The 57,671-nt window shown below is 61.8% G+C and carries 46 protein-coding genes, 2 tRNA genes and 2 pseudogenes (2 of these 50 cut by a window edge); 33 read left to right on the forward strand and 17 right to left on the reverse strand.

Going from position 1 to position 57,671, the window contains the following annotated elements:
* A protein-coding gene (locus tag J0M27_RS06885; protein ID WP_294989004.1) for a BPTD_3080 family restriction endonuclease crosses the window boundary here: on the forward strand, nt 1-33 show its 3' portion. It extends 2,748 nt beyond the left edge of the window; 33 of the gene's 2,781 nt are visible here — the last part of the coding sequence; its start codon lies off the left edge, out of view; it ends in the stop codon at nt 31-33.
* Here the strand turns inward: J0M27_RS06885 and hpnE are convergent.
* From hpnE to hpnC, 3 genes are read right to left on the reverse strand one after another with little or no spacing between them, the layout of a single operon-like run.
* The gene (gene hpnE / locus J0M27_RS06890; RefSeq protein ID WP_294989007.1) at nt 30-1,301 is read right to left on the reverse strand and encodes a hydroxysqualene dehydroxylase HpnE; all 1,272 of its coding nucleotides are present in this window, start codon (nt 1,299-1,301) and stop codon (nt 30-32) included. The genes J0M27_RS06885 and hpnE overlap by 4 nt on opposite strands.
* Nucleotides 1,286-2,119 carry a presqualene diphosphate synthase HpnD gene (gene hpnD, locus J0M27_RS06895; RefSeq protein WP_294989010.1) on the reverse strand — a complete coding sequence of 278 codons (834 nt, stop codon included), beginning with the start codon at nt 2,117-2,119 and terminating at the stop codon, nt 1,286-1,288. The genes hpnE and hpnD overlap by 16 nt, the downstream gene beginning before the upstream one ends.
* Nucleotides 2,116-2,952 carry a squalene synthase HpnC gene (gene hpnC, locus J0M27_RS06900; RefSeq protein ID WP_294989013.1) on the reverse strand — a complete coding sequence of 279 codons (837 nt, stop codon included), beginning with the start codon at nt 2,950-2,952 and terminating at the stop codon, nt 2,116-2,118. The genes hpnD and hpnC overlap by 4 nt, the downstream gene beginning before the upstream one ends.
* 166 nt (nt 2,953-3,118) lie before the next feature.
* Here hpnC and J0M27_RS06905 point away from each other — a divergent pair.
* The 19 genes from J0M27_RS06905 (at nt 3,119) to J0M27_RS06995 (ending at nt 19,041) form a co-directional block, all read left to right on the forward strand.
* Nucleotides 3,119-3,203, forward strand: a tRNA-Leu gene (locus J0M27_RS06905).
* Nucleotides 3,204-3,285: 82 nt separating this feature from the next.
* Nucleotides 3,286-4,608: a trigger factor gene (gene tig, locus J0M27_RS06910; protein ID WP_294989016.1), complete on the forward strand. Its 1,323-nt coding sequence runs from the start codon at nt 3,286-3,288 to the stop codon at nt 4,606-4,608.
* 17 nt (nt 4,609-4,625) lie between these two features.
* Nucleotides 4,626-5,285, forward strand: a complete 660-nt coding sequence (gene clpP / locus J0M27_RS06915; RefSeq protein WP_294989160.1) for an ATP-dependent Clp endopeptidase proteolytic subunit ClpP — start codon at nt 4,626-4,628, stop codon at nt 5,283-5,285.
* A 24-nt stretch (nt 5,286-5,309) separates the two neighbouring features.
* Nucleotides 5,310-6,578 (forward strand): ATP-dependent Clp protease ATP-binding subunit ClpX, encoded by a 1,269-nt coding sequence (clpX, locus tag J0M27_RS06920; RefSeq protein ID WP_294989019.1) that lies wholly within the window; start codon nt 5,310-5,312, stop codon nt 6,576-6,578.
* Between the two features lie 78 nt (nt 6,579-6,656).
* Nucleotides 6,657-9,071: an endopeptidase La gene (gene lon, locus J0M27_RS06925; protein WP_294989022.1), complete on the forward strand. Its 2,415-nt coding sequence runs from the start codon at nt 6,657-6,659 to the stop codon at nt 9,069-9,071.
* Nucleotides 9,072-9,129: 58 nt separating this feature from the next.
* Nucleotides 9,130-9,205 (forward strand) — tRNA-Val (locus J0M27_RS06930).
* A gap of 207 nt (nt 9,206-9,412) precedes the next feature.
* The gene (locus J0M27_RS06935; RefSeq protein ID WP_294989026.1) at nt 9,413-10,627 is read left to right on the forward strand and encodes an integrase arm-type DNA-binding domain-containing protein; all 1,215 of its coding nucleotides are present in this window, start codon (nt 9,413-9,415) and stop codon (nt 10,625-10,627) included.
* A gap of 370 nt (nt 10,628-10,997) precedes the next feature.
* Nucleotides 10,998-11,219 carry an AlpA family phage regulatory protein gene (locus J0M27_RS06940; RefSeq protein ID WP_294989029.1) on the forward strand — a complete coding sequence of 74 codons (222 nt, stop codon included), beginning with the start codon at nt 10,998-11,000 and terminating at the stop codon, nt 11,217-11,219.
* Between the two features lie 4 nt (nt 11,220-11,223).
* Nucleotides 11,224-11,709, forward strand: a complete 486-nt coding sequence (locus J0M27_RS06945) for a hypothetical protein (RefSeq protein ID WP_294989032.1) — start codon at nt 11,224-11,226, stop codon at nt 11,707-11,709.
* An 8-nt stretch (nt 11,710-11,717) separates the two neighbouring features.
* A complete protein-coding gene (locus J0M27_RS06950) occupies nt 11,718-14,150 on the forward strand; it encodes a DUF3987 domain-containing protein (RefSeq protein ID WP_294989035.1) in 2,433 nt (810 codons plus the stop codon).
* 120 nt (nt 14,151-14,270) lie between these two features.
* Complete coding sequence (locus tag J0M27_RS06955) at nt 14,271-14,909, forward strand: hypothetical protein (RefSeq protein ID WP_294989038.1); 639 nt, start codon at nt 14,271-14,273, stop codon at nt 14,907-14,909.
* Between the two features lie 994 nt (nt 14,910-15,903).
* On the forward strand, nt 15,904-16,236 hold the full coding sequence (locus J0M27_RS06960) for a hypothetical protein (RefSeq protein WP_294989040.1): 333 nt from the start codon (nt 15,904-15,906) through the stop codon (nt 16,234-16,236).
* A gap of 103 nt (nt 16,237-16,339) precedes the next feature.
* Complete coding sequence (locus J0M27_RS06965) at nt 16,340-16,792, forward strand: JAB domain-containing protein (RefSeq protein ID WP_294989043.1); 453 nt, start codon at nt 16,340-16,342, stop codon at nt 16,790-16,792.
* 11 nt (nt 16,793-16,803) lie between these two features.
* Entirely contained in the window at nt 16,804-17,076 is a 273-nt protein-coding gene (locus J0M27_RS06970) for a hypothetical protein (RefSeq protein ID WP_294989046.1), read from the forward strand.
* Complete coding sequence (locus tag J0M27_RS06975) at nt 17,073-17,288, forward strand: hypothetical protein (RefSeq protein WP_294989049.1); 216 nt, start codon at nt 17,073-17,075, stop codon at nt 17,286-17,288. The genes J0M27_RS06970 and J0M27_RS06975 overlap by 4 nt, the downstream gene beginning before the upstream one ends.
* Nucleotides 17,275-17,574, forward strand: a complete 300-nt coding sequence (locus J0M27_RS06980) for a hypothetical protein (protein ID WP_294989052.1) — start codon at nt 17,275-17,277, stop codon at nt 17,572-17,574. Before J0M27_RS06975 ends, J0M27_RS06980 begins: the two co-directional genes overlap by 14 nt.
* Nucleotides 17,571-18,119 (forward strand): hypothetical protein, encoded by a 549-nt coding sequence (locus J0M27_RS06985; RefSeq protein WP_294989054.1) that lies wholly within the window; start codon nt 17,571-17,573, stop codon nt 18,117-18,119. The genes J0M27_RS06980 and J0M27_RS06985 overlap by 4 nt, the downstream gene beginning before the upstream one ends.
* A gap of 55 nt (nt 18,120-18,174) precedes the next feature.
* Nucleotides 18,175-18,519, forward strand: a complete 345-nt coding sequence (locus J0M27_RS06990) for a hypothetical protein (protein WP_294989057.1) — start codon at nt 18,175-18,177, stop codon at nt 18,517-18,519.
* A gap of 156 nt (nt 18,520-18,675) precedes the next feature.
* Nucleotides 18,676-19,041: a hypothetical protein gene (locus tag J0M27_RS06995; RefSeq protein WP_294989060.1), complete on the forward strand. Its 366-nt coding sequence runs from the start codon at nt 18,676-18,678 to the stop codon at nt 19,039-19,041.
* A 146-nt stretch (nt 19,042-19,187) separates the two neighbouring features.
* Here the strand turns inward: J0M27_RS06995 and J0M27_RS07000 are convergent, their stop codons facing one another.
* Complete coding sequence (locus J0M27_RS07000) at nt 19,188-19,430, reverse strand: helix-turn-helix transcriptional regulator (protein ID WP_294989063.1); 243 nt, start codon at nt 19,428-19,430, stop codon at nt 19,188-19,190.
* Between the two features lie 110 nt (nt 19,431-19,540).
* Here J0M27_RS07000 and J0M27_RS07005 point away from each other — a divergent pair, with 110 nt between their 5' ends.
* The gene (locus tag J0M27_RS07005) at nt 19,541-20,251 is read left to right on the forward strand and encodes a hypothetical protein (protein ID WP_294989065.1); all 711 of its coding nucleotides are present in this window, start codon (nt 19,541-19,543) and stop codon (nt 20,249-20,251) included.
* A gap of 130 nt (nt 20,252-20,381) precedes the next feature.
* On the forward strand, nt 20,382-20,852 hold the full coding sequence (locus J0M27_RS07010) for a hypothetical protein (protein WP_294989068.1): 471 nt from the start codon (nt 20,382-20,384) through the stop codon (nt 20,850-20,852).
* A gap of 231 nt (nt 20,853-21,083) precedes the next feature.
* On the opposite strand, the gene J0M27_RS07015 is transcribed toward J0M27_RS07010, so the two are convergent.
* The 3 genes from J0M27_RS07015 to J0M27_RS07025 form a co-directional block, all read right to left on the reverse strand.
* Nucleotides 21,084-22,310, reverse strand: coding sequence for an ISL3 family transposase (locus tag J0M27_RS07015; RefSeq protein WP_294989071.1), 1,227 nt, complete (start codon nt 22,308-22,310; stop codon nt 21,084-21,086).
* Between the two features lie 1,233 nt (nt 22,311-23,543).
* Entirely contained in the window at nt 23,544-26,036 is a 2,493-nt protein-coding gene (locus tag J0M27_RS07020) for a DUF3987 domain-containing protein (protein ID WP_294989075.1), read from the reverse strand.
* 8 nt (nt 26,037-26,044) lie between these two features.
* Nucleotides 26,045-26,269: an AlpA family transcriptional regulator gene (locus J0M27_RS07025; protein ID WP_294989078.1), complete on the reverse strand. Its 225-nt coding sequence runs from the start codon at nt 26,267-26,269 to the stop codon at nt 26,045-26,047.
* Nucleotides 26,270-28,148: 1,879 nt separating this feature from the next.
* Between J0M27_RS07025 and J0M27_RS07030 the strand changes: the two genes are divergently transcribed.
* Entirely contained in the window at nt 28,149-30,053 is a 1,905-nt protein-coding gene (locus tag J0M27_RS07030) for a SurA N-terminal domain-containing protein (RefSeq protein WP_294989080.1), read from the forward strand.
* 107 nt (nt 30,054-30,160) lie between these two features.
* On the opposite strand, the gene fabI is transcribed toward J0M27_RS07030, so the two are convergent.
* Nucleotides 30,161-30,961 (reverse strand): enoyl-ACP reductase FabI, encoded by an 801-nt coding sequence (gene fabI / locus J0M27_RS07035; RefSeq protein ID WP_294989083.1) that lies wholly within the window; start codon nt 30,959-30,961, stop codon nt 30,161-30,163.
* Nucleotides 30,962-31,020: 59 nt separating this feature from the next.
* Here fabI and J0M27_RS07040 point away from each other — a divergent pair, with 59 nt between their 5' ends.
* The gene (locus tag J0M27_RS07040; RefSeq protein ID WP_294989085.1) at nt 31,021-33,162 is read left to right on the forward strand and encodes an ABC transporter substrate-binding protein; all 2,142 of its coding nucleotides are present in this window, start codon (nt 31,021-31,023) and stop codon (nt 33,160-33,162) included.
* Nucleotides 33,163-33,303: 141 nt separating this feature from the next.
* On the opposite strand, the gene J0M27_RS07045 is transcribed toward J0M27_RS07040, so the two are convergent.
* Genes J0M27_RS07045 through J0M27_RS07055 form a run of 3 tightly spaced genes read right to left on the reverse strand, consistent with a single transcriptional unit; the run spans nt 33,304 to nt 35,827 of the window.
* Nucleotides 33,304-34,032, reverse strand: a complete 729-nt coding sequence (locus J0M27_RS07045) for an arginyltransferase (protein WP_294989087.1) — start codon at nt 34,030-34,032, stop codon at nt 33,304-33,306.
* 7 nt (nt 34,033-34,039) lie between these two features.
* Nucleotides 34,040-34,756: a leucyl/phenylalanyl-tRNA--protein transferase gene (gene aat / locus J0M27_RS07050; protein WP_294989090.1), complete on the reverse strand. Its 717-nt coding sequence runs from the start codon at nt 34,754-34,756 to the stop codon at nt 34,040-34,042.
* Nucleotides 34,757-34,762: 6 nt separating this feature from the next.
* On the reverse strand, nt 34,763-35,827 hold the full coding sequence (locus J0M27_RS07055) for an ABC transporter ATP-binding protein (protein WP_294989093.1): 1,065 nt from the start codon (nt 35,825-35,827) through the stop codon (nt 34,763-34,765).
* 57 nt (nt 35,828-35,884) lie between these two features.
* On the opposite strand from J0M27_RS07055, the gene J0M27_RS07060 reads away from it, so the two are divergent.
* Nucleotides 35,885-37,540, forward strand: coding sequence for an iron ABC transporter permease (locus tag J0M27_RS07060; RefSeq protein WP_294989096.1), 1,656 nt, complete (start codon nt 35,885-35,887; stop codon nt 37,538-37,540).
* 151 nt (nt 37,541-37,691) lie between these two features.
* Here J0M27_RS07060 and J0M27_RS07065 read toward each other — a convergent pair whose 3' ends face one another.
* The 3 genes from J0M27_RS07065 to J0M27_RS07075 form a co-directional block, all read right to left on the reverse strand.
* Entirely contained in the window at nt 37,692-37,931 is a 240-nt protein-coding gene (locus J0M27_RS07065; RefSeq protein WP_294989099.1) for a CDGSH iron-sulfur domain-containing protein, read from the reverse strand.
* A 158-nt stretch (nt 37,932-38,089) separates the two neighbouring features.
* A complete protein-coding gene (locus J0M27_RS07070; RefSeq protein WP_294989102.1) occupies nt 38,090-39,112 on the reverse strand; it encodes an extracellular solute-binding protein in 1,023 nt (340 codons plus the stop codon).
* Nucleotides 39,113-39,229: 117 nt separating this feature from the next.
* Entirely contained in the window at nt 39,230-39,715 is a 486-nt protein-coding gene (locus J0M27_RS07075) for an NlpC/P60 family protein (RefSeq protein ID WP_294989105.1), read from the reverse strand.
* A gap of 216 nt (nt 39,716-39,931) precedes the next feature.
* Here J0M27_RS07075 and J0M27_RS07080 point away from each other — a divergent pair, with 216 nt between their 5' ends.
* The gene (locus tag J0M27_RS07080; RefSeq protein ID WP_294989108.1) at nt 39,932-40,933 is read left to right on the forward strand and encodes an oxidoreductase; all 1,002 of its coding nucleotides are present in this window, start codon (nt 39,932-39,934) and stop codon (nt 40,931-40,933) included.
* Between the two features lie 33 nt (nt 40,934-40,966).
* Nucleotides 40,967-42,886, forward strand: a pseudogene (locus tag J0M27_RS07085) (propionate--CoA ligase); the annotation flags it as partial.
* Here the strand turns inward: J0M27_RS07085 and J0M27_RS07090 are convergent.
* Nucleotides 42,883-43,263 (reverse strand): hypothetical protein, encoded by a 381-nt coding sequence (locus J0M27_RS07090; RefSeq protein ID WP_294989165.1) that lies wholly within the window; start codon nt 43,261-43,263, stop codon nt 42,883-42,885. The pseudogene J0M27_RS07085 and the gene J0M27_RS07090 overlap by 4 nt on opposite strands.
* Between J0M27_RS07090 and J0M27_RS07095 the strand changes: the two genes are divergently transcribed.
* From J0M27_RS07095 to J0M27_RS07105, 3 genes are all read left to right on the forward strand, one after another.
* Entirely contained in the window at nt 43,177-45,330 is a 2,154-nt protein-coding gene (locus tag J0M27_RS07095) for a type I secretion system permease/ATPase (protein ID WP_294989161.1), read from the forward strand. The two genes, J0M27_RS07090 and J0M27_RS07095, sit on opposite strands and share 87 nt — an antisense overlap.
* The gene (locus tag J0M27_RS07100) at nt 45,327-46,757 is read left to right on the forward strand and encodes an HlyD family type I secretion periplasmic adaptor subunit (protein WP_294989111.1); all 1,431 of its coding nucleotides are present in this window, start codon (nt 45,327-45,329) and stop codon (nt 46,755-46,757) included. Before J0M27_RS07095 ends, J0M27_RS07100 begins: the two co-directional genes overlap by 4 nt.
* A gap of 131 nt (nt 46,758-46,888) precedes the next feature.
* Nucleotides 46,889-47,431: a response regulator transcription factor gene (locus J0M27_RS07105; protein ID WP_294989113.1), complete on the forward strand. Its 543-nt coding sequence runs from the start codon at nt 46,889-46,891 to the stop codon at nt 47,429-47,431.
* A gap of 104 nt (nt 47,432-47,535) precedes the next feature.
* Here J0M27_RS07105 and J0M27_RS07110 read toward each other — a convergent pair whose 3' ends face one another.
* Nucleotides 47,536-47,769: a hypothetical protein gene (locus J0M27_RS07110; protein WP_294989116.1), complete on the reverse strand. Its 234-nt coding sequence runs from the start codon at nt 47,767-47,769 to the stop codon at nt 47,536-47,538.
* Nucleotides 47,770-47,820: 51 nt separating this feature from the next.
* Between J0M27_RS07110 and J0M27_RS21325 the strand changes: the two are divergent.
* Together J0M27_RS21325 and J0M27_RS07120 are read left to right on the forward strand one after the other, a co-directional pair.
* Nucleotides 47,821-48,147: pseudogene (locus J0M27_RS21325) on the forward strand (retention module-containing protein); the annotation flags it as partial.
* Between the two features lie 105 nt (nt 48,148-48,252).
* Nucleotides 48,253-54,903 carry an Ig-like domain-containing protein gene (locus tag J0M27_RS07120; RefSeq protein ID WP_294989122.1) on the forward strand — a complete coding sequence of 2,217 codons (6,651 nt, stop codon included), beginning with the start codon at nt 48,253-48,255 and terminating at the stop codon, nt 54,901-54,903.
* Nucleotides 54,904-55,011: 108 nt separating this feature from the next.
* Here J0M27_RS07120 and J0M27_RS07125 read toward each other — a convergent pair whose 3' ends face one another.
* A complete protein-coding gene (locus tag J0M27_RS07125) occupies nt 55,012-55,551 on the reverse strand; it encodes a hypothetical protein (protein WP_294989124.1) in 540 nt (179 codons plus the stop codon).
* Between the two features lie 335 nt (nt 55,552-55,886).
* Here J0M27_RS07125 and J0M27_RS07130 point away from each other — a divergent pair, with 335 nt between their 5' ends.
* A protein-coding gene (locus tag J0M27_RS07130) for a TolC family outer membrane protein (protein ID WP_294989126.1) crosses the window boundary here: on the forward strand, nt 55,887-57,671 show its 5' portion. It continues 30 nt past the right edge of the window; 1,785 of the gene's 1,815 nt are visible here — the first part of the coding sequence; it begins with the start codon at nt 55,887-55,889; its stop codon lies beyond the right edge, outside the window.

Consider the following 57,671-nt stretch of genomic DNA (forward strand, 5'->3'; position numbering starts at 1 on the left):
CTGGCCGATATTCTGGCGCGGCACGCCGGCTAATTCGCGTTCATGACAAGGCGCGCTGCTGCCACGCCGCTGCGCACCGCACCTTCGAGGGTCGCCGGGTAATCGCCGGCGACGTAGTCCCCGGCTAGCCACAGGCCGGGCAGGCCGCTGGCGGCGGCAGGCCGCGACAGGTTCGGCACGCAGGCGAAGGTGGCGCGCTTCTCGGTGATGGTCTGCACCTTCAGCGGCGCCGGCAGGCCGGGCACCAGCCGCGCGATTTCGCGATGGATTCCTGCTTCCAGCTCCTCCGCCGGTAGTTCCAGGTGCCTGCCGCGCGCGCTGATGACGGCGGCGACCAGGCCCTGCTGGCCGCACAGGGCACCACGATCGAACAGCCATTGCGCGAGCCCGGCGTCGACGCCCAGCATCGGCTGCGGCAGGCGCGTTGGGGGTGGATAGCTGAAGTAGCTGGTGACGATGGGTTCCCAGTCAAAGTGTTCCACTTGCGTAGCCAGTTCCGGAACCAGCGCGGCGAGATGGTAGGGCGCGACGGCGACCACCACCTGGGCGAACGGCCCCGCGTCGTCAACGCGCCAGGCGTCGCCTTCGCGCCGCAGCGCGGCGACGCGATGGCCCGGATGGACGCTGCCGCCGCGTTGCCTGACGAACTCCGCCGCCGGTTGCGGAAACATTCGGGTGAGGTCGACTTGCGGCAACAGCATGTCGCTGGCTTCGCGGGTGCCGGCCAGGCTGTCGCGCAGCACGTTGGCCAGGACCTGGGCCGAGGCGCGCTCGGCCGGCGTGTTCAGCGCGGCGATGCACAGCGGTTCCCACAAAAGTCGGCGCTGGCGCGACGGCGTTTTGTTTGCGTCCAGCCATGCGGCGACCGTGATGTCCGGTTCGACGCGGAACCGTCGTGCTTTCAACCCCTGCATGAGGCGGATCGCGGCAAGCTTCTCGCGCCAGTCGAGCCCGCGCGCCAGCAGCAGGGCGAAGGCTGTGTGCAGCGGCGCCGGCAGGTGCGGTGCGCTCATGAGGAATTCGCCAGGGAACTCGAAGCGCAAGGGCGCGCGCCGCAACAGGCGCCCGGGATCGGCGCCGACCGCGCGCATCAGGCGCTGGGTTTCCGCATAGGCGCCGACCAGGATGTGCTGCCCATTGTCGACCTCGAAGCCGTCGATGCGCGCCGCGCGGGCGCGGCCGCCGAGTACGCGCGAGGCTTCGAAGACAGTGACATTCCGCCCGGCGGCGGCAAGTTCCACGGCCGCGGCCATGCCGGCATAGCCGGCGCCGATGACGGCCAGCTTCAGGCCATCAGCCACGTTTTTCCGGCCAGCCAAAGCTTGCGCAGCGGCGGTAAGGATATGCGCTGGTGCAGCACGCGGAAGTCGTCGCGCACGATCTCGTCCAGCGTCGCCTGGTAGATGGCGGCCATGATCAGTCCGGCGCGCTGTGCCTTGCGGTCGGCTTCAGGAAGCAGGGCGAAGGCCTGCCGGTAGGTGGTGCGGGCCCGTTCGACCTGGAATTTCATCAACTCGCGGAAGTTGTCGCCGTAGCGCGCGCCTGCCAGGTCGGCTTCGGTGACGCCGAAGCGTGCCAGTTCGTCCTGCGGCAGGTAGAAGCGTCCGCGCCGGGCGTCTTCGCCGACGTCGCGGATGATGTTGGTGAGCTGGAAGGCCAGCCCGAGGTCGTGCGCATACTTCAGGGTCTGGCGTTCGCGGTAGCCGAAGATTTCGGCGGCAAGCAGGCCGACCACGCTGGCGACGCGATAGCAATACAGGTGTAGCGCCTTGAAGTCGGCATAGCGAACCTGTTCGAGATCCATTTCCATGCCCTCGATGATTTCCAGCAACTGCTCCTGCGGCAGGAAGAAGTGCTTCAGGGACGTCGCAAGGGCCTGCGTCACCGGGTGGCTGGCGCGACCTTCGTACAGCGCGCCCACCTCGTTGCGCCACCATGCCAGCTTGCTGCGCGAGACGACCGGATCGGGGCATTCATCGACCACGTCATCGACTTCGCGACAGAAGGCGTACAGCGCGGTGATCGCCTGGCGGCGGCGCGGTTCGAGGAACAAAAAGCTGTAGTAGAAACTGGAGCCGCTGGCAGCGGCGCGTTCCTGGCAGTATTGGTCTGGGGTCACGATCGGGCTTCCAGGGGGCGGACCAGCGAGCGCCACAGGATACGCGGCCAATCGGCGGCCTGCAGCACCGGCCGTCGGGTGAAGACATCGTAGTCGACGGCCTCGATCTTATCCAGGATGCGCAGGCCGCCGGCCACGATGGCGCGGATTTCAAGGCCGATGCGGCCCGGCAGGTCCCAGCCCAGCGAAGCGCCGGAGAGCATCAGGGCGCGTGCCCGGTCGACCTGGAAGCGCAGCAGATGTCGAAAGTCGGCGCTGGCGACACGGCGCAGAATCGCCGCGTCATCGACGCCGAAGCGCGCCATGTCGTCCCGCGGCAGGTAGATGCGGCCTGCGCTGCCCTTGCCTGCGTCGATGCCGACGTCCTGCCAATGATTGATCAGTTGCAGCGCCGAACAGATCGCGTCGGAGCGTCGCAGGTTCTCGGCCGTGGCATGGCCGAACAGATGCAGCAGGAGGCGGCCGACCGGATCGGCGGAGCGGCGGCAGTAATCCATCAGTTCGGCGAAGTCCTGGTAGCGGTCCTTGACCACGTCCTGCTGGAATGCGTCGAGCAGGTCGCGGAACAGTTGCGCCGGCAATTCGTACCGCGCTACGACAGGGCGCAGGCGCAGGAATATCGGATGCCGGGTTGGCGTAACGCTCGCCATGGCGTCGAGTTCGGCCTGGTATCCGGCCAATAGCTCCCTGCGCCGCTCCGGCGCCAGGTCGCCTTCGTCGGCGAAGTCGTCGGCGCTGCGGGCAAAGCCGTAGATCGCCGCCACCGGCTCGCGCAGCGAGGCCGGCAGCAGGATGGACGCAACGGGAAAGTTCTCGTAATGATCGACGGCCATTGCGGGGACGGGAGGCAAGGATCAAAGCCGGAATTCTACTGGCGCTTTGGCCTTGGCCCGATACTCTCCGAGGTCTTGCGCCTGCCGCCCCAGGGAACTGAAAGCAGGTAAAATTCGCAATCCACATCGTGTCGCACGGGACATCGGCCATGACCCTGCGGCATGCGCCCAGGTGGCGAAATTGGTAGACGCACCAGATTTAGGTTCTGGCGCCGCAAGGCGTGGGGGTTCGAGTCCCTTCCTGGGCACCATCCTCCGGGTACAGGCGCTGGATGGCCCGGAATCGAGTGTTGGCTCAAACTTTTCAACAAATTTTCAATGACGGATACAGTGATGACGGACATGGCAACGACGGAAGCGACGAGTGAAACGACCAGCCCGCTGGAGCGGCGCATCGAGATGACGGTGGTTCTGGCTGACATCGAAAAGGATGTCGACCAGCGCCTGAAGCAGATGTCGCGCACGGTGAAGATGGCGGGCTTCCGTCCGGGCAAGGTGCCGATGAAGATGGTCGCCCAGCAGTATGGGTCGCAGGCGCGTTCGGACGCGATCGGCGCCGCCGTGGAAAAGGCCTATGGCGAAAAGGTGCGCGAGCAGAACCTGCGCGTCGCCGGCTATCCCCGCATCGAGCCGAAGTCCGACCCGGTTCCCGGGCAGTTGGGATTCACAGCGGTGTTTGAGGTGTACCCGGAAATAACCCTGGGCGACCTGGCGGGACAGGAAATCTCCAAGCCGACGCTGGCGGTGACCGACACCGAAGTGGACAAGACACTGGAAGTATTGCGCAAGCAGCGCACTACCTATGTCGAAACCGACCTTGTCTCGGCGAAGAATGATCGCCTGGTTATCGACTTCGTCGGCCGCAAGAATGGCGAGGAATTCGCCGGCGGCAAGGCGACCGATTACTCGGTGATGGTTGGTGGCGGCATGATGCTGCCGGACTTCGAGGCACAGATGGAAGGCGTCAAGGCCGGCGAGACGAAGACCTTCGACGTCAGTTTTCCGGCGGACTACCAGGCCGCCGAATTGGCCGGTTCGACCGTGCAGTTCGAGATGACCGTGAAGAAGGTCGAGGCCGCGCGCCTGCCCGAACTCGATGCCGACTTTGCCCGTCAACTCGGCGTGGCCGACGGTGATCTGGTGAAGATGCGTGCCGAGGTGCGGGCCAACCTCGAACGCGAGGTAAAGAAGCGCCTGCAGGCCAAGGTCAAGGAGCAGGTCATGGATGCCCTGCTCAAGGTGAATCCGATCGAGGTGCCCAAGGCCCTGGTGGCGATGGAATCCGAACAGATGGCCGAGACGGCGCGGCGTGACATGGAGTCGCGCGGCATGGGCATGAAGAACATCCCGGTCGAGGCGTCCTGGTTCACCGATCAGGCCGCGCGCAGGGTAAAGCTTGGCCTGCTTCTTGCTGAATTGGTCAAGGCAAGGGATCTCAACGTCAAGCCGGAACAAGTTCGGAAAATTGTCGACGAATTTGCGGAGACATTCGAGGACCCGAAGGAAGTGGTGCGCTGGTACTATTCCCAACCACAACGTCTGGCCGAGGCCGAGGCGCTGGCTCTGGAGAACAACGTGGTGGATTGGGTGCTCGCGAACACACGCGTCAGCGAAACCCCGATCGCCTTTGATGCACTGATGGGAAATGCAGCATGATCCTGCCGGAGATGTCCATGTACGGTTCGCGACACCATGGCGGCGTCCACGACGCGCCGACCCACGACACGCAAGCCCTGGGCCTGGTGCCCATGGTGATCGAGACCAGCGGGCGCGGCGAGCGGGCCTACGACATCTATTCGCGCCTGCTGCGCGAGCGCGTCATCTTCCTGGTGGGGCCGGTCAACGATTCGACGGCCAACCTGATCGTGGCCCAGTTGTTGTTCCTGGAGTCGGAAAATCCTGACAAGGACATATTCTTCTACATCAATTCGCCGGGCGGTTCCGTTACGGCGGGCATGGCGATCTATGACACCATGCAATTCATCAAGCCCAGCGTGTCGACGCTGTGCATCGGTCAGGCGGCGAGCATGGGGGCGTTCCTGCTGGCGGCGGGCGAAAAGGGCAAGCGCTTCTGCCTGCCAAATTCGCGCGTTATGATCCACCAGCCGATGGGCGGCTTCCAGGGCCAGGCCTCGGACATCGAGATCCATGCCAAGGAGATATTGTTCCTCAAGCAGAAGCTCAACAACATGCTGGCGCATCACACCGGACAATCGATCGAGCGTATCGAGCGCGATACCGATCGTGACAATTTCCTGTCGGCCGAGGCAGCCGTCGAGTATGGTCTGGTCGACAAGGTCCTGACCAGCCGTACCGAGGTAGCCGCAACCTGACCGTTCGCGCGGAGAGAAACGAAGATGGCCGACAAGAAATCGGGCAGCAGCGAGAAGCTTCTGTATTGTTCCTTTTGCGGCAAAAGCCAGCACGAAGTCAAGAAGCTGATCGCCGGGCCTTCCGTTTTCATCTGCGACGAGTGCATCGAGCTGTGCAACGACATCATTCGCGACGAGATCGCGGCCGAACCGGCAGGCGCGGCCAAGCGGGAATTGCCGGCGCCGAAGGAAATCCGCGAGATGCTCGATCAGTACGTGATCGGCCAGGATTCGGCGAAGAAAATCCTCGCGGTAGCGGTGTATAACCACTACAAGCGCATCCGGCACCAGGAGAAAGGCAGCGATGGCGTCGAGCTGGCCAAGAGCAACATCCTGCTGATCGGTCCCACGGGTTCGGGCAAGACCCTGCTGGCGCAGACCCTGGCGCGCATGCTCAACGTGCCCTTCGTGATGGCCGATGCGACGACGCTGACCGAAGCCGGCTACGTAGGGGAGGACGTCGAGAACATCATCCAGAAGCTGCTGCAGAAGTGCGACCACGAAGTCGAGAAGGCGCAGCAGGGCATCGTCTATATCGACGAAATCGACAAGATCTCGCGCAAGTCCGACAACCCGTCCATCACTCGCGACGTCTCCGGTGAGGGCGTGCAGCAGGCGCTTCTGAAGCTGATCGAGGGCACGGTGGCGAGTATTCCGCCGCAGGGTGGGCGCAAACATCCGAATCAGGATTTCATCCAGATCGACACGACCAACATCCTGTTCATCTGTGGCGGTGCCTTCGATGGCCTCGACAAGGTGATCCGCAACCGGTCGGAAAAGGGCGGCATCGGTTTCGGCGCCGAAGTGAAGAGTCGCGACGCCGGCAACGTCGACGAAATGCTGAAGCAGGTAGAACCCGAGGACCTGATCAAGTTCGGCCTGATTCCCGAGTTGATCGGCCGCCTGCCGGTAATCGCCACCTTGCAGGAACTTGACGAGGCTGCGTTGATCGAAATATTGATCGAACCGAAGAATGCCCTGATCAAGCAGTATCACAAGCTGTTCGCCATGGAAGGGGTGGAACTTGAGGTGCGCCCGTCGGCGCTGCAGGCGATTGCCAAGAAGGCGTTGAAGCGCAAGACGGGAGCACGTGGTTTGCGTTCGATCCTCGAGAATGTGCTGCTGGACACGATGTACGAGATTCCGACCATGGAAAGCGTAAGCAAGGTTGTCATCGACGAAAGCACGATCGAAAGCGGCGCACAGCCGCTGATGATCCATGCCGACCAGCCCAGGGTCGCGGGCTCCAACTGATCCTATCGACCAGGTTGCCTTGAATTCCGGTCCGCCGCCCCAACGTGGAGGTGTGACCCATAACCGAAGGACACGATGATGTCTGGCCTGCCTGCCTCCCCTGTTGAGACCCAAACCCTGCCCTTGCTGCCCCTGCGCGACGTCGTCGTTTTCCCGCACATGGTGATTCCGCTGTTCGTCGGGCGTCCGAAGTCGATCAAGGCCCTGGAGACCGCGATGGAAGCCGGCAAGAGCATCCTGCTTGTCGCCCAGAAATCGGCGGCGAAGGACGAACCGGTGCCGGAGGACATGTACGAGATTGGTTGTCTGGCCAACATCCTGCAGATGCTCAAGCTGCCCGATGGCACCGTGAAGGTTCTGGTGGAAGGCGTTCAGCGCGCCCGAGTGTTGCGCATCGAGGACCAGCGCGCGCTGTTCGTCTCCGATGTCAGCCTGATCCCGATCGAAGAGCGCGTCGACAACGAAGTCGAGGCCATGCGCCGCACCGTGCTTGCGCAGTTCGACCAGTATGTGAAGCTCAACAAGAAAATTCCGCCTGAAGTCCTGACATCTCTTGCAGGGATCGAGGACGCCGGTCGCCTCGCCGACACCATCGCCGCACATCTGCCGCTGAAACTCGAACAGAAACAGGAAATCCTCGAGGTCTTCGGCGTTTCGGAGCGCCTGGAAAAGCTGCTCGGCCAGTTGGAAGCCGAACTCGACATCCTTCAGGTCGAGAAGCGCATCCGCGGTCGCGTCAAGCGCCAGATGGAAAAGAGCCAGCGCGAGTACTATTTGAACGAGCAGGTCAAGGCGATCCAGAAGGAACTCGGCGAGGGCGAGGACGGCGCCGACATCGACGAGATGGAAAAGAAGATCAAGGCTTCGGGCATGAGCAAGGAAGCCCTGGCCAAGGTCAATGGCGAAGTCAAGAAACTGAAGCTGATGTCGCCGATGTCGGCCGAGGCCACCGTGGTGCGAAATTACATCGAGACCCTATTGGCTCTGCCGTGGAAGAAGAAGTCGCGCATCAGCAAGGATCTGTCCGCCGCCGAGAAGATCCTCGACAAGGATCACTACGGTCTCGAGAAAGTCAAGGAACGCATCGTCGAGTACCTCGCCGTGCAGCAGCGCGTCGACAAGGTCAAGGCGCCGATCCTGTGCCTGGTCGGCCCTCCCGGTGTGGGCAAGACCTCGCTCGGACAGTCGATTGCCAAGTCCACCAATCGCAAGTTCATCCGCATGGCGCTGGGCGGAGTGCGCGACGAAGCCGAGATTCGCGGCCACCGCCGCACCTACATCGGCTCGATGCCGGGCAAGATCCTGCAGAACATGACCAAGGTCGGCGTCAAGAATCCGCTGTTCCTGCTCGATGAAGTGGACAAGATGGGCCAGGACTTCCGCGGCGATCCGTCTTCGGCGCTGCTCGAGGTGCTCGATCCGGAACAGAACCACACCTTCCAGGACCACTACATCGAAGTCGACTTCGACCTGTCCGACGTGATGTTCGTGGCAACCGCGAATACCCTGAACATCCCTGCGGCCCTGCTCGACCGCCTGGAAGTAATCCGCCTCGCGGGTTACACTGAGGACGAGAAGATCAACATCGCCCTGCGCTACCTCGTGCCGAAGCAGATGAAGAACAACGGCATCAAGCGCGACGAGCTGACGATCACCGAGGATGCCTTGCGCGACATCGTGCGCTACTACTCGCGCGAAGCCGGCGTGCGTGCGCTGGAACGAGAGATTTCCAAGATCTGCCGCAAGGTGGTGAAATCCTTGGTGATGAAGGCGCGCAAGAACAAGATCGTGGTCAATGCAAAGAATCTCGACAAATTCCTCGGCGTTCGCCGCTACAGCTTCGGCATGGCTGAGAAGGACAACCAGGTTGGTCAGGTGACGGGTCTGGCATGGACCGAAGTCGGCGGCGAATTGCTGACAATCGAAACCGTCGCGCTGCCCGGCAAAGGCAAGACCATGACCACCGGCAAGCTCGGCGAAGTGATGCAGGAGTCTATCCAGGCGGCGCTTTCCGTGGTGCGCAAGCGCAGCCATTCGCTGGGCATTGCCGATGACTTCTACCAGAAGAACGACATCCACATCCACCTGCCCGAAGGCGCGACGCCCAAGGATGGCCCGAGCGCCGGCATTGCGATCTGCACCGCGCTGGTGTCGGTCTTGACCGGGATTCCGGTGCGCGCGGATGTTGCGATGACGGGCGAGATCACCTTGCGTGGCGAAGTTCTGCCGATCGGCGGACTCAAGGAGAAACTGCTCGCGGCGGTTCGCGGAGGCATCCGGCTGGCGCTGATTCCGGAGGAAAACGTCAAGGACCTGACCGAGATTCCCGACACGATCAAGAATCGCATCGAAATCCAGCCGGTGCGCTGGATCGACAAGGTTCTTGAACTCGCCCTGGAACGGATGCCCGAGCAGTTGCCCGAACCGACCATGACGCCGTCTGTCGCGGTGGTCGCCGAGGATCCGGCTGCCACCGGGGTAGTCACCCACTGACCCGCGCCTAACTGATAGAATCGCGGCCGTTGCCTGTTGGGGGCAATGGCTGTTCAGCGGGTGCTTAGCTCAGTTGGTAGAGCGTCGCCCTTACAAGGCGAATGTCGGCGGTTCGACCCCGTCAGCACCCACCAAATACCTAGCTGTTAGCATCCAAAGTAGTCCAGAAACCCTGCTCCGGCGGGGTTTCTCATTTGCACGGTCGTCCGATACCGTCTAAACTGATTCGATGAAATACCGTCATTTTTGACGGTATCGCTGACGGTATCCGAGGGGCGTGACGGTATACGCCCGAAAATCTCCGATGCCGCCAGCCCGACTCAGCAATCGAAGGGGGCACCATGGCACTGACCGATACCGGCATCCGCGCCGCCAAGGCGACCGACAAGGCTCGCAAGCTGGCCGACGAAAAAGGGCTGTACCTGTTGATTCAGCCAACCGGCGCGAAACTATGGCGTTTCGATTACCGGTTCGCCGACAAGCGCAAGACCCTGGCGATCGGCACATTCCCCGACACCAGCCTCCGATTGGCGCGAGACAAGCGCGACGAAGCGCGAAAGCAAATCGCACAGGGTATTGATCCGTGCGATCAGCGCAAGCAGGCCAAGCAGGAGCGCCGCGGCGCCCAAGCCAACACGTTTGAAGTTGTGGCCCGTGACTGGATGCGGAACAAGGGGGCGGAATGGACACCCACTTACGCCGGCAAAACGAAATCCGCCCTGGAGCGGCATGCCTTTCCGGCGATCGGTGGGCGCCCGATTGCCGAACTTGCGGCCCCCGAACTCTTGGCGATGCTGCGCGCCATCGAAAAGCGCGGCACCGTCGATATGGCCCACCGGGTGCAGCAGCATTGCGGTGCAATCTTTCGCTACGCCGTCAGCGATGGCAAAGCGATGTCAGACCCGACGCCAAGCCTGAGGGGCGCGCTATCGACCGTCAAGCAGGAACACTATGCCGCACTCACTGATCCCGCTGAGTATGCTCAACTGCTGCGCGATATTGACGACTACCGGGGCGAGGTAACGACGAAAGCGGCAATGCAGTTGTTGGCGCTCACGTTCCAGCGGACGAAGGAAGTTCGCTTTGCGGAGTGGTCGCAGTTCGATGTTGATGCCGCGCTATGGCGTATCCCTGCCGAGGTGATGAAGATGCGCGAGGCGCATATCGTGCCGCTGTCAAAGCAAGCGATCGCGGTGCTGGATGGGTTGCGCCCGCTGACGGGCAAGGGCCGCCTTGTGTTTCCATCGACCACAAACCGCGACAGGTCGATTTCAGAAAATACGGTGACATACGCGTTGGCGCGAATGGGATATAAGGGCCGCATGACCGGGCACGGGTTCCGCAGTGCTGCATCGACAATGCTGAACGAGCAGGGGTTTCGGCATGATGTTATTGAACGCCAGTTAGCTCACAACGAGCGCAACGCGGTGCGCGATGCTTACAACCGTGCCCAATATCTACCTGAGCGGCGGACGATGATGCAGCAATGGGCGGACTATCTTGACAAGGTGAAGGCCGGGGCCGAAGTGATCGCGCTGCGCGGCAATGCGGCATAGGCCGTTTGGATTCGGAAATGGTGCTAGCAAAAAAACACATTGACCGACGCTATCGGATGCAGTTAAGCTGACGCCACCTTGTTATTTAATGTGCATCGGCACTCACCTCGTCCCCGATGTAGAGACATGAGTCTAGAGGTACCGGTGTGACTGAGCAACGCAGTCGCCCGGTCTAAGCGAATACCCCAGAGCCTTGCGCAGGACGTTGCGGCAACCTGGGGCCGGCCGTGTGGAGATGCTCGCGCTTCGCTGCGCAGAAGGCCACACGGTGCAGGAGAGCAGATAGCCCGTGCATGGGTTACAGCGACCACCGCTGTTTCCGCTCGCCCTCATAATTCGTGGCAGCGGATGTACCCAAAAGGACACCGCTATGACAACTCAACTTCCCTCAACTGGCTTCCTGCGCTTGCCGCAGATCATTGGCAATCCGAAAGCAAATCCACCCCAGCCACCGATAATCCCTGTGTGCCGCAGCGCCTGGTGGGCCGGCGTCAAGAGTGGGCGCTATCCCAAGCCGGTGAAACTCTCGCCTCGTGTAACCGCCTGGCGCGCCGAGGATATTGTCGCCCTCATTGCTTCGGCGAAGGGGTGATGACATGACCTCCAAACAACAACGCCAGCCGGGACGGGCTGGCGCTGAAGCTACACTTTTCAAACACATCGCCGCCGATAATACCGGCAACACGACCGCCAATCAACGCAATTCGCAGGCGGATCGGGGAGTTGTAGCCGACTCTACGGATACGCTCGGGCTCGTTGCTGATTTGCACGACAAGGAAGGCCTCCGGCTTGTTGAAGAGGCGGTACGGCTGACAGGTGATCAAGAGCTTCGCGGCGTTCTCGAACTGGCGGTGGGCCTTGGTATGCGGTACCTCGTAGCGGCAGGAAGATTTGACGGAAAGGGCATTTTCAGCGCCCTGTGTGCCGAAGATTCGGTAGCCATCCTCTCTTGGGGTGCGGCGAATGAGCGCATGAACGAAGGCGGCTCGCGCAAGACAGAATGGCTGGTTATGCCGGCCCCCTTGATGGCCTTGCTGAACAAGGCTGCGGCGCAACAGGCCACAAAGGGCGGTGCGCAATGAATGCCCCCATGACCAAAGCCGAGGCCATTGCTGCTCGCGACGTTACTGAGCTCACCCGCGCGCTGCGTGCGGACCTTACCAAGGGCAACGACAACATTCCCGGCGACCTGAAAAAGCGCAAGGGCTGGCTGGTATGGAAGGTGACCGAGATCAACCCCGCCACCGGAAAGTTCAACAAGATTCCAATCTACCCCCGCACGCGGAAGAATCGCCATGGCGAACAAGGGACCGAGGCGGACCTAGCGAACCTGGGGACTTGGGACGATGCACATAAGGCGATCACCGAGGACAAGTCCATCTCCGGCGTGGGCCTCGCTCTGCTCCCGGCTCTTGGCGTTGTCGCTCTCGACGTGGATCACTGTATCGAGAGCGGTGAGTTGCGCGACGATGTTGTTCGGCTTACGAACGACACCTACTGCGAAATCAGCCCAAGCGGGACAGGCATACGTGCTTTTTGGTGCGGCGTTGCCAGTGACGGCAAGAACCATGACGCCGGGTTTGAACTGTTTCACGCCAAGGGCTTTGTCACCGTAACGGGTAACCAAGTAGAAAACGACTACTACCTGTTCGCCAGCGATGCCATTCCACTGTTGGATGGAACGGCGCAGGCCGAACTGGAACAACTCTCGCGCGCTACTGGAAGAATTTCCAAAGTCAGCACGTTGGGGCGACTGAAAGAGACGGCGGCGAGCGATCCCCGCTTGCAGGCCATCAATGCAGCAGGCCTGTATGAGCGCGACATGGGCGGTGGCAAGCACTCGATCAAGTGCCCGTTCGAGAGCGCGCACAGTGATTGTGGCAGGCCGGGGGGCGACGGTGACACCGTCTATTTCCAGCCGCATACCAACAGCTACGCCGACGGCTACATACACTGCTCGCACACCCACGGCAACGATCAGAGCAAGTACTGGGAAGCCATCGGCTATGACGTTGAGGTGGAAGCGTTTGGGAATCTTGACGCAGGCGAGTGGCCTATACCGCAGCCCATCCCGGATGATCTCCCTCCGGTCCCGCCGTTCGATCTTGCACTACTGCCTGATGCGCTGCGCCCATGGATCGCCGACATAGCGGAGCGCATGCAGATTTGCCCGGATATTCCCGCCATCGGCGCGGTAACGGCGCTCTCGGCGGCCGTGGGCAGGCGAGTGCAGATCATGCCCAAGGCGCACGACGACTGGACGGTGGTGCCGAATTTGTGGGGGATGGTGGTAGCGCCACCGGGCTACATGAAGTCACCGGCGCTCTCCGAAGTGATGAAGCCACTTCATTTGCTGGAGAGCGAAGCGCATCGGGAATATGAGATCGCGCGGGCCGCATGGGAGATCCAGAAGGAGTGCACCGCCATTGCCAATAGCGCGGCGAAGTCGGCAACACTTGCCAAGCTGAAGAGAGACCCGGCCGCGGAGATCGCGGCGGCGCAGCCGGAACCTGATGAGCCTATTGCGATACGGTATTGCGTCAATAACTTTTCGCTGGAAGCATTGGGTGAAGTACTGATGGGCAATCCCCACGGTGTGCTGGCTTTCAGCGACGAGATTCATGGTCTGCTGATGATGGCGCAAAAGCCCGGCAATGAAGGCCTGAACGACTTTCTTTTGTCAGCATGGAACGGCGACGGCTCTTTCACTTTCGACCGTATCGGTCGGGGACTGAACAGACGCATAGATCACGTCTGCGTGGCCGTACTCGGTGGCATCCAGCCGGGGCGCCTGGTTGAACATGTCACCGGGGCGACTCACGGCGGTGCTGGCGACTCAGGCCTGGTTCAGAGGTTCCAATTGCTGACCTGGCCGGATCTGCGCGAGGAATGGCAACTGGTGGATAGAAAGCCTGATCGCGATGCACAGGTGGCTGCGTATAAGGTTTTCGAGCAGGCAGTGGGGCGCGGTGATTCAGCAGGCTTTGACACCGGCGGTGAGGTCGATAGCGGGGTTGATGTGCGGCGCTTCGACCCCACTGCGCAAGAAGCGTTCTATGTGTGGCTAGAGAGGCTGGAGCAGGAGCTACGTGGTGACAGCCTCCCTCCGGTAATGGCGTCGCACCTGAGTAAGTACCGCTCGCTTGTACCGTCACTGGCGCTGATCTTCGCCGTGGCCGACGGCGTGCAAGGCGCGATCCCGCTGCGTTATCTCCAGCAGGCTATCGGATGGGCGGAGTACTTGCGGCCCCATGCCGAACGGGTCTATGCCTGTACCACTCGCCCCGATACCCGGCACGCGCGCGCCTTGCTCAACAAGATTCGTACGGGTGCTATTGCGGATGATTTCACACCGCGCGATGTGTACTTGAAAGGCTGGAGCCTGCTCGACCGCGATGGAGTAACGAAGGCGGTCGAATTGCTCAGCGACCTTGGTTACCTGCGTTCGGGCCAGAAGCGGCAACAATCAGGCGGTGGACGCCCGTCAATCTGCTACCGGATCAACCCCAATGCGAAGGGTTGATTTTATGGATGCGCCCCACATCAGCGCCTACAAAACCTACAGAACCTCATACATCATGGGTTTTGATGGTTTTGTAGGCACTACCCCCTGTCTCGCTTCCAGAAACTCTGAGGGTGCCCGATGAAGAAAAAGCCAAAACTACCGGCGGTCAGCGCCACCGGCGAAATTGATATTTCCGCGGTTCCGCTGGACCAACTGCGCAGAGCAATGACCCAAGGGCTTGCGGGACCGCATTTGGCAGTGACAAGAGTAATACGGGCCGCCGAAAAGACGAGCGGCTTCGGCGGCGATATCGATATTGCCGAACTCGGATCCTGCCTGCAGGATCAGATCCAGGCGGTCAATCGCGGCGACATGAAGCAGGTCGAAGCGATGCTGATGAGTCAGGCGATTGGATTGCAAACGTTGTCCGCGCGATTGATCGAGCGGGCAATGGCGCACGACCAGATACCTGGATTCGACGTGAATATGCGAATGGCGCTCCGTGCGCAGAACCAGTGCCGTACCACGCTCGAAACGCTCGCCGGAATCAAGAACCCGCCTGTGGTCTACGCGAAACAGGCGAACGTCACTACCGGGCCGCAGCAAGTTAACAATGGTGTGCCTGTGCCCTCGCACGCGCGAGAAATTGAATTCAAGCAAACCCAACTATCAGGGGGTACCTATGAGCTACTACCGAACACCGGAGCATCGAAAGCTAAGGGCAGAATTGATCCGGCGGTGGCGCCCCTGGGAAAACTCCACCGGACCAAGAACTGACGCCGGCAAGGCACGGTCAGCCAGGCGTGGATTCAAGGGCAACGAGCGTGCACTGCTTCTTGAACTCCGGCACCTACTGCGTGAGCAGGAAAATCTTCTCAAAGCCCTGTAGTCAGGAACGCCGAGGCGCACAATCGTAGGCGGCAGCCCCATGCAAAATCTAGGCATGGCGAGTAGCATATAGCTGATAGAAAATACGGAGACGAGACTTGTATTTGACGCATTGGCCTGGCGCCTTCAGTGGTGACACGGTTGTATCACAGAGCTTATGCTGACCAATTACGGGATGAGATGCGACCATGACAAATACAGACAGTGATGCGTCGGCGGGAACGTCGAGTCACCGGCCTGGGTGGGACGATCTTCTGGACTACATGCGGAAGGCTCGACTTCCTCCTACACGTGAGAATTACTTGGCGATAGCGTACCCGGACGGGATGCCAGAGGAGTGGACACAGGAACTGGAGAACGAGCTACCACCGGAATTTCGACAGTCTTTAAGCAAGCTTACCAAGCCGGCCGCATCAGCGCCGAAGTCCGCGCCGCCTTCCGGGGCGGACCTGAAGCAGCTCGCACAGAAGCTGGGACAGGAGACCGTGGACAGTCTCAACCGCGCGGCGCTGGATGAGAACTCGCCCAACTCACCCGCGCACCGTCGTCTATGACGACCGGACAGATGGCGTGCTACAAAGCCGGACAACTCATTAACTCCCAACACATACATTCCTCAATCGTTGACATCTTTCAGTAGAGGTGTAGCATTCTCTACAGCGCCGATTTAAGTTTCAACTTGCGGGCGCTTTACAAATGCTGCTAAAGCGGATGCCACCCAACCCGTTCTAGCGCGCAAGCCTGAACGGGTTTTTTGTTGCCTGCAGCATCGCCGATTTAACGCACAACTTGCGGGGCGAATCACAAATGCCGCTAAAGCGTCGCTCGCTTCTCCACCCCTGGAAGCCGGCAACGCCGGACATAAAGGGGAATGGAGTTTCACATGTCGATGTTTGAAGTCGGTGATCTCGCGGTCACTCAAAATTCCGTTTGGCTGGCAAATAATGGCTTGGTGGTTCAGGTTGTCGCCGTCAATGCGCGGACTCAGACAGGTCAGACCTCGCCCTATGCGATTCGCCGAATCGATGAGCACGCATTCGAGGCGACGTTGCAAGTGACCACAGGGATCCCCCACTTTCTTACCGCAGGTGTCATCGGTTGCGCCGTGCATCAGCTTCGGCAGGGAACGCTTGAGGAAGTCAGGGCAGCCTTCACGAAAATCGTGGCGGATAAAGCGGCGGCCGAGAAAGTGGCCGAGCCTGCCTCACAGTCATAGCACTTGCGTCAGCACACGGACTGGCCCACCTCACGGGCTGGGGTCTTTATTCCGACTTGCCGCCCCCGTCATCTCGACACTGCGGCTAAACAGGAGATTCAAAATGAACTTCAACAAGCAAGAACTCGATGTGATCGCACGTGCCATCGCGATCCTCGAAGAGCGCGCCCGCTACAACGCCATTTCCTTTGCGGCACCGGCGGCCGTCGCCGACTACCTGCGCTTGCGCGTGGGTGGCCTGGAGCATGAGGTGTTCGGTGTTCTCTGGCTTGATGCCCAGAACCGGCTCATCGAGGCCGAGGAACTGTTCCGCGGCACCTTGACCCAGACCTCGGTCTATCCGCGCGAGGTGGTCAAGGCGGCGCTCGCACGCAATGCCGGCGCGGCGGTCCTGTATCACAATCACCCGAGTGGCAGCGCTGAACCGTCACGCGCCGACGAACTACTGACCGGCAATCTCAAGACTGCGCTGGCGCTGGTCGATGTGCGCGTGCTGGATCATTTCGTCGTCACCGCCGGCGAGGCGATGTCCTTTGCCGCGCGCGGCCTGATGTGAGGAGAACCATCATGCTCGCGTTGCCCAAGAACACCCAACATAGCCGCCAGGCGTTCATCAACAAGCTGCGCAACAACCCGGACTACCGCCGCACCAACTACCTCAGCAAACCGTGCCAGCGACCGTTCCCCGGCCACAACGACATCGGTTACCGCCACGCCATCGAAGCGCAGGGGCCACTGGTCACTGTTAATGACGATGGTTCCTTCAGCGCGCGCGGCCTAACCGACTGGTACATCGGTGCGTTCATCGAACTCAACCACCTGACAGGAACCGACTCGTGAAGACCATCCACAGCACCAATGGCTATGTACTTGAGGCCCTGGCTACGCACCATCCAATCACAGGCAAGACGGTAGAGCTGTTCCAGACCCTGCCGCAGGCCCAGCACCCCCGGGCGCAGCGAATCGCCTGCCTGACCTTGCCGCAGTCCAGCTTCTCCCGGCTTGCGGCACTGCTCACTGATGAAGAGGATCCTGATCATGCGCAAACCTAAAACCATCTCCGCGTCCCGCATCGAGGGCGCACTCAAGACCGGCCTGCCAGGCCTTCTGCGTCGCGCGGAGAACCTCTGCTACCAGTACGAATTGCCGACCAAGCTGGGCACGCTCCTGATCAGCCCTTGCGAGGGCGCCATCCGGACGCGCTTCGAGGACGTGCCGCCGGCCGCGCCCTGCGGCGCCAGCCTCAACTCGTACTCGGGCAAGTGGAACTTCGAGGGCCTCGACGACGATGCACTGGTCGGTCGGGCCATCTACTGGATTGAAAGGATCGCATCATGACTACCGATGAAAACAGTCTGACGTTTGTAGTCGGCGACGGCGGCGCCCTGTCATTTCAAGATATGGCTGGCCCTGAAACGCGCAGTGATTGTCTCGGACTTGAGATTGGTTCCGATCAATCCGTCCGTGAAGTCATGTACTTCGTCGACGAGGGTTGGCGCCCGAAAGCGGTTGTCGCACAAGCGTATCTTGACAAGGAGCAGATTGAGGGTGACCCGGAGGACTTCGACGAGGACGACCTGCGCAGCTGGCTGGAAGCCAACCCGGAGAACATAGCCTTTGCCCATGAGCGTATCCGCGAATGGCTCGCGGATACGCGGCTGGACGATGAGGATTACGACGCTGCTGAGTTGCTTGGCAACGACCCGCAGAGTGCTGCCATGCGATTCTGGCGGGACGGCGACCTTGATCCAGACGACTTCGGGATTGTCATCGTCGAAGGCGAGCATCCCGGTAGCAGCTACTACGCCGCCGAACTTCGGGAGTCCATCGAATATGCCAACGAAGCGGCAGCGAGGCTCGGCGCACCTGTGCGTTTCGTCTGAAAGGCCGTGGTGTATTGACCCGCTTTTCACTACCAGTCCAATTAGGAGCACTGCAATGAATCGACGTAAGTTTGTAGGAACCTCGGCCAGCGCCGGCCTGTTGGCGCTGCCATCTTGGGTTGTTGCCTCGGTCAATGAGCCGTCCGTGAAGATAACTCGTATTCGGATTGGGCTCGATCGACGCAACCCGCCGCCACCGGATGATGAAAATAATTATTGGTCGGAAGCAATCCAGGTTGGCGACCTGTGCTTCTACCGAGCGAAGGGTACAACGGTGGCCGCCTCCAGGCGCGAGATAGCTGCGGTAATAGGCAACCCATATTTGTACTACTTCACCACTGCCTTGAGACTGCACATGAGAATCAAGTGGGCGAAGTTGGGAATTCCGAGTGATATTTAGTCATACAACTCTCTACCATATGTTGAAGCAATATACCGAGGGCTTGATGGTTCTACTGAACCAATAAATGAAGTGGCCCACCTCCCGGGCCGGGGAGATTTGATCCAGATTGCCACCCCCGACATCTTGTCAAAGTTGGCTAAACAGGAGAACGTCATGGAAATACTGAAGCCCGGCACCCTCTGCGTCATAGTCGGGGGTTGTCCCGAAAATATTGGTCTTGTCGTCGAAGTCATCGAGCACATCGGCGTTGAACCGCCCCGTACCGATGCCTACCTCATCCGCACCACCAGCGGTCGTAATTTCCCTCAGCTGAAGTTCGGCCGTGGTGAAAAGCGGCTTGCCCCTGGCACTTCCAACGAGGCCATTACCGACCGGCACAAGCTGCGGCCCCTGGTGGATGCCGACGACGAGTCGGAGTTGCAAGCTGGCGACCGGAATAAGGTACCCGCACTTCGCAACGAAGATTCGCTGGACCATGAGACCGTGCAACTCGATTCGAGGTGCTGCTATGTCGAATGATACTGTTGCACCGTTGTCAGCAATGCGTTCGACAATCGTGTGTCATTCGATCCGGCACCGTGATCCGGCGTCGTGATCCGATGATTTGCCTCTCGTCCCGCCTGCGATGCGTTCGGCAGGCGGCCCTTGGGGCGGCCAGCACGGGCCTAGCGCTTGCGCTTGGTCGCGGCCAGCTCTGTCTCAATCATCCCGACGAGGCCGCTGCCGGTCTGGTTGAGAGCCTTGGCCAACTTGAGGATTGTGGTGAGCGATGGTTGCTGCTGCCCAAGCTCCAGGATACTCACGTAGGTGCGGCGCAGGTCCGCCTCAAAGCCAAGCTCCTCCTGCGTCAGACCGGCCTCCAGGCGCAATTGACGCAGAACTTTGCCGAAGGCAACTGCTGGCTCCAAATATCCCTCCCACTGTTGGAGGAATTAGGCCGGAAGCTTATGATCATGTCGTCCCACAGTTGTAGGAACCCTATTTGGGTCGATTCGCCTACTGAACGGAGTGAATTGCAATGAGTTCTGACCTGTCCCCCATCCTCACCGTAGCAAGAGACATCCTGCGTCATGCGCCAGGTAAAGCCATGCATGCGAACGCCAATTCACGAGGTAGCGCCCTTCGTCGCTTCGCACTGGCAATCGCGGTAGCGTCTAGTGTTGGTGGATGCGTGTCCATCGAGCAAGTCAATTCTTCCTTTGCGCGGGTGGATCAGGTATGGCAGTTGGAGTACCAAAGGACCGAAGATGAATTTCGATATCGTGTTGTCGAAGCTGATTATGAAACGACCCTCCGCGCTGTCCGCCAGACCTATCTCGACCTCGGCATGCCCATCCAGGTGCAGTCTGGCTCCCGCGGGTTAATAGTCGCCGAAAGCGCCGCACCGACCCCTCTCACGCTCGAAGAATGGAAGGAAGTTGTGCGCATCGAAGGCCCACGCGTCAAAGAGATTGGTGGTTGGTACATGGTGATGCGTGATGATCCGAAGGGTTACTTCGTGGCCGTTAAGGCTACGCTGAGACCAATGCCATCCGGCACATTTGTGCTACTCGACTACGAGCTAGATAACCGAGAAATTCGAGCGATGGGAGTCCGACCTTCGCGCCACGCGCCGCCCCACGCCGTGCGGTTGGGCTCGCTAAAGTTTTGGGTGCAATTGGAAAAGCGCCTTTCAGAGGTTCAAGCGCCTGCGCCTCGCCAGCGAAAGCCGAAGGAAATCGATATCTAAAAAGCGTTGGCTAAGCAATATCGGCTGTCAAAGCAAATGGAATAATGCCTTCATTCGTCGATATTCCGATTGGCTCACGGCAGGATGCGGGCATGAAACGACTTTTCTACAGATTCGCGAGGGCTTTGGCATGACTACTTTTCTGATTGCAGCGGTTGCTACTGTAGCGCTTTGGGTGCTTGTGCAATTTGTTCGTAACAGCCGCCCTTCGTATTTCTCGGCAAGAGTAAGCGGGGCGCTCTTCGATCTTGGGCTTCAAATCACGAAATTCGAACCTGTACTAAACAAAATGTATATCGCCGACTGCGTCACTTACTACGAGGCAAATGGCAAGCGTTCGAACCCTTGGGAGATGGCAGCGCGGTTCTTTCTCAAAGCGGTAATTGAGTACCCGGCATTTGTCGAGCGCGCGGTTATGTTTGATGGCTTTCTTGTTCGCTCCATAAAGGTGGTCAAGTCATGGCGAGGGAAGAAAATCAACGCCGCTTTCGCAGACGATTTTGTTATTAAGATCAAAACATTTCTCATTGATGGTTTGAAAGATCAGCCAATGCCAGAAGACGAAAAGATCGCTACTGAAATCATAATTCTGGAGCTATAGGGGGGAGCCAACGAATAAAATCAATCAATGGAGGCTTGGGTGAGCGAACTATCTAAATCTAACTATGCGAAGTTCGAGAGGGAAGACAGTGTCGACTTGAAGATCGAAAAGTGCGTTTCGGTTCTACATACAAAGGGAGTTATAGTCCCGACCCAGATCAAGGACATCCCAGAGTTTCCGTGCAACGACTTTGATCATCTACAAAAACGGCTCTGTTGAATTTTGAGTGGGTTAAGCGACATGCGGGTTGATCTTCGAGAAGTCGAGCTTGCCGGCGATGAGAAATACGACGGCGCGAATGGTCGAGAAGCTGCTGTAGCCGCGCGCCTTGCGCTTGGCGGCCTGGAACAGGCCGTTGATGGCTTCGAGGAAACCGTTGGTCTGGCGCGTCTGCGTCCAGGCGACGATGCCCTCCAGATGAGAGCGGATCATTTTGGCCACCTCCTTCATTGGCTCGACCTTCGAGCGCATCACGTTGGTGGCCCATTGCAGCAACATGCCGCGCACGACATTGACCTGCTTACGCTCCAGAATTTCCCGCAACTGCTCTTTGTAGAGCCAGCAGCGTGCCGTTCGCTTGGTGGTCGCCTGCGCGACCAAGGCGTCCAGATCGTTGCGGGCATCCGCCGCCAGATTCGCCCGATCATGCAACAACTTCCAGCGCAGTCCCTTGAGGCTCGGATCGGTGCGCTGCTCGATGCGGCGGGTCTTATCGACGGCGGTATTGGCATGAGCGATGACGTGGAACTTGTCGAAGGTGATCTGGGCGTTGGGCAGGTGCTTGGATACGCCGCTGATAAAGGCCGGCGACATGTCGATGGAGATGGATTCGACCGCCTTGGGATCGCCACCGTGCGCGGTGAAATCGGCGGCAAAGTTCTTGATGGTTTGGGCATCACGCCCCTCGGTGACGAAGAGCACCCGCCGCTGGTTGGCATCGGCAACCAAGGTGATGTAGTCGTGTCCACGCGCCTTCGAGGTTTCGTCGGCGGCCAGGCGCTTCACTTCAGAGAAGTCGGCCTGCGCCAGGCTCAGATCGACGTAGCGCTTGCAGATGGCCGTCACCTGGTGCCAAGAGAGATTCACCAGGCGAGCGACGGCGGTGAAGGTCATCTCGCGGCACAGCGTCAGGATCAGCGCCTCGAACAGCAGCGTGAAGCCGGCAAGTTTCCCCGCCCAGCCGGGTTCGACCTGGCGAACACCGCCATCAGGCAACTTGACCCGCGGCACGCGCACCTCCAACTGACACTCGTGCTGGAAAAAGTTCAGATGCCGGTAGCGCTTCGTCACAGTGTCATGCACCGGATGAAGGCCTTCCACACCAGGAACGGCAAAGCGGCTCCCGGCGACAAAGTCCACGGCAATGGTCAGTTCCTTCTTTCCGGCGTCGAAATCCACGCCGTTGATGAACCATGGATCGGTGATGCCCAGGGCGGCTTCAAACAACTTGGCACTCATGTCTGTCCTGTCACTCTCGTTTCGGTCGGGCGCGCATCCTACCTGCCTCGCCACTCATCCAAACACCGCTCGGGTCTCTATGGCCGGATGCGTAACAGCGCCGCATCCAGCCATAGACCAGCGTATCGCCCGATTCCAGGCGTCAAGGGTTCGCTGCGCCGGGCTTCGCCCGCCCTTGACCCCCGGCCTCGGGCTACCGTCCTCATGCACCGTTACCCACTCGAAATTCAAGAGAGGCACAAAAACAATTGCGAGATCGTCACTTGGTACTACAAAGGCTTTCGATTCATCGCGTGTTGTGGATCGAGGAGGCCGTTACCGAGCCACATCAAAGTCGTGGTGAATTTCCTATCCTCACAGTCGGGACCACCATTGTCACAGTAGCATTGGCCGCCTTCGTTTCTTGGTGGTTTTTATTTGCACTTGCTTTGGCTGTATTTCAGTTTTTTCGCTATTCAAGAAAAATTAGCAACAGGTACGATCAGAAAATTATTCACGCCGCCACGTCATCCGAGATGGCTTTTTGCATGCTTTATAGATTGAAGCAGATCAGCTTAACGACCCCTGACTTTCATAGTGCTTGGTATTGGCAATTCGACTCACAGTCAGAATAACGCATTGGTTACCCATTTCTATTTCGGCGTTCGGATATTCAGGCGCGTTGGGGAAGGAAGGGGATCTCTTTAGGTGGCGGCCGCAGCTGCCTGGTCCCCTGTCTGCTCCGTCACGGGCCTTGCAAACAAACCCGCAAGCCCCTCGCCGGCGCTACCGCATCGCGTACTGGACGCCCGCCGTCGCGTTAACAATCGCGCCACGGCTCTGGGCCTCCGACGACCATCTGAACTCCTGCCCCGCTGCCGCTGCGCCACTGCGCCGACCAGCGGTAGGACTGCTCGCCGGCTTGCGGCTTGCAGGCGGCTACCTCGTCGTGATCTGAACCACGCCGTCACGCGGTGAAGCTGCGTCACGGCTTTGTCTCTCCTGCTATCGCCGTCCCGCCAGCGCCGACTTTTCCCCTGGGCTGCCTTGGTCGCGTGCTGCCCGCCGCCTGCGCCGTCGGCGATGAAACAGCGCTTGAGCAGCGTGAAGGCGTAGCGGAATCACGCCCGCGATTCCCGGCACCCCCTGCTACTCTCGCTACTCTTGCTACCGATCAGCGTTCACGCCAAGCGTCGATAGCAAGAGTAGCAACAGTAGCAACACCCTCTGATGTCGAAATCCAATAGTTCACGTTCACTCCCGCTCAATCAGCAACGCCGGATTGATCACCACGTTCCGCCGACGGCCGGATTCCTCCAGCCAGGCGCGCCCCCGCTCGGCCAGGATGACAAGCGCTGCGCGCAGCTCGCGGCTGTCCCGGACGCAATTCGGACCGTATTGGTAGATCCGCTTCGTCGGCACACGATCAGTTCCGTTGGCCTGCGCTTCGCTACGTAACCAGGAATCGAGCCGGATCGCCGCCGCCAGCGAGGGCGGCGTGTCCAGGTCGGCGAGCAGGCGCCTCGCCTCGTTCAAGTGCCAGCCCACGATACTGGCCGCGGCGCGGATTTCCTCGGACGTTATCGTTCCGCTCGCGCCATACTCCAGCACATGGAACAAGGCTGCCAGCCGTGCGACGTTCTCCGCCGCCTTGGCCGCAACATCGCGCACGCCACGGAATGCACCTCGCGCGCCGAGTTCGCGCTCGATCTCGTCGTGAAAGCGTATCCACTCGGCACGTGCCAGCGGCGACAGATCCAGCACCGCCGGGGTGAGGCAGCCGTGCGCGTCGGTCGCGAGCGGTTGCGCAAGCAGCTCGCGAATGCGCGCCTGGAACAGCGCCACCTGCGGCATCGCCTCGGGCGCCGGGCGGTAGGCACGCGTGCCTTGCGTGCTCCCGGGCCAGGCGATCAGGAAGCGCGCGATGAATCCGGTGCCGCGCGGCAGTGTGCCGGCACGCTCCAGGAAGCCGCGCAACGCCTCCGGCTGGACCATCAGCCCAAAGGTCAGCCGCCGGTCGCGCAGCACGAAGGAGGGCTTGGAGCGCCGGTCGATCGCCATTTCGCCGCCGTCCCACAACACGTTGAGGAGCGCAAGGTTGCGCAGGATCGTGTCCTGGCCCATGCCGTGCGCACCGAACACCGCGCCGGCCTCGGCCGAGAGTACCCCACCGCTCGGCCAACCGGTGGCCAGCGCATGGGCAAGCGCCTCCGGCGTCGCATCGGCATAGAGCAGTCGCGGGACCAGTGGCGGCTGCGGCGCATCGCCCACCAGTGCCTCAAGTTCGCGTTCCTCGCTCCCCGTGTCCTGCGCCCGGCGCCGCTTGTGCTTGATCGCATCGAGGATGCCGGCCTTCTTTGCCTCGAATACCGCCGTGGCCGCTTCGAGCTTCGCGATCTCGGGAGACATTTCCTGCCGCGCCCCGGTTTCCCAGTCGCGCAATGCCGGGCAGAAGATCGCATCGCAGGTGGTCTTGCGTTCCCCGGAGTCGGCCACCGCCAGCAGATACAGGGAAATGGGACCCACGAGCTGATGATCGCGGCGCACGTTCGCCAGACCCTGCGCCGCGAGCGAAAGGGCTGAAAGGGCCGAGCAGGCCACCAGCGCCATCGGTGCCTGCACGAATCCCTGTGCCTGCCGTACCGCTTCACGCAGGATGTGCGGCAGCGCTTCGTCGGGATACGGCTGCGCGTCCAGCGGTTCGGTCAGCGGTTCGGGCTCCGGCCATTCCCTGGCTCTCGCCTTGGCGACGACGCCCATATCGAGAACGTCCTCTGCGGTCGCTTTGGCGGCCGCGATCGAAGCGCGCACGGCCTCAAGGCCCCGGACCCGGTAGAGGTCATTGAAGTCCGTCGCGCCGGCTGGACGATCCGCGCCAAACACCGGAACGGCGACGCGCGCACCGACCTCGCCGGCGGCAGTGCGCGCATGGGCGAGACCCGGATTGCCCGGAGTGCCCTCGTCGTCATCGGCGCACACGATGAGCTGCGACTCTGGATAGTTGTCCCTGATCGCTCTGGCGACCGGGGCCAGGTTACCGGCGTTGAAGGCAACGGCGACGGCGTACCCGGTTGCCGCGTGAATACTGGCGCCCGTGGCGTAGCCCTCGGCGATGCAGATCACTTTGCCGGCGACGCCGATCAGGAAATACAGGCCGGCGACCCGCCCGCCCTTCAGGAATCGCTTCGTGCCGCTCGCACCAATAAATTGCAGGCTGTGCAGCTCGCCGGCCGCGTCGCGGATCGGCACGAGCAACGCCCCCTTGAACACGCGCAGCCCATGCGCAACGACTTCCTTGCGTGCCAGGTACGGATGCGCATCGCCTACCGGCCGCGCGGCGTGCCAGATCCGTGCGGCGACCTCACGCGCGGCGGCGTGGCGCCTGATCGCTTCGTCCGTCCGTCGGGCGCTGGCTGCCTCCGCGTTCCTGCGCAGCGCATCGAGCTCCGCCGGCGTCAGCGCGCGCCCGATGTCGACGCGCCAGGATTCCCAGCCCTTGCCGTCGCGCCAGTTATCCAGTCCGCCGGCGGGAATGCCGTCCAGGTGGAGCAGGTAAGCCGCATCGCCCTTGCCATTCTTGCCCGCGACATCGCAGCGGTGAATGCTGCCGTCGGCGATGATGTTCGCGGGCGGAACGATGTCGCGCGCGGCGAGTGCCGCCCGAAACTGGTCAATGACCTCTGCCGTGGTGAGTACCGGCGCCAGGCACGTCCGCCCGGCCGTTGCAGGTGTGGGGCAGCCATGCATTCGCGGCATTAGGTCGACGGCCGGCCGCCGGCTCGGGCGATCTTCACCCGGGCGGCGATCCACTCGCTCACGTCCGACTCCAGCCAGCCCACCGCGCGTGGCCCGAGCGGCACGGGCTTCGGGAAGACGCCGTCCTTGATGTACTGGTAGATGGTGCTGCGCGAAAGTCCTGTGCGCGTCTGGACCTGCCTGCGTCGAAGGAAGGCTGGCTCACGCTGGATTGATTGCGTCATTTTTGTAACCTCGTGGCTCGTAGTGGAAGACAGCACCATCCTTCCACGTCACGCGGCCCTTGTGAGCCCGAATCGGAGCCTCGATGAAGCCCCGAAACTCCATTGACACTGGGAAGGACTTGGTTCTCGGCAGTGAAACGCCTGCGGCCATCAGTGCGGCGAGATTCCCGGTTATCCACGGGCCGATGCGTGCGGCCCCTCTCTGGCACGCGCGGATCGGGCGGTGGGTAACCGGGTTTGCTCGAATGATTCCGCGTCCGACCCTTGCGCAGAGAGCAGATCTTGGCGAATGCTGCAAGCCGATTTGAGGCTTTGCTGGAGCACCAATTTGACGTGCTACGCGAAACAAAGGATCCGATTGGCGCTGCATGCCCGCGGTTCCCAAGCGGGTGATCCCGGGAACTCTCCAGAGGCGACTCGGTCACAACGTTGATTGTAAAGGTGGCTTCTTCAGCCCGCTTGATGCCCGTAAGCGCATCGCCCTTGCTCGCACCGTCGAGCGCCAAAGCCGGACTCATCTCCTGGAAGCCGGCGGCCGCAAGGCACGGAGATAGACGTAAGCCCGTAGTCAAAGTCCGCACAGCATCCAGCCAATTTGCAACGGCTGACGTTCTACCGCGACCCCGCTCGACAAGTACGCGGTCGCAATCAAGCTTCACCCGCATTCGCGCGTGACAGCCCTACTCAACCGCCCCAGCGGCACCCTCTGCTTCAATCAGCACTGTTCTGCGCCAGGCGTGCCGCGTGTGGCATACACGAGGCAGGATCGCGCCGACCAATCGCATTGGCGCCCGCCAGTGCGATTCCTGCTGCAACGCTGGCCGCGCCAAACAGCAGCAGTTCTGCGCCAATCGCGTCGTCACTACCGCGGCGCGAGCCGGTAGTGACGACGCGCTCAATGCCCCAGCCGACAAGGCTTCCCGGTCGCTGGCGCAAGTGACGACCCCAAGTGACGGGCTCCCTGACCCGTCGTCATGCTGGACCGCGCAATACGGTCCTTCTACTTGCCCGCTCCCTGCGGGCTCAGTCCGAAGCAGCGCCGTAGGGGCGCACCCCTGAGTCCTGGGTCAAGGGCTCATCTCGACGAATCGGCTTCCCACAGGAAGCGCCGTCGACGCCAATGCCGCGCGCCGCGGTGGCCAGCAGCAAAGCAAACGGCACGAAACGGGAGTGGTGTCCCGGGTCCCTCGTACCTCCCGCCACGCTTAGGCGTTCGGGACGGACAGAAACACTTACCGGACAGGCTTCACACACCAGCATCAGAGTAAAGGGCAGCAGCAAAGAGCAGAAGGAAAGGGACGGAAATATTGGGGCAACAAATGGAGGAAAGGAATTGAACCTGGCGAGGACAAGTTGCTGCGAAGTCAGATCGCTGTTAGCACTGCTGACGCTGCGCAGCGGCGCATCGCTTTCGGGAATCAGAATTTGTACGGCCGCTTTCCGGCAGTGAATTCCGAAAGGTGACGGTCTCTTCCGTGCCCATAACGGTCGGTGGACGAAATCGGGAGCGGCCATTCGCCAGGAACGGGGAGATCGGGGAAGCGGCCATTCGCTACCGGTGGTCAGTCAGCGGGAAAGTCGGCGCTGGCGGCACGGCGATAGATGGAAGCGGAAGAGCAAGCATTCGCGCCAAGATAATAGCCCCCCGCTGCTATAATTCTCGAATTGACTATAGGTTGCCGGTCTTCGCCGACGGTATATTTGACGGTATTCTTGGTTGGTGGGTGCGGGTTAGCCTCTGGTAGCAACGGTTTCAGGCTAGGTTCGACCCCGTCAGCACCACCACCGAACAAAGGCGAACTCCAGTTCGCCTTTTTCGCATTTGTATCACCGGCGAATCCGCCGGTGACCGCACTATCACGGACAGGGCTTTCGGCGCATGCTTTTCGATATCGTTCGCAACAACAAGCGGGTTACGCAGCTATTTCTTGCACTCATTACCCTGCCGTTCGCGTTTTGGGGCGTCGAGTCCTATGTGCGTAACACCGATTCCGACATTGCGGTCGCCTCGGTGGGTAGAGGCAAGATCAGCCAACAGGAGTTTCGGGCAGCGATGCGCGAGCAGCAGGATCGGATGCGTACCCAGCTTGGGGGCAAGGTCGATCCCGCGACCTTCGAAACTCCGCAGATGCGTCGCGCGGTGCTTGATTCCCTGATCACTCAACGCCTGCTAGCGGCGCACGTCCGCACGGGCAAAATGGTGGTCGGAGACCAGCAACTGGTCCAGTTCATCGCCAGCGTTCCCTCGTTGCAGGACAAAGGGAAATTTTCCAAGGAGCGCTATGAAGCGCTGGTGACCTCCCAGGGCATGAGCAAGGAGATGTTCGAAGCTCGCGTTCGCCAGGATATCGCGGTGCAACAACTGGTACTGCCGGTGACGGAAGCAGGAATCGTCGGCAGCGTCGCATCCAATCGCTGGATGGCGACCCAATTGGAGCGGCGGGAAATCAGCGAGTTGCAACTTGTTCCGGATAACTTCACTGGAAAGGTAAGTCTGGGCAGCGATGCCGTAGAAAAATTCTACGAGGCCAATCGCAAGCTGTTTGAACTGCCGGAGCAGGTGCGTGCCGAGTACCTGGTGTTGAGTCGCGATGCCATGGCCGCGCAGGCCGCTATCGGCGACGAGGACATCAAGGCGTATTACAAGACGCACGAGGCCCGCTTCAAGGAGCCGGAATCGAGACGGGCGAGCCATATCCTGATTCGCGCCGACAAGGCGGCGCCCGAGAGCGAAGCGAATGCGGCCAAGGCCAAGGCTGAAGGTCTGTTGGCCCAAGTGAGGAAGGCTCCAGCCGAATTCGCCAAGTTGGCCAAGCAGCATTCCCAGGATCCCGGGTCTGCAGCAAAGGACGGCGATCTTGACTGGTTCGGTCGTGGTGCCATGGTGAAGGCTTTCGAGGACGCGGTGTTTTCCCTGAAGGATGGTCAGGTCTCCGACGTAGTTCGATCCGATTTCGGTTTTCACGTCATTCGTGTCACAGGGATCCGTCCCGAGCGCATCAAGTCGCTTGACGACGTAAAGGCGGAGATCGTCGCCGAACTCAGGCGGGAAATCGGCGCCAAGAAATACGCAGAGGCGGCCGAGGCCTTCGGCAACACGGTTTATGAGCAGTCCGATAGCCTCAAGCCAGCAGCGGAAAAGTGGAAACTGGAAGTTCGGCAGACACAGTGGATTGCCAATGGTGGCAAGCTGTCGCCGAATTTCGACAGCCCGAAATTGACAGGCGCCCTGTTCGGCGACGATGCGCTAAAGAACAAGCGCAATACCGAAGCGGTCGAAGTTGCGCAGGGAATGCTGGTGGCGGCACGTGTGCTGGAGCACAAGCCGGCTGCCCTGCAGCCTATCGAGTCGGTCAGGGCAGATATCGAAAAGCGGCTCATTCGTGAGGAAGCGGCCGCCCTTGCAATCAAGGACGGTGAAGAAAAGCTGGTGCGTTTGCGCAAGGGCGAGACCGTCGATCTGAAGTGGCCTCCGTCCCGCGTCGTGAGCAGGAACCAGGCACCTGGACTGCCGCCGGAGTCGATTCGGGCGATCTTTGCGACCGGTACCGCGACGTTACCGGTACATGTCGGAGTTGGCTATTCCGGACGCGGCTATGCGCTGTATCGGATCAGTTCGGTGAAGGCAGGCGAGAGCAGCAAGGATGATCCCGGTTCACGGGCGCTATCCCAGAAGTATGCCGGCCTGATTGCGGAGGAGGAGTTTGCCGCCTGGATGGCCAGCCTGAAGGCGAGCAACCCGGTAGAAATCAACAAGGCGGCGCTGGAGACCAAGGAGCGCTAGTCTTCTCCGACGCAACAAAAAAAGGCGCCGGGTTGCGGTGCCTTTTTTCTTGGGTTGGTCGGCGTAGTCGCCTTGGCTTTCTCGTTGTCGGAACCCGCGGTGCGGCCCTATCCGGGCAGGGGATCCGCGTTGCCCATTGCCGTCGTGTGCGTACCACCGTCGACATACAGTATTTCGCCAGTGATGCCGCTGGCAAGGTCGGACAGCAGGAACGCGGCCGCGTTGCCGACTTCGTCGATGGTCACGTTGCGACGCAACGGGGCATGGTGGGCATTGTAGGCCAGCAGCTTGCCGAAGTTGCCGATGCCCGAGGCCGCCAGTGTCTTGATCGGACCGGCAGACAGGGCGTTGGCACGGATGCCCTGGGGGCCCAGGCAGAATGCCAGGTAGCGGGTTGCCGCTTCGAGGCTCGCCTTGGCCAATCCCATGGTGTTGTAATTGGGCATGGTGCGAACCGCGCCGAGGTAGCTGAGCGCGAGCAGCGCAGGATTATTGCCCTTCATCAGCAGCGGACGGGCGCCCTTGGCCAGGGCCGGGTAACTGTAGGAAGACACATCGTGCGCGATGCGAAAGGATTCGCGCGAGATTCCGTCGAGAAAGTCCCCCTCTATCGCCTCGTTGGGGGCAAAGGCGATCGAATGGACCAGCCCGTCCAGGCCGTCCCAATGCTTGCCGAGGTCGGCAAAAAGCGAATCGATCTGCGCGTCTTCCGCGACATCGCAGGCGTAGATCGCCTTGGAGCCGAACTCGTCGGCGAATTTTGCGATGCGATCGCGAACGCGATCGTTCTGGTAGGTGAAGGCGAGATCCGCGCCTTCGCGGTGGCAGGCCTTGGCGATTCCGTAGGCGATCGACCGGTTGGAGATCAGTCCGGTGATGAGTATGCGTTTGCCGGCGAGAAATCCCATCGCTGTTTCCTTGGTTGAATCCAGCGGCGGATTATAGCGGATCGGCTAAACTCACCGTCATGCGTAGCGCGATCGCCAGCCTTCTTGTCCTCCTGCTCGTGGGGTGCGGCAGCGCCTGGAACGATCCATATCCAGCGTCGGACCGGGGGCGCAATATCCTCTACAGCGCATTCACGGACCGCCCCAAGCATCTCGATCCCGTACAGTCCTACAGCGAGGACGAAATAACGTTTACGGCGCAGGTCTACGAGCCGCCGTTGCAGTACCACTACCTGAAGCGTCCCTACACCCTGATCGCCGCCACCGCCGAGGCGGTGCCGCAGCCGCGCTATCTGGATGAGCAGGGACGCACGCTGGGAGAAGGTGTCGACCCGGCACGGATTGCATTTACCGACTACGTGATCGCCATCCGGCCGGGCATTCGCTATCAGCCACATCCGGCCTTTGCGCGCGCCGCATCCGGCGAACCGGCCTACCATTCGCTCTCGGCCGGCGACCTGCCCGGCATCGTCACCCTGGGTGACTTCAAGTTGCGTGACACGCGGGAACTGACCGCCGACGACTATGTGTATGGCTTGAAGCGCCTGGCCCATCCGCGCTTGCACTCTCCCATCTTCGGCCTCATGGATGAATACGTGGTGGGGCTGGGTGACCTTGCAAAGCGCCTGAAGGCGGAGAAGGACCAGGGCTGGATCGATTTGCGCCAGCATCGCCTGGAGGGGGTCGAGGCCATCGACCGCTATCGTTACCGCATCCGCGTCAAGGGCAAGTACCCCCAATTCCTGTACTGGCTGGCAATGCCTTTCTTCGCTCCCATGCCCTGGGAAGCCGACAAGTTCCACAGCCAGCCCGGCATGGCGGAGAAGAACCTGACACTGGACTGGTACCCGATCGGTACCGGGCCCTACATGCTGACGGAGAACAATCCGAATGCGCGCATGGTGCTGGAGAAGAATCCGAATTTCCGTCGCGAGGCCTATCCCTGCGAGGGGGAGGCCGACGACAATGAGGCCGGCTTGCTGAAGGATTGCGGGCAGGTGCTGCCCTTCATCGACAAGGTGGTGTTCACCCGCGAGAAGGAGCAGATTCCCTACTGGAACAAGTTCCTCCAGGGTTATTACGATGCATCGGGCATTTCGTCCGACTCCTTCGACCAGGCGGTGCAGGTCAGCGCCGGCGAGATCACGCTGTCCGACTCGATGAAGGCGCAGGGCATCGTGCTCACCACCTCGGTGGCGACTTCCAGCATGTACATGGGCTTCAACTGGCTCGATCCCGTGGTCGGTGGCGCCGATCCGAAGACCGCCGAGCGCGGACGCAAGCTGCGCCAGGCTGTTTCCATTGCGATCGACCAGGAGGAATTCATCTCCATCTTCCAGAACGGCCGCGGCATTGCCGCACAGGGCTTGATTCCGCCGGGCATCTTCGGCCATCGCGAGGGTGCGGCCGGCATCAATCGCCACAGCTACGACTGGGTGGACGGTCAGGCCCGGCGCAAGCCGGTGGCTGAGGCGAAGCGCTTGTTGGCCGAGGCCGGCTGGCCCAACGGGCGCGATGCCCGGACCGGCGAGCCGCTGGTGATCAACCTCGATACCACTGCCACGGGTGTCGGTGCCAAGGCGCGCATCGACTGGCTCAACAAGCAGTTCTCCAAGATCGATGTGCAACTGGTGGTGCGCAGTACCGACTACAACCGATTCCAGGAAAAGATCCGCAAGGGCGCGGTGCAGCTCTTCTACTGGGGCTGGAATGCGGATTATCCTGACCCCGAGAACTTCATGTTCCTGCTCCACGGCAAGCAAGGCAAGGTCAAGCAAAGCGGCGAGAACGCGGCGAACTACCAGAACGCGGAGTACGACCGGCTGTTCGAACTCATGAAGACCATGGAGAACAGCCCGCAACGCCAGGAGATCATCGACCGCATGACCGAGATCCTGCGCCATGATGCGCCATGGGTATTCGGCTTCCATCCCAAGGATTACAGCCTACGCCACGCCTGGCTGCTCAATCGCAAGCCGAGCAAGGTCGGTCACAACACGCTCAAGTACCAGCGGGTCGATGCCGCGTTGCGCGAGCAGCGTCGCAGCGAATGGAATCGGCCTGTATTGTGGCCGCTATTGGTTCTTGCGCTGGCGCTCGCCGCGGCGATCTGGCCGGCCTGGAGTGGCTACCAGCGACGGGAGACCGCGACCGCGCGCTGACGCGGAATCGCCGCCGTGTCGCCGGCACCGACTCTTAAAGGTCTGCCGCCGGTCCGCCTCAAGGCAGACCCATCAATAACCCGCAAGCATAGCGGGCCATGGTCACCCCTTCTTCTGGAGAAGGGGCCGGGGGGAAGGCGCCTATTCCTCGACCGCCTGCCACTCGCCGTGGCGCAAAGCCTGAAGCGGGCGGAACCTGGCCTTGTAGGCCATCTTGCGGCTGTCGCGGATCCAGTAGCCGAGGTAGAGCCACGGCAGGCGGATATGCTGGCACTGGGCGATCTGCCAGAGTATGGCGAAGGTGCCATAGCTGGCGTTCGTCGCATCGGGATCGTAAAAGGTGTAGACCGACGAAAGGCCGTCGGCGAGAACGTCGACGATGCTGACGACGCGCAGCAAGTCGCCTTCGCGGAACTCGATGAGTCGGCTGTCGACATGGGTCTGCAGCAGGAAGTGGGCGTACTGGTCGCGGCTGTCCTGATCCATGCCGCCGCCCGAATGGCGCGCGGCCTGATAGTGCTGGTAGAGCTGGTAGTGCTCTTCGCGGAAGGTCAGGCTGCATTCGCGTGCGGTGAGCCCCGCGTGCTGGACCAGCGCGCGGCGCTGGCTGCGGCTGGGTGCGAAGGCATTCACGTCGAGCCGCACCGGCTGGCATTCGCGGCAGGCGTCGCAGTAAGGGCGGTAGGTGAATACGCCGCTGCGGCGGAAGCCGGCCCGCACCAGCTCGCTGTAGGTGGCGCTGTCGATCAGGTGGGTGGGCGTGGCCACCTGCGAGCGCGCGATGCGGCCGGGCAGGTAGGAGCAGCCATAGGGTGCGGTCGCATAGAACTGCAGCAGCGGGAAGGGTGGCAGGTCGCGCAGGTGGGTCATCTGAATGTCACTCCGCGCGCCGGAAATGGCCGTCGATAGCCCCCGCCGGCCATCGGCAGGGTCCGTCGCCCGATCCGCACAACTCGTCCAGCCGCGCGGCGAAATCACGGCGGGCTATCGGTCGGGCCCCCAGCGAGGCAAGGTGTCGGGTTTCCATTTGGCAGTCGATTATGCCGAATCCGCGCTGTTTGAGGTAAGCGCACAAATGGGCGAGGGCGATCTTCGACGCGTCGCGCCGATCGGCGAACATGGATTCGCCGTAGAAGGCCCGGCCAATGGCGACGCCGTAAAGGCCGCCGGCCAGCGCACCATCGATCCAGGTTTCGACGCTGTGTGCATGGCCGAGGCGATGCAGTTCGCCGTAGGCCTCCTGCATCTGATCGGTGATCCAGGTACCGGGCTGTCCCGCGCGCGGTCGGCCGGCACAGGCGCGGATAGCCTCGTCGAACGCCGTATCGAGTCGCACCTGGTAGTTGCCGTTGCGCAGAGTCTTCGCCAGCGAGCGGGAAACCTTCAGTTCGTCGGGCAGCAACACCATGCGCGGGTCCGGACTCCACCACAGGATCGGATCGCCTGCCGAATACCAAGGGAAGATGCCGCGCCTGTAGGCGGCGAGCACGCGTTGTGGAGCGAGGTCGCCCCCCGCGGCGAGCAGTCCGTTGGGTTCGGTCAGGGCGCTGGCAAGTGCCGGAAACACTGGCTCCGGAGGCAGCCAGGGAATCATCGGCAATCAGACTTGCTTGAAGGTGACCACGTGGTCGACATCGAGCCGGATGCCGATCTTTTCACCGATGGCATGATTGTGGTGCGACGGGACCAGTGACAGGACCTGCACGCCCGAGGCAAGGCGCAGGGTGTAAAGGAACTCCGCGCCGCGAAAGGCCTTGGCGACTACTTCGGCCTTGACCTCGCTGGCATCGTCGTGGATCACATCGTCGGGGCGCAGCAGCACATCGAGCCGGCAGTCGCGCGGGCATTCCGCGCAACTCGAGCCGCAATCCATCGGCACTTCGGAATCCAGCCTGCCCAGCTCCACTTCCACGACCTGATTCGACAGGACTTCGCCCGGCAGGAACACGCCCTGGCCGATGAAATCCGCGACGTGGCGGGTGGCCGGACGGTGATACAGGTTGTAGGGTGTATCCCACTGCTCGATGCGGCCTGCACGCATGATGCCGACGACATCGGCCACGGCGAACGCCTCGTTCTGGTCGTGGGTGACCAGGATTGCCGCCATGCCGGCACGCTTGAGGATCTCGCGCACTTCGAGCGAAAGGCGTTCGCGCAACTCGACATCGAGGTTGGAGAATGGCTCATCGAGCAGCAGCAGGTGGGGCTGCGGCGCCAGCGCACGGGCCAGCGCCACCCGCTGCTGCTGGCCGCCTGAGAGTTCGTGCGGATAGCGCTCTCCGCGGCCGGCCAGGCCGATCAGTTCCAGCATTTCATCGACGCGCTGCCGTCGTGCCGGCGCCGACTCATCGCGCAGGCCGAAGCCGATGTTGTCGGCGATCGACAGGTGGGGAAACAATGCATAGTCTTGGAACACCATGCCGATGCGGCGCGCCTCGGCCGGCATCTGGGCCTTCTCGCTGGCGATGGTCACGCCATTGAGACGTATGCTGCCCGCCGACGGAATCTCGAAACCGGCGATCAGGCGCAGCATGGTGGTCTTGCCGCAGCCCGACGATCCGAGCAGGCAAGCGATCTCGCCGGGCGCCAGGTCGAACGACAGATCGCTGACCACGGCCTGCTTGCCGTAGGCATGACTGACGCGGTCTACTTCGAGCAATGACATGGTCGTTGCGTCACCAGCGGGTGGTGGAGAATGAGTCTCAATTATAATCGGCCGGTCGTGTCCCGCCCATTTCCATTCTCTCCGCTCAAGGTCCTTTCGCTCGCGCTCGCGGTTCTGGTAGCGCTGCCGGTGCTCGCGGTCGGCATCAACCTGTTCGCCGCAGGGACCGGCGATACCTGGGGCCACCTGATGGCGACGGTACTGCCGGAGTATGTCGCGAACTCCGTGTGGCTTTGCCTGGGAGTCGGTATCGGTGTCGCCGCCATGGGGACAGGCGCCGCCTGGCTGGTAGCGCTCAACGACTTTCCCGGACGGCGCGTCGCCGAGTGGGCGTTGCTGCTGCCGATGGCCATGCCGGCCTACGTGCTGGCCTATGCTTATACCGATTTCCTGCAGTTCGTCGGTCCAGTGCAGACGGGTTTGCGTGAGAGCTTCGGCTGGCACAAGGGTGACTACTGGTTCCCCGAAGTGCGTTCGCTGGGCGGCGCCATCGTGCTGTTTTCCTGCGTGCTCTACCCCTATGTCTACCTGCTGGTGCGCACGGCGTTTCTGGAACGCGCCGGCGGCATGATCGAGGCGGCGCGCGCCCTCGGGCTCAATCCCTGGCAGGGCTTCTGGCGCGTCTCGATTCCTCTGGCGCGCCCGGCGATCGCTGCCGGCATGGCGCTCGCGCTGATGGAGACGCTCGCCGATTACGGCACGGTGGCCTATTTCGCGGTGCAGACATTCACCACCGGCATTTACCGCGCGTGGTTTTCGCTGGGGGATCGCGTTGCCGCCGCCCAGCTCGCCGCGGCCCTGCTCGGCTTCGTTGCGCTGCTGATCCTGCTCGAACGAATCAGCCGCGGTCGTGCGCGTTACCACGACAACACCGGGCGTCGTCGCGCGACTCGGCAGGTCCTTACGGGAGGAAATGCCCTGCTGGCCCAAATCGGCTGCGCGATCCCGGTGATGATCGGATTCCTGCTTCCGGCGCTGCTGCTGTTGCGCCTCGCTCTGGGTGAGGCTGGCGAGGAGTCGGTCGGTTTTGCCGAGCGCTTCGTCGTCCTGGCGCGCAACAGCTTTGTGCTGGCGGCCCTGGCGGCGGCACTTGCCGCACTTCTGGCGCTGCTGCTCGGGTTTGCCGCGCGCGACGGACGCAGGCTGGCGGTGCTGGCGAATAGGGTGGTCGGGCTGGGCTACGCCGTGCCGGGTTCGGTGATCGCGGTAGGCGTGCTGATTCCGGTGACTCGGCTTGACCACTGGCTTGCGGCGCTATGGCAGCAATTGACGGGGGCAAATCCAGGCCTCATCCTGACGGGCGGCATCGCCGCACTGGTGTACGCCTACCTGGCGCGCTTCCTGGCGATTGCCCTGCAAACGGTGGAGGCGGGCCTGGCGCGCATCACGCCGAGCATGGAGGCGGCGGCGCAGAGCCTCGGCAGCAGTCCAGGCGAGACATTGCGCCGGGTGCACCTGCCTCTGATGCGCGGCAGCCTGCTGACGGCCGCCCTGCTGGTGTTCGTCGACGTGATGAAGGAACTCCCGGCGACGCTGGTGATGCGGCCCTTCAATTTCGACACGCTGGCGACCCAGACCTTCACATTGGCAGCGGACGAGCGCCTGGCGGAAGCGTCGACCGCGGCACTGGCGATCGTTGTCGTGGGCCTGCTGCCCATCATCCTGCTGGCCCGGCAGATATCCGCCGGGCGCAGCCAGGTGAGTTCCTGCTGACGCTCAAAACCGTAGTAGGTCACCGTCGGCGCCTGAAAGTCGCGTTAGCGGTATTCATGGCCCGCCCCCGCCCATCCTCCCCCTCGCGGGGGAGGCTACTGATTGGCTCGCTACGCTCGATGTCAGCGGCGAACCATCCCGCCGTTTCAGGCTAAAGCGACTTGTGGCTGCCGTCGCACAACGCACCGTTGGCGCTGTGCTTGCAACCGCAGAAGTACACGGCCTTGCTGTCGTCTGCGGTGTACTTGACCGGAGCGAATTCGGAACCCTTGTGGCTGCCGTCGCAGAAAGGTTGCGACTTGCTCTTGCCGCAGGAACACCAGTAGTAATCCTTGCCCTTTTCGACATTGACGGCGAAGGGTGATTTCGCGGCGATTTCCGGCTTGGTCATGCTGTTCTCCGATGCTGTTGAAAGTAGGCGCACTATAGGCAATTCCTTCTGCAAGCGATACCGGCGTGCGGCAACAGGTTGTTTCGTCCGGACGAACAATGAAGGGTAGAAGTCGGCGCTGGCGACACGGGGTGCCGCCAGCGCGATGCTCGCGAGGCTTACTTCCAGCCGGCGCGGTCGTAGGTGCGCTGCGCAGCGGCCGCATTCTTTGCCAGCGCGGCCACCGGCAGCGGGTCCGCCTTGAACTTGCCCATCGCCTCCAGCGCCGAATTCTTGACCGCCACGGTGGGTACCGACGGCCATTCGTTGTTGCCGTCGGCGAAGTAGCGTTGCGCATCGTCGCTGGCCAGGTATTCGAGGAACTTGACGGCAGATTCCTTGTTCGGCGCGGTTTTCAGCATGCCGCCGCCGGAGATGTTGATATGCGCGCCGACACCTTTCTGGTTCGGCCAGATGATCGCGAGGCGTTCCATCATGCGGCGATCCTCGGGCTTTTCCGAGCGCAGCAGGCGCGCGAGGTAGTAGGTATTGGAGACCGCCACGCCGCATTCCCCGGCGGCCACGGATTTGATCTGGTCGGTGTCGCCGCCCTTGGGCGCACGGGCGAAGTTGGCCACCACGCCACGCGCCCATTGTTCGGCCTTCTCTTCACCCAGGCGGGCGATCAGCGATGCCATCAGCGAAATGTTGTAGGGATGGCTGCCGGAACGGGAGCAAACCTTGCCCTTGAGCTTAGGGTTGGCGAGATCCTCGTAGTTCTGCACGTCCTCGGCTTTTACCTGCTCGCGATTGGCGACGATGACGCGCGCGCGGGTGGAGAAGGCGAACCAGTCCGGGCTGCGCAGGTTGGCCGGAATCCGGTCCTCGAGCAGCTTCGACCTGACCGGGGCGAACAGGCCCAGTTCGTCGGCCTTCGCCAGGCGCGCGGCATCGACCGTGAGAAAGATGTCCGCGGGGCTGTTGACGCCTTCATTGCGGATGCGCTCGAGCAGTTCATCCTCCTTGGCCTCGATGCGATTGATCTTGATGCCGGTCTGCTTGGTGAAATTGGCGTAGAGCGCCTCGTCGGTCTGGTAATGGCGGGCGGAATACAGATTGAGGACCTTTTCCTGCCCGCTGGCGGTGGCGGTGACAAGTGCCAGAACAACTGGGAAAAGGAAGCGAATGACGGTCGGTTTCATGGTCGGGATTGAGTCCAAAAAGAGTTTGATCCTGGAATTGTATTAAGAAGCATTCGCAATAGCAAGTAAAAATAAAGCCAGCTTGACGCTGGCTCCTGTTTGGCGAGGTGCTACCAGTCAGGGATTTACCCGGCGTGCGCCATTGAAGCGCTTCATCCAGTAACCGTCGCGTAAATCCTCGATTCGGACGCGACCTCCGCTGCGCGGCGCATGCACGAACTGGTTGTCGCCCAAGTAGATGCCGACATGCGAGAAGGCATTGCGCATGGTATTGAAGAAGACCAGATCCCCAGGCTTGAGTTCGTCCCGATGGACAACTTCGCCGGTCTTGCTCATCTCGCGCGAACTGCGTGGAAGGACTAGCCCGAGACCCTCGCGGAAGACGTGGCTGACGAAACCCGAGCAGTCGAAGCCGGCTTCCGGGGAGCTGCCGCCGCGCCGATAGCGGATGCCGAGCAGATCCATGGCCTGATCGATCGCATCCTGCGCCGTGGCTGTGGCGCGATCAACGAAGGAAACCGTCAACGGCTGAGGCACCACGATGGCTTCGTCGGAACGGGCAGCGGGGGAAATCAGAAACGTGGCGAGGAGCAATACTCGCAAAACGCGTATGGGTATTCCTTGCATGGGGCGAAACCTTAACACCGACTGGCCGAGCCTGTAAACCCCGCTTTTGGCGATTCAGCGCTCCGTAAGTTAGCTCTGGCTATAATTAATCTTTGCAACGTCAATAAAAACAATTATGTCGCGGGCGTCGCCGGGCGGTATCCGAACGATATCGCCCACCTGCGGGTGCGGCATGAATTCGAGGAGGCTACTGTGGGCTTCAAGGCTTACCTGATCAATCAGGAAGACGGCAAGGTTGCCAGTCGTTTTGTCGAAATGGACGAAGCGCAGCTCGATCCCGGCGAAGTCACCGTCGCCGTCACGCACTCGAGCATCAACTACAAGGACGCCCTGGCTGCAACGGGAGCGGGGCGCATCATTCGGCGCTTTCCCTGCATCGGCGGCATCGACCTGGCCGGGCGCGTCATGGCCAGTACCGATCCGCGTTTCAAGGCGGGAGACGATGTTCTCGCCACCAGCTACGATATCGGCGTGGCCCATCACGGCGGTTATGCTGAAATGGCCCGCCTGCCCGCCGACTGGGTGGTAAAGCTGCCCGCCGGCTTGTCTCGTGCCGACGCGATGGCGCTTGGAACCGCTGGTTTCACCGCCGGATTGGCCGTGGTGCGCATGGAACACGATGGCCTCGCTCCGGCCAAGGGTCCGGTGGTCGTTTCCGGAGCCACGGGCGGGGTGGGCAGCATCGCCATCGAAATCCTGGCCAAACGCGGCTATCGCGTCGTCGCATTGACCGGCAAGGAGGCAGAAACCGACTACCTGAAAGGACTCGGCGCCACGGAGGTCATGTTGCGCCAGTCGCTCGACCTTACCAAGATCAAGCCCCTGGGCAAGGAAACCTGGGCCGGCGCGGTGGATAACCTCGGCGGCGACGTGCTGACATGGATGGCCAGCACCATGAAAGTCGGTGGGACGCTGGCCTCGATCGGCCTGGCGGCCAGCCATGCCCTCAACACCACCGTCATGCCCTTCATCCTGCGTGGCGTGAGCCTGCTCGGGATCGATTCGGTGAATTGCCCGATGGCGCAGCGCGCTGCCGTTTGGCAGCATCTGGCGACCGACATGCGGCCGGCGCACCTGGCACCGGGATCAGGTCAGATGGTGCGTGAAATTGCCTTCGATCATCTGCCCGCCGCGTTCGATGACTATCTGCAGGGACGGGTCAAGGGGCGTGTCGTAGTGAATATCGCCGCGTGAGCCGGCAAGTCAACAGCCAACACACCAACCAAAGCAAATCACAACCAAGCGAGGATCGTCATGGGAAAGTATGCGGAGTTTCACAAGCGCTCGATCAACCAACGCGATGAATTCTGGGCCGAGGAGGCCAAATTGATCGACTGGCAGACCCCACCCCAGCAGATCTGCGACTTTTCCCGTCCGCCATTCACCAAGTGGTTCACCGGTGGCAAGACCAACCTCTGCCACAACGCGGTCGACAGGCATGCGGCCAATCGCCCGAACGACCGGGCCCTGGTCTACATCTCCACGGAGACCAACGAGGAAAAGAGCTATACCTTTGCCGAGCTGAAATCGGAGGTCATGCGCACGGCGGCAATCATGAAGTCGCTAGGCGTCGGTCGTGGCGACCGGGTGCTGATCTACATGCCGATGATTGCCGAAGCGACCTTCGCCATCCTAGCCTGTGCGCGGATCGGCGCCATCCATTCGGTGGTGTTCGGCGGCTTCGCTTCCGGTTCGCTGGCCACGCGCATCGACGACGCCAAGCCCAAGCTGATCGTCTCCAGCGATGCCGGCATGCGAGGAGGAAAGGCCGTACCCTACAAGCACCTGCTCGATGAAGCCTGCAAGCTCGCCGAGTTTCCGCCGCAAAAGGTGCTGATGATCGATCGCGGCCTCGACAAGGGCTGGCCGCGCGTCGCCGGCCGCGATGTCGACTACGCCGAATTGTGCGCCCAGCATTTGAATGCCGAGGTTCCCTGCGAGTGGATGGAGTCCAGCGAGCCGTCCTACATCCTTTACACCTCCGGGACGACGGGCAAACCCAAGGGCGTGCAACGCGATACCGGTGGCTATGCAGTGGCGCTGGCGGCGTCGATGAAGCACATCTTCACCGGTGGCGCCGGCGAGACCATGTTCTCCACCTCGGACATCGGCTGGGTGGTCGGCCACAGCTATATCATCTATGGTCCGCTGATCGCCGGCATGGCCACCATCATGTACGAAGGCACGCCGATCCGTCCCGATCCGGGCATCTGGTGGCAGATCGTCGAAAAGTACAAGGTCACGGTGATGTTCTCGGCGCCGACTGCCGTTCGCGTGCTGAAGAAGAGCGACAACAGCTGGCTGCACAAGTACGACTTGTCCACTCTCAAGCACCTGTTCCTCGCCGGCGAGCCCCTAGACCAGCCGACACACGAATGGATCATGGGCGAACTCAAGCTGCCGGTGATCGACAACTACTGGCAGACCGAAACCGGTTGGCCGATCCTGTCGACGGTGCGTGGCATCGAGGACACCAAGGTCAAATTCGGCACCCCGAGCTTTCCGGTCTATGGCTACGACCTGCGCATCTTTCGCGAGGACGGCACGGAATGCGATGCCAACGAGAAGGGCATCGTCGGCATCGTCCCGCCCCTGCCACCGGGCTGCCTGTCTACCATCTGGGGTGATGACGAGCGTTTCGTCAGCACCTATTTCAGCCTGTTCAAGGAACCGCAGGTGTATTCCTCGTTCGACTGGGGCATCAGGGACGAGGAGGGCTACCACTACATCCTCGGCCGCACCGACGATGTGATCAACGTCGCCGGCCATCGCCTGGGCACCCGCGAGATCGAGGAGGCCGTGCAGGGACACAATGCCGTGGCCGAGGTTGCCGTGGTCGGCGTCAACGACCAGTTGAAAGGACAAGAGCCGGTGGCCTTTGCCGTGGTCAAGGATCCGGCACGGATCGCCACTCCGGAACTGCGTGCGGCGCTGGAAGCGGAAATTAAGAAGGTAGTCGACGGGAACTTGGGCGCCATTGCCCGACCGAAGCGGGTGCACTTCGTCACCGGCCTGCCCAAGACGCGCTCCGGCAAGATGTTGCGTCGCTCGATCCAGGCGCTGGCCGAAGGGCGCGATGCCGGCGACCTGACTACGATCGACGACCCTTCGACCCTCGAACAGATCAAGGCCGCGCTGGCGGGCTAAGAGACTGCTCGGCGTCGCGGGCGCCCCCGAGGGGGCGCCCTTTTTTCTCCCAACTGCATCAGGTCGCTGGAAAACGCGTTGTGGAATTCGGGTCGAAGCCTGCCCGGCTTGAGTTTGAAGGCATAATCCATACTCCAGTCCAATGTAGTTTTTTCCGACATGAATCGACCTGATCGAGTCCAGGGCATCCAGAAGACATGCAGGGCATGAACGCCGAGCCGCATTGGGAAGGGACCGAGCGCCGACAGGCTTGCGACGACGGATTTTCCGGGCCCGAGCGGCGTTTTGGCTTGCACACCCGGGTCGATGGGATACGGGAAGATCTCCTCCACCATGATCCGCTGCTCGATTGCCTTGTCCAGTTGACGCGCATTCATGGGCGACCGAGCACCCATGCCGCACTTGCCGCCGGATTGCCGCTACCGGCGGAGGGTTTGACCCCTTCCCTGTTCGTCCGGGCGGCCCAGCGCGCCGGTTTTGCCAGCAAGCTTGTGCGGCGTTCGCTGAACGAGGTCGACACCGCATTGCTGCCGGTCATCCTCTTGCTCAAGGACAATGAAGCCTGCATCCTGCTGGGATGGGAGGAATCGGGTAGCCATGCCCGCCTGCTCTTCCCCGATACCGGGCAGGGTGCCGTGACAATGCCGCGGGAAGAGCTTGCGACACGCTACACCGGCATCGCAATCTTTGCCCGCCCGCATTTCCGTTTCGACCAGCGTTCGCCGGAAGTGGCCGAGGTGCATCAACGCCACTGGTTCTGGGGAGCGATACTCGAGCAGTTGCCGGTCTATCGCGACATCATCGGCGCTGCGGCCTTGGTTAATGTCTTTGCGCTGGCGATGCCGGTATTCACGATGAACATCTATGACCGCGTGGTGCCCAACAACGCGATCGAAACCCTGTGGATGCTCAGTGCCGGTTTGCTCCTGGTTTTCGGCATCGATTACGTGGTTCGATTGTTGCGCGGGCACTTCGTCGATCTCGCCAGTTCCCGCATCGACCTGAAACTGTCGTCCCTGATCATGGAGCGCGTGCTGGGCATGCGGCTGGCGCATCGGCCGGCCTCGGTCGGTTCCTTCGCGGCCAACCTGCGCTCGTTTGAAACCATCAGGGATTTCATCGCCTCGGCCACGGTGACCGCCGTTATCGACCTGCCCTTCACGCTGATCTTCCTCGCGGTCATGCTCTGGATATCCTGGCCGCTGGTCGTGTTTCCGGTTCTTGGAATCGTCGGCGTCCTGATATACAGCTACGTGATCCAGTACAAGATGCGCGAGCTTTCCGAAACCACCTTCCGCGCCTCCGCCTTGCGCAATGCAACCCTGATTGAAAGCCTCACCGCGCTGGAAACCATCAAGGCCAACGGGGCCGAAGGCCTGATGCAGGCCAAGTGGGAAAGCACGGCGGCATTTCTGGCCCGAACAAGTGCCCGCCTGCGCCTGCTATCCGCGTCGGCGATGAACGGCGCCTCGACCATATCGCAGTTGGTCAATCTGTTGATCATCATCGCCGGCGTCTACCTGATCCACGAACGCTGGCTCACGATGGGTGGCTTGATCGCCTGCACTATGCTGGCCGGACGGGCCATGGCGCCGCTGGGTCAGGTGGTCGGCTTGCTAATGCAGTTCGAAAATGCCAAGACGGCACTGGCCGGCCTCGAACGGACGATGACGACGCCCGGGGAGCGTGCGGAGGAATCCTCGTTCATCCATCGACCGGAGATACGTGGCGAGATCGAGTTTCGCAATGTCAGCTTCTCCTATCCCGGCCACGGCCAGGAAGTCCTGCGCGACGTCTCGTTTCGCATCAAGCCCGGCGAGCGGGTTGTGGTGCTGGGTCGGGTCGGGTCGGGCAAGACGACCTTGCACAAGCTCATGCTCGGGCTCTACCAGCCGACGGAGGGGGCGGTGTTGCTGGACGGCGTCGACCTGCGGCAACTGGACCCGGCCGACCTCAGGCGCAACGTCGGCTATGTCGAGCAGGACACCCTTTTGTTCTACGGCAGCCTGCGCGAAAACATCGCCTTGCGCGCACCCTATGCCGACGACCTCGCCGTGGTCACGGCCGCCGAAGCTGGCGGCTTGGCGGGGTTCGTCAATCGCCATCCCGAGGGCTATGACATGGTGATCGGCGAGCGCGGCGCCTCGCTGTCTGGTGGCCAGCGGCAAGGGGTTGCCATTGCCCGCGCCATGCTGCTCGATCCGCCCGTATTGCTGCTCGACGAACCGACCAGCTCCATGGATTTCACCTCGGAAAGCCAGTTCAAGGAGAACCTGAAAAAGTTCATGGAACAGAAGACGATGGTTCTGGTGACCCATCGCGTCAGCCTGATTGACTTGGCGGATCGTATGATCGTGATCGATGACGGCAGGGTGGTCAAGGACGGTCCGCGGCAGGAAGTCATCGAATCGCTGCAGGCGGGACGGGTCGGGCGCGCATCATGAACCTGCAAACCGTAGCACAACGATTGGTGGCCGTGCTGACCCGGCTCCAGGGTTGGCTCGAAGCGGTCCGGGTGCGAGTGCAGCCGCATGTCGAACGCTGGCTTGCCGACTGGAAGGAAAATCCGGACAACCGGGAGGCGGATTTCGTTCAGGACGCCGACCATTTCATGATCCACCAGGAGCCGTTGCGGGCCCGGATCCTGATCAAGACGATCTTGATCGCTGGTGCACTCTTCATCATGTGGTCTGCCGTGGCCCTGGTCGACGAGATCACCAAGGGCGAAGGCAAGGTGATTCCATCCAGCCAGATCCAGGTTCTGCAAAGCCTCGATGGAGGAATCGTCGCCGAGATCAATGTAAAGGAAGGACAGGTGGTCGACGCCGGACAGATTTTGCTGCGCGTCGATCCCACCCGCTTCGAGTCGTCCGTACGGGAAAATCGCTCGCAATACCTGGCGCTCAGTGCCAAAGCAGCGCGGCTGCGGGCATTGGCCGACGGACTGCCCTTCGTGCCGCCGCCGGAAGTCCTGGTCGAGGATTCGAAAACAGTGCAGGACGAGCAGCGGCTGTACCAGACAGCCCGCTCGAACGTCGAGGCGCAGATTTCGATCGCCCGGCAACAATTGATCCAGCGCCAGCAGGAACTTTCGGAAATGCGCTTCAAGCGTGAGCAGGCGTCGCAGGCCTACGAACTCACCGCCAAGGAACTGGCCGTCACCAAGCCCCTGATCGATTCGGGCGCCGTATCCGAAGTCGAGTTGCTGCGCCTGGAGCGGGATACCTCCCGCTTCCGGGGCGAGCGCGACATGGCGGCGGCACAGATACTGAGGTCCCAGGCCGCCATGTCCGAGGCTTCGCGCAAGATAGAGGAGGTCGAACTGAACGCGCGTAACGAAGTGCGTAAGGATCTGGCCGAGACCATGGCCAAACTCAATGCCTTCACTGAAGGCGGCGTTGGCCTCGCCGACAAGGTGAAACATGCGTCAGTCCGTTCGCCCGTCAAGGGCACGGTCAGCCGCCTCCTGGTGAATACGGTGGGCGGCGTGGTCCAGCCGGGGCGTGACCTGGTGGAGGTCGTGCCGCTTGATGACGCGCTGATCCTCGAAGCCAAGGTGGCCCCCAAGGACATTGCCTTCCTGCGACCTGGACAACCGGCGATGGTCAAATTCACCGCTTACGACTTTTCGACTTATGGCGGACTGGAGGCGAAGCTGGAGCATATCGGCGCCGATTCCATCACCGATGAGAAGGGCAATACCTTTTTCCTGGTCCGGGTGCGCACCAACAAATCCCGACTTGGCGCGAACCTGCCGATTATTCCGGGAATGGTCGCCGAAGTCGACATCATTACCGGACAGAAAAGCATCCTTGCCTACTTGCTGAAACCGGTGCTTCGGGCCAAGCAGGGCGCGCTGACCGAGCGCTGAATCCGGTGCCTTCACGTTCGCCGGCTCCTCCCCGCCATCTGTTCGTATCGGCGTCGGGGGCGGCGTTGCCGCGATGGCTGGAGGCCTTCCCCAAGGCTGCCGTAGTTGCTTTCGGAACCGCTGTAAAGCCTTTGCCTGCAACAACGCTGGTTTGGCTGTATCTGAACGATGGTGGCCCTTCCCCGGAACAGTTGGCCGCACTGCAACAGGTGGTCGGTAGCGCGCGGATCATCGTTTTGGCCGACCGGCCCGACAGTGAACAGGCACGGACGCTGATTGCCGTCGGCGGTCGCGGCTACTGCAATGCCCATGCCGCAGCGGCCAATTTACGGCGGGTGGCCGGTGTCGTTCAGGCAGGCGGGCTGTGGATTGGGGAAGAATTGATGCGGAGGCTGCTCGCTTCCACTCAAGCAGCCATGTCTCGCATGCCTGCCGGCGCCCTGCCGCATGCGGCGACAAACCCGGCCATCGCTGACCGCCTGGCGACGTTGACCCGGCGCGAACGGGAAGTAGCCGGCGCGGTGGCCGACGGATCCAGCAACAAGGAGATCGCCCGCCAACTGGGGATTACGGAACGCACCGTGAAAGCCCATACGGGCGCTGTGTTTCATAAACTCAACGCGCGCGACAGGCTCCACCTTGCGCTGATGATCAACAGCCAGCGGCCATCCTGAGCCTTATCCCGTTACTGTCCTTTGGTCCAATAGCGGTCTCTTGACCTGGTAGGTAGAGTGGCCAGCATTCCATAGTCGCGTCCGGAGAAATCATTATGGCTGAATCAGGTATCGTCATCGGCAAAGTCGCATCGGTACTGGGAGAGGCCTTTGCCACGGGAACTGACGGAATCATTCGTCCGATCAACGTGGGCGATCCGGTATTTGAGGGTGAGGCGATTCAGGCTCCGCCAGGCGGACATGTTGAGCTTGCGTTTGGGGATGGTACAGCCTACTTCGCCCGTGACAATGAAAGCGTCACCCTCGATGGCAAGGTCTTCGGCGACAGTGTCGGCCAAGCGGGAAATGTTGTCGGCAGAGTTGCTTTGATCGAGGGGCAGGTGTTCGCCATGGGCCCAGACGGAACCGTACGCCAACTCAAGGCGGGCGACCCGGTGTACGAAGGCGATTTAATACAGACTTCCGCCGGCGGTCGTGTCGAACTTGCCTTCGATAACGGGAGTGTCTATTTTCTGCGGGACAAGGAATCCGTCACTCTTGATGGCATGGTCCTCGGCGGACTGGTGGCCGATGCCAGGGAAGCCGCCTTGCTGCCGGGAAGTGATGGTGAGTTGGATAACATCGCCCGTGCGATTGCGCAAGGCAACAACCTCGATCAGCTGCTGGAGGAAACGGCTGCCGGCAGGTCGTCGTTGTTTGGAAGAACGGGCGACGGTCATTCCTTCGTTCAACTGCTGCGGATTGTAGAGAGTATCGATCCTCTGGGGTATCGATTTGGGGCGCTGGATGGCGGACCGCAGGATCAAATTATTGAAAGTCGGATGGAAGGCGACGCCGACGGCGACGTCAGCACGGCGACGGTGAGCTTCAACGTCGGCAGCGTCGACGACCTGCCGCTGGCGGTCAATGACAGCCCGCTGGGCATCACCGAGGACACGCCCTTCAGCGGCACGCTGGCCGGCAACGACACGCCCTCGGGCGACGGCGGCAACCTCTGGAGCCTGGCCACGGCGGCCACCAACGGCACCGTGGTGGTCAACAACGACGGCACCTTCACCTACACCCCGAACGCCAACTTCAACGGCGCCGACAGCTTCAGCTACAGCATCACCGACGCCGACGGCGACGTCAGCACGGCGACGGTGAGCTTCAACGTCGGCGCGGTGAACGACGCGCCGACCCTGACTGTGACGGCAGCCAATCCGAGCTTTACCGAAGCGGTCGGATCGGGCACGCAGGCGGTGCCGGTCGCCGTTTTCAGCGGCGCCGCGGTGGGTAGCTTCGAAAGCGGGCAGGGCATCGCGGGGCTCACCTTCACGGTGGGTGGCCTGGTGGATGGCGTCAATGAACGTATCGTGGTCGATGGCACCCTCATCACCTTGGGCGGCGATTCCTCGGGTACTACTGCGACCAACGGCATGAACTATACGGTCACGATAGTCGGTGGCAGCGCGACGGTAGTGCTGACCAAGGCAGCAGGAGTATCGACAGCGAATTTCAACACGCTGGTCGATGGCATTACTTACCAGAACACCAATACGGACAACCCGACGGCCGGCAACCGCGTGTTCACGCTGACACAATTGCAGGACAGCGGCGGAACGGCGGGTGGTGGCGTGGACACCATTGCGCTCAATGTCGCAAGCACCGTGACCGTCGCGGGAGTCAATGACGCGCCGGCACTTGATCTCGACGCCAGTGGCGCCGGCACGGGATTCGGCACGGTCTTCAATATCGACAATGGCAATCCGGTGGCGATCGCGGATATCGATATCCGAGTTACGGATCCGGACAGCACAATCACGAGCGCGACGATCACCCTGACCAACCTGCAGGCTGGCGACTTTTTCGTCGCGGGTACCATGCCGGTCGGCATTACCGCGACCATCGCCGGTAACGTGGTGACCTTGAGTGGATTGGCCAGTCAGGCAAGTTATCAGGCTGCCATCCGGGCGATCAATTTCGACACGACAAACACAGCAAGCACGACGACCCGAAATATCACCGTTGTAGTGAACGACGGTACGGCCGCCAGCAACACGGCTACTGCCGCAATTAGCATTCTTGGCGCCGGCAATGCGCCGGTTCTCGATCTTGACGGCAACGACAGCAGCGGCGCAACGGGGACGGCGTATCGTGGAACCTACACCCTGGGTCGTCCCGCGATCGCGATCGGCGACACCGATGTCCGCATCACCGACAGCGACAGTGCCAACCTGACCGGCGCCACCATCACCATCGCCACCAACAAGGACGGGATCAATGACCTGCTGACTGCCGGAACCCTGCCCGGAGGCATAACGGCCAGCGCTTACAACAGCACAACTGGCGTGATGACGCTTAGCGGCACCACCACTCTGGCAAACTACCAGGCGGCGATCCGCGCCATCGCCTTCTCCACCTCCGGTTCATCCCTGGTCGACCGTGGCATCACCGTGACCGTCACCGACGGCACCAACACCAGCAATGTCGCGACCGGCACGATCGGCATCAATCGCGCGCCGACCCTCGATCTGGACGGAACTGTGGGCGGCAACAACTATGCCGTTGCCTATACCGACGGTGGCGGTGGGGTGCCTGTGACCAACCCGGGCTTGAACTCGACGGTCATCACCGATGCCGACGGCACGGTCGCCGGCGCTACTGTCACCCTGACCAATCCCAAGGCCGGGGACGTGTTCACCATTGCTGGCAGCCTGCCCGCCGGCATCACGGCGGTCATCACCGGCAACACGGTGGCGCTGTCCGGAACCGCCACCCCGGACCAATACGAGCTCGCCATCCAGGCCATCCGCTTTTCCAACAGCACGGGCACGCCCGACACAACGCCGCGAACCATCGATATCTCTGTCAGCGATGGCGCGGTACTGTCCAACGTCGCCACCACCACGGTGACGGTTATCGACGTCGCCAGCCCGCCGGCCATCGATCTTGATGCCAACGACAGCAGCGGCGCTCCGGGAACCGGCTACGCAACAAACTTCAGCGTGACCACGCTGGCCGCCGTATCGATCGGCGACGTGGATACCAGCGTGACCGATCCCGATAGCGTGAACATCGCCAGCGCCACCATCACCCTGACAAATCCGCAAGCCGGAGACTTCCTTTCCGTCACCGGCTTTCTGCCGTCCGGCATCACCGCCAGCGGCTATGACTCGATGACCGGTGTCCTGACACTCAGCGGCAGCGCCTTCCTCACGGACTACCAGACGGCGATCCGCGCCATCAGCTTCGACAGCACGTCTGGCAGCCTGGCGGCGCGGACCGTCACAGTCACCGTCAATGACGGCACCAGCAACAGCAATACGGCCGTCACCACCGTAACGCCGGTGGTGAACAACGCCCCGATGGCGAATACGGTAACGATAAACGGCGACGAGGACACGTTGATTCCGGTCATGCTGCTGGGCAGCGACCCCGATGCAGGTGGCTCGGTGACTCATTTCGTCCTGTCGACGCTCCCCGCCAATGGCCTGCTGTATCTCGATGCCGGGATGACGCAACTGGCGCCGACCGGCACCTTGCTGGCGGCATCGGGCAATTCCCTGACGCTCTACTTCAAGCCGCTGCCCGACTGGAACAGCGGCCCGATCGGGGCCAATCCGGTCAGCTTCGACTATCAGGCATCGGACAACCTCGGCGCGCTTTCCGCCGCGGCAACGGCGACGATCACCGTCGATCACATCAGCGATGGTGTTCCTGTCACGGCCGCCGATTCCTACAGCACGAACCAGGGTATTCCGATCAAGATCTACGTGGCCGACATACTGGCAAACGACACGCTGACCGACCACGCGGTCCTTAGTGCCATCGGCGGCGCGCTCACCGGCGGTACGCTGGGCGCGCTGCAGACCGATGCCAACGGCGACTACTACCTGTATACACCGCCGGCAGGTCCCGGCCCGCAAAGCTTTACCTATACCGTCACCGACGACGAAGGCACGGCTGTGTCCGGCACCGTCAACATCGGCGTCTTCGGGACCAGCGATGACCTTGGCACGGTGCAGGAATCCGCCTTGGTCGGCGGCCAAGGTACGGCAACCATTTCCGGAAACCTGTTCACCAACGACACCGGCAACACCAGTGTCACCAGTGTGACGCTGAGCAGCGCCAACACCGGCTTCACCGGCGACATCAATACGGTCAGCAATACGACCGCAGGCAACATCATCACGGTGAAGAGCCAGATCGGCACCCTGGTGGTGGACAAGACGACCGGCAACTACACCTACACACTCGACCATCCCGCCGATAACGGCCCCGGCGGCACGGCCGTCACGGAAACCTTCAACTACGTCGGCAATGCCGCCAACGCGACGATCCGGGTCACAGTGCAGGACGACTACCCGATTGCCACCGCGCAGGTCGTCGAAGTTCCCGAGCAGGTGTTGCCTTCCTTCAGCCTGGTCTTCGTGCTCGACGTGTCGGGCAGCATGAACGATGACGTGCAGCAGGCCGCGGCCGACGGCACGGTAACGCTGTCGACGCGACTTGCCGTGATGAAGGCGGCGGTAGTCTCCGTAATCGAGGAGTACTACAGCCAGGCGGCAAGTGTCTCCGTAAAGCTGGTCAGTTTCAACGCCGCCGCGACGCTGATGAACGGGGGTGCGGCCTATGCCAGCAAGGAAGCGGCGATTGCGGCAGTCAATGGCTTGACGGCCAGTGGCGCCACCGACTATGAGGACGCCCTGATCAAGGCTCAGACCGCCATGGGTGCCTCGCCCAGCGCTGCGGTTTCCAACAGCATCTATTTCCTTTCCGACGGAGATCCCACTGACGGCAACACGACGGCCCCGGTGACCTCGTCGGGTTATGCCACCTATCTGACCCTGCATCCGGAAATCAAATCCTTCGGCATCGGCGTCGGTTCCGGCATCACCAACGTGACGCACCTCAACCAGATCCACAATGTCGATGCCCTGGGCGACGGCGTCAAGGATTCGGCGGTGATCGTGGCCGATGTCTCGAAGCTGGAAGACACCCTGCTGGCGACCGTGCCCGCAGCTTATGGCGGCAATGTGGTCGGCGCCAGCGGCGCACAGCGCGTGAGCTTTGGTGGCGACCTTGGCCATATCCAGCAGATGGCGATGTTGCTGGATACAGACGGCAACCCCAGCAATGCCGATGTGGCCGTCAGCTTCAATTACAACGACACAAGCAACCAGATCAGTTGGACCGGAACTGTTCCCGGGCTGACTTCGCCGATTACCGGCAACCTGCTGACGCTCAATAGTGGCAATGGCTTCCGCTACGGCACACTGGTCATCGATTTCGACACCGGCGACTACACCTATTTCACGGCCGGGGTGGCTAACGATGGCGACAGTTTCACCATGAATTTCACGGCAGTGGACCGCGATGGCGATTCGGTCTCTGCCTCGCAGACCGTCAACATCGTCGATGGCAAGCCGGTGGCCAACGACGACTCGGACACTCTGTCCGCGCTGCAGCAATTCCTCGAAGGCAATGTCATCACAGGCGTCGGCACCGACGGTGGCGTTGCTTTGGGCGCCCAGCTTACGGCCTTCACGCCGCAGGCTTCCGGGGTCGACAATCCGATGGACAATGCCCAGATCACATCCATTGTTTTCAAGGGCAACACCTACAGCCTGGCCGCGGACAGCGCAGGCACCAGTTCGGGCGGCAGCTACGCCGTCAGCGGTGGCACCTTGACCTGGACTCATGCCAGCAACGGCAGCAGCCTGGTCTTCAGCGAGAATGGCTACTACAAGTACACGCCACCGACCGCGGACCTGCCGGTTGAAAACCCCGCTGGGTTCTCGACCATCAGTCTGACCAGCGCGCCCGCAGCGGCCGACATGACGCTCGAAGGCCGGACCAGTACCAACGCGATTGCGTACGTTCCGATTACCACCAGTTTCACTGGCGCGCCGTCCAACATCACCCTGACGGGCATCGGCACCGAGGGCGGCAGCTACGCCGAAGCAGTGCTGGCCTACCAGGCTACTGGCGTCGGGCTTGATTCCGCCGGCGATGCCAGTAACACTCGCCTCGACACGAACGAGATTCTCCGAGTCAGCTTCGATGTCGCCAACTATCCGCTTGGGGTTAGTGACCCCTCGTTCGCTATCGACGTCGGCACCGCGGGTAACCTTGTCTATACGGTGCGTAATACCAGCGGGGCGATCATCGGCGGACCAACTGCGGTTGCAGCTTCCGCGACCTTGTCGCTCACAGGGTACAGCAATGTCGGCCGTGTCGACATCCAGGCGACGACCTCGCGCATTCGGGTCACCAGCGCTACCTACACTGACCCGGCAGACAATGGCGTCCGCTACAACGCCAGCGGCACATCGGTAGGCACCGCGGTCAGCGGCGGCATTTCCAACCTTGAAACCCTGGTGATGAGTTTCAGCGCTGCAAATCATCCCAATGGCGTGCAGAAGCTCCAGTTCGAAATCGTCAATGGCGGCGCCAATGACGCGGTCACTTATACCTTCTACCATATCGACGGGCACGAACTGGGCCAGTACACCGTGGCCGGCAACGGCTGGATCGTAATGCCGACCCAGTTCAGCAGCGTTGGCAGGGTGACCGCGCTGGCAGATGACGGAACGACGGTAAATATTCGCAACGTCAGATACGAGAATGTCCTGATCGACAGCGCCAAGGCGCCGATCGCCCCGGAAATCATCCAATACACGCTGACCGATACCGATGGCGATTCTTCGCAGGCAACGCTTACGCTGAACGTGACCACTAACGCCTATGCCGGTGGCAGCGGCGACGATACGATCACTGGTTCCGGCGCCAACGATGCCATCAGCGGCCTCGACGGCAACGACAGCCTGAGTGGCCTGGCCGGCCACGACATCATCCAGGGCGGTCTCGGCGCCGACACGATCGACGGCGGGGCGGACAACGACGTCCTTTCCGGCGGTGACGGCAACGACAGCCTGCTGGGCGGAACCGGCGACGATATTTTGCGCGGCGATGCCGGCGCCGATACGCTGGACGGCGGCAGTGGCGCCGACCGGCTGGAAGGAGGCGACGGCAATGACAGCCTGGTCGGCGGCGACGGCAGGGATACCCTGGGCGGCGGCGCGGGCAACGATACGCTGACGGGCGGCTTGTTGTCGGACACCTTCGAATGGTCGCTTGCGGACAGGGGTAGTCCGGGGGCACCCTCTGTGGACCACGTTACCGACTTCAGTACCGTCGCCGCCGCTTCCGGCGGCGACGTACTCGACCTGCGCGATCTACTTTCGGCCGAGAACCATGATGTGGGAACCGGCAACCTCACGAATTTCCTGCATTTCGAGAAGAGCGGTGCGGATACCAAGGTCCATATCAGTTCAACCGGAGGGTTCGTCAACGGCTACGTCACCGGTGCCGAGGATCAGACCGTGGTCCTGGCGAACTCGGATCTCTACGCGGCGGTCGGCGCCAATGCCACCGATCAACAGATCATCCAGGACCTGCTGAACAAGGGCAAACTGACCACCGACTGAGTGCAGGCCATGTTCCTGGAATATCGCGCGCCGGCAATTGCGCGGGGTCTGAAATGTCGGCGCTGGCGATACGGCGATTGCGGGGCTTTTGCCGCGCCGGCCGACGCGTCAGTGCAGCAGGCGCGGCCCGCCGGCGTGGAGCGGTACGGGGGCGGCGCCGGCGCCGGGGCTGATGTCCAGGCTGAGCGCCCATTCGGCCGCGACGGCGGCCTGTTGCAGCAGGCGGGCCAACACATGTACCAGCCTTTCGTCCAGGTCGAGATTGATGCCCTGGCCTTCCTGCGGCAGCAGGGTCAGGGTCTGCGTATTGCCTCGCAGCGGCTTGATGGTGACGCGCCCGAGCAGGACCGGATCTTCACCGAGCGGATACAGTGATCCGTCGCGGTAGGCGCTGCCAAAATCGGCCTTCTTCACCGCTTCGCCGTGGGCCAACTCGGCCAGCGTGCTGCGCGTTGCCGGATCGGTAGCCTTGCATGCGCTGAACTCGTCGGCCATTTTCATCAGCAGCGGCCATAGCAGCGCGAGATAGCGGCGGGTGACCCAGAAGCGGAATTCGGCGTCGTCGCTGCTGCGGATGCGGAGCAGCAGGCGGTCTTGCGCGGCATCGTAGCTGGCGCTGAACTGCTCCAGTTGCGGGGGGGGGCTCATCACGGGGATCCTCAGGAGGGGGGCTCGGCTGCGGTCACGCGAGCAAATGCTACCGCATCCGGCCCCCTGAATCCGGCTTTGGGCCGGTTTCCCCCCGTGACACGGCGCGGGGTCGGCTGTTGGCAACGAGCAGCGATCCGGCGCCTGTGCAATCATCTGCGGGACGGCTGCAGGGGGTAATCGACGCGATTTGCATTTATAATTCGCCGATTCGAGGCGGCATTCAAAAAGCTACAATATTCAAACAGTTACGATCTCAACGGAAAACGAATAGCGGGATGAAAATATCGCGCCTGATCTTGTCGGGAACCATGGTGTTGTGCCTGCGAGGTGGCATGGCACTCGCAAACCCGCATCTGACGCTGAAGGACGTGGCGCAGAAGGTGGTGCTGACCAACCCCGAAGTGCTGGCGAAATGGCATGCCTTCAAGGCGGCGGGCGGTGACGTCGATGTGGCGCGAGCGGCCTTCTTCCCGCGCATCGATTACACCTACGGTACCAGCAAGGAAGAACTGAAACAGCCCGGGGCCGCCGACCGCGACTACAACCGCAACGGCCACACGCTGACGCTCAACCAGATGCTGTACGACGGGTTTGCCACGGTGATTGACGTCAAGCGCCAGGGCAAGGCGCGCCTGACGCGCTATTTCGAACTGCTCGATGCCGCCGAGGTTGCCGCGCTGGAGGCGGGGCGAGCTTATTACGACGTCATTCGCTATCGGCAGCTGATGTTGCTGGCCGAAGGCAATTACGTCGAGCACCGTTCCAGCTACGAGTTGTTGCTGCGCCGGGCCCAATCCGGGGCGGGGCGGCGGGTCGACGTGGAGCATGCCGCCGGCCGCCTGGCACTGGCCGAACTGAACCTGAACACCGAGGCGGCCAACCTGCACGATGTCACGGCGCGCTACTTGCGCCTGGTCGGCGAGCGGCCACCGCCCGTAATGTTCGGCCTGGCGCGCCTGGAAAAGGACTATCCCGCCAGCGAAGAGGAGGCCCTGCGGCAGGCATTCAAGCGGAATCCGACGCTGCGCGCTGCGGTGGAAAACGTCGAGGCGACGCAGCACGAACTCGAACTGCAACGCAGTGCCTTTCACCCCCGGCTCGACCTGCGGCTGCGCAGTGATCGAGCCGACAATGTTGACGGCGTGATGGGCCTGCGCCAGCAGAAAGTCGCGGAGCTGGTTTTCAGCTACAACTTGTTCAAGGGAGGCGCGGACACTGCGCGGCTGACGACCTATGCCGAACGCAAGAACCAGGCCCTGGACCTGCGCGACAAGGCCTGCCGCGACATCCGCCAGACCTTGTCAATCGCCTACAACGAAGTGCATCGACTACAGGCCCAGCGCTCTAGCATTGATCATCAGGTTACCGCGATCGAAAAGACCCGGGACGCCTACAAGGCCCAGTTCAACATCGGCCAGCGCTCGCTGCTCGACTTGCTGGATACCGAAAACGAACTGCTCACTGCGCGCCGCACCGCCGTCAATGCCGATGTCGACATCGATCTGGCCTACTTGCGCACCCAGGCCGGCATCGGTCGTTTGCTGGAGTTTCTCGGCTTGAAGCGGATCGATGAGCAGGAGGCGCCGGACTCTGGCGAACTGGCGCCGATTGTCGAATCGGATATCTGTCCGCCCGCCGCCCCCAAGGGCTATCTGGTCGATATCGAAGCCCTGACGGCGCGCGCACTGGCACAGCTCGACGCGGTCAAGCCCGTGCCCGACCAGACACCGCCGCCCTTGCCGACGCCGCCGGCCGCGCGGCCGGCAAGTCCGCAAACGCCGGGCAACGTGCAGGAGCGCGTCGTGGCCTGGGCGGCCGCCTGGTCTTCCAAGTCCTTCGCCCTCTATGCGGGCTTCTACGCGCTGTCCTTCGAGCCCGCCGACGGTTCAAGCCGCGCAAGCTGGGCGCAGCAGCGCGAGCAGCGGCTGGCGGCGGCGAAACGGATCCAGGTTGAAGTCAGGAACCTGAAACTGAAAGAGGTCGGCAACGACATGCTGCTAGCGGAATTCGAACAGCATTACAGTTCCGACAATTACAGCGATGTCACGCTCAAGGAACTCAAGTGGGTCAAGGTCGGCGGCCAGTGGCTGATCGCGCGGGAGACGACGCGACCCGCC

Source organism: Sulfuritalea sp. (assembly GCF_017302275.1).
Lineage (GTDB): Bacteria > Pseudomonadota > Gammaproteobacteria > Burkholderiales > Rhodocyclaceae > Sulfuritalea.

Bases quoted from the DNA above. Each gene is read 5' to 3' on its own strand.
- J0M27_RS06970 (WP_294989046.1), top strand. From the start codon at position 16,804: ATGCTCGCGTTGCCCAAGAACACCCAACATAGCCGCCAGGCGTTCATC.
- hpnC (WP_294989013.1), bottom strand. From the start codon at position 2,952: ATGGCCGTCGATCATTACGAGAACTTTCCCGTTGCGTCCATCCTGCTG.
- tig (WP_294989016.1), top strand. From the start codon at position 3,286: ATGACGGACATGGCAACGACGGAAGCGACGAGTGAAACGACCAGCCCG.
- aat (WP_294989090.1), bottom strand. From the start codon at position 34,756: ATGATTCCCTGGCTGCCTCCGGAGCCAGTGTTTCCGGCACTTGCCAGC.
- J0M27_RS06955 (WP_294989038.1), top strand. From the start codon at position 14,271: ATGAAGAAAAAGCCAAAACTACCGGCGGTCAGCGCCACCGGCGAAATT.
- J0M27_RS06990 (WP_294989057.1), top strand. From the start codon at position 18,175: ATGAATCGACGTAAGTTTGTAGGAACCTCGGCCAGCGCCGGCCTGTTG.
- J0M27_RS06985 (WP_294989054.1), top strand. From the start codon at position 17,571: ATGACTACCGATGAAAACAGTCTGACGTTTGTAGTCGGCGACGGCGGC.
- J0M27_RS07030 (WP_294989080.1), top strand. From the start codon at position 28,149: ATGCTTTTCGATATCGTTCGCAACAACAAGCGGGTTACGCAGCTATTT.
- J0M27_RS06960 (WP_294989040.1), top strand. From the start codon at position 15,904: ATGTCGATGTTTGAAGTCGGTGATCTCGCGGTCACTCAAAATTCCGTT.
- J0M27_RS06940 (WP_294989029.1), top strand. From the start codon at position 10,998: ATGACAACTCAACTTCCCTCAACTGGCTTCCTGCGCTTGCCGCAGATC.
- J0M27_RS07065 (WP_294989099.1), bottom strand. From the start codon at position 37,931: ATGACCAAGCCGGAAATCGCCGCGAAATCACCCTTCGCCGTCAATGTC.
- J0M27_RS07015 (WP_294989071.1), bottom strand. From the start codon at position 22,310: ATGAGTGCCAAGTTGTTTGAAGCCGCCCTGGGCATCACCGATCCATGG.
- J0M27_RS07010 (WP_294989068.1), top strand. From the start codon at position 20,382: ATGACTACTTTTCTGATTGCAGCGGTTGCTACTGTAGCGCTTTGGGTG.
- J0M27_RS07005 (WP_294989065.1), top strand. From the start codon at position 19,541: ATGAGTTCTGACCTGTCCCCCATCCTCACCGTAGCAAGAGACATCCTG.
- J0M27_RS06980 (WP_294989052.1), top strand. From the start codon at position 17,275: ATGCGCAAACCTAAAACCATCTCCGCGTCCCGCATCGAGGGCGCACTC.
- J0M27_RS07020 (WP_294989075.1), bottom strand. From the start codon at position 26,036: ATGCATGGCTGCCCCACACCTGCAACGGCCGGGCGGACGTGCCTGGCG.
- J0M27_RS07120 (WP_294989122.1), top strand. From the start codon at position 48,253: ATGGAAGGCGACGCCGACGGCGACGTCAGCACGGCGACGGTGAGCTTC.
- J0M27_RS06965 (WP_294989043.1), top strand. From the start codon at position 16,340: ATGAACTTCAACAAGCAAGAACTCGATGTGATCGCACGTGCCATCGCG.
- lon (WP_294989022.1), top strand. From the start codon at position 6,657: ATGTCTGGCCTGCCTGCCTCCCCTGTTGAGACCCAAACCCTGCCCTTG.
- J0M27_RS06945 (WP_294989032.1), top strand. From the start codon at position 11,224: ATGACCTCCAAACAACAACGCCAGCCGGGACGGGCTGGCGCTGAAGCT.
- clpP (WP_294989160.1), top strand. From the start codon at position 4,626: ATGTACGGTTCGCGACACCATGGCGGCGTCCACGACGCGCCGACCCAC.
- J0M27_RS07070 (WP_294989102.1), bottom strand. From the start codon at position 39,112: ATGAAACCGACCGTCATTCGCTTCCTTTTCCCAGTTGTTCTGGCACTT.
- clpX (WP_294989019.1), top strand. From the start codon at position 5,310: ATGGCCGACAAGAAATCGGGCAGCAGCGAGAAGCTTCTGTATTGTTCC.
- J0M27_RS07100 (WP_294989111.1), top strand. From the start codon at position 45,327: ATGAACCTGCAAACCGTAGCACAACGATTGGTGGCCGTGCTGACCCGG.
- J0M27_RS07040 (WP_294989085.1), top strand. From the start codon at position 31,021: ATGCGTAGCGCGATCGCCAGCCTTCTTGTCCTCCTGCTCGTGGGGTGC.
- J0M27_RS07090 (WP_294989165.1), bottom strand. From the start codon at position 43,263: ATGAATGCGCGTCAACTGGACAAGGCAATCGAGCAGCGGATCATGGTG.
- J0M27_RS07125 (WP_294989124.1), bottom strand. From the start codon at position 55,551: ATGAGCCCCCCCCCGCAACTGGAGCAGTTCAGCGCCAGCTACGATGCC.
- J0M27_RS07025 (WP_294989078.1), bottom strand. From the start codon at position 26,269: ATGACGCAATCAATCCAGCGTGAGCCAGCCTTCCTTCGACGCAGGCAG.
- J0M27_RS07045 (WP_294989087.1), bottom strand. From the start codon at position 34,032: ATGACCCACCTGCGCGACCTGCCACCCTTCCCGCTGCTGCAGTTCTAT.
- J0M27_RS06995 (WP_294989060.1), top strand. From the start codon at position 18,676: ATGGAAATACTGAAGCCCGGCACCCTCTGCGTCATAGTCGGGGGTTGT.
- J0M27_RS07055 (WP_294989093.1), bottom strand. From the start codon at position 35,827: ATGTCATTGCTCGAAGTAGACCGCGTCAGTCATGCCTACGGCAAGCAG.
- J0M27_RS06950 (WP_294989035.1), top strand. From the start codon at position 11,718: ATGACCAAAGCCGAGGCCATTGCTGCTCGCGACGTTACTGAGCTCACC.
- J0M27_RS06935 (WP_294989026.1), top strand. From the start codon at position 9,413: ATGGCACTGACCGATACCGGCATCCGCGCCGCCAAGGCGACCGACAAG.
- fabI (WP_294989083.1), bottom strand. From the start codon at position 30,961: ATGGGATTTCTCGCCGGCAAACGCATACTCATCACCGGACTGATCTCC.